Below are 57,671 nucleotides of genomic sequence, written 5' to 3'. Positions count from 1 at the left end.
GCTTAATGGCTGAACACCAACTAACCGTTAATGATCTTATTTTTCCTGTATTTGTGTTAGAAGGTAAAAACCGCCGTGAAGCTATTGAGTCTATGCCTGGCATTGAACGTCTTTCTATCGATTTACTACTTGAAGAAGCAAAAGAACTCGTTGAATTAGGTGTTCCTGCTATTGCTATTTTCCCTGTTACACCAAGCGATAAAAAGTCTTTACTTGCAGAAGAAGCCTATAACCCTGATGCATTAGCACAGCGAACAGTACGTGCATTAAAAGAAGCATTTCCTGAACTTGGTGTGATCACTGATGTTGCGCTTGACCCTTTCACCGTGCATGGTCAGGATGGCATCATTGATGAAAATGGTTATGTGATTAACGATGTAACAACTGAAATTTTAGTTAAGCAAGCATTGTCACATGCTGAAGCAGGCGCTGATGTAGTTGCACCTTCAGACATGATGGATGGTCGCATCGGTGCAATTCGTGAAGCATTAGAAGCCGAAGGCCATATCCATACTCGCATTATGGCTTACTCTGCTAAATACGCTTCAAGCTATTATGGACCATTCCGTGATGCGGTAGGCTCAGCAGGTAATTTAAAAGGTGCCGACAAAAAAACCTATCAAATGGATCCAGCAAATTCAGATGAAGCTATTCGTGAAGTAGCGTTAGATCTACAAGAAGGTGCAGATATGGTTATGGTTAAACCTGGCATGCCATATTTAGATGTTGTACGTCGTGTGAAAGACGAGTTTGGCGTACCAACATTTGCTTATCAAGTGAGCGGTGAATATGCCATGCATAAAGCGGCTATTGATAACGGCTGGCTTGCAGAAGAAGCAATAATCATGGAGTCGTTATTAGCATTTAAACGTGCTGGCGCCGATGGCATTCTTACTTACTTTGCTAAACAAGCAGCCCAATGGTTGAAAAACAACCAACGCTAAGTTAGATATATAAAACGGTACAACTATTACCGTTTTATTAACAATTTGTATTTAATTTGTCATAGATTTTCCTTAAAGTATGTGTCCCATTTTGGGACTATTAACTTACATACACGGGAAAAACAATGATAAAGACTAAATTGACGCCGCTCGCGCTTGTAATTGCAAGCCTGAGCGCGCCGGCTTCAGCTAACCTAATCATCTCTGAATACGTTGAAGGAAGTTCTAACAATAAAGCGGTAGAACTATACAACACCTCAGGTGCAGAACTATCGCTTGATGGTTACACCATTTCTTTATACTCAAATGGTAACGGCGATCTTAGTGCTCCTAATAACACCTTAGATTTAACTGGTACACTTGCTGCAAATGCGACTTACGTTATCGTAAACCCAAGCTCTGCAGATGAATTAAAAGCAAAAGGCAATACCGAATCAACAATCACTTATTTCAACGGTGATGATGCATTAGTTCTTACTAAAGACGGCGCAATTGTTGATAGCTTTGGCCAACTAGGTGTTGATCCAGGTTCAGCATGGAATGAAGGCGGCGTTTCTACACAAAATAAAACTCTACGCCGTAAAGCAAGCGTGACCACGGGTCGTACTGATGCAACATCAGCATTCAATCCAAGCGATGAGTGGCAACAATTCGACCAAGACGATTTCAGCAATATTGGTTTATACGGTGATAGCACAGAGCCAACACCTGAACCCGATCCAGTAACACCACTTGAGTGTGGCGCAACAAAAACGCTAATTAGCGCAATTCAAGGTGAAGGGGGTGATAGCCCACTAATTAACACTGAGGTCGAAGTTGAAGGTGTTGTTACAGCTGACTTCCAAGGTGATGAGCAACTAAAAGGTTTCTTCATTAGCTCACTGGCTGCTGATGTTGATACAAACCCACTTACCTCTGAAGGTGTATTCGTTTATTTCGCAGATACCGACGTTGCTGTTGGTGACCACGTACGTGTTAAAGGTAGCGTGGCTGAATACTTCAGCGCAACACAGCTAGGCGATGTTAGCCAAGTAGAGATCTGTGCGACAGGTTTATCTACCGATGCAACCGCTATCACTCTGCCAGTTGCCAACGTTGCAGACCTTGAAGCTTACGAAGGTATGTTAGTTACCATAGCGCAACCTCTCGTGGTTAATAACAACTACGGTCTTGGTCGCTATGGTGAAGTTGACTTAGGTACTGAACGTTTATACCAAGGTACTCAAGTTGCGCTGCCAGGCGATGCAGCCAATGCTGTTGAAACTGAAAACCTGAAAAAACAAATCTTACTTGATGATGGTTCAACAAAACAAAATCTTGACCCAATTGCCTATCCTGGCACTGGTCTTGATGCCTATAACACATTACGTTTAGGTGACACTGTTAATACTATTACCGGTGTGATGGGCTACAGCTTCGACCGTTACCGTATTCACCCGACAGTACAACCTGAGTTTATTGCATCAAACCCGCGTACAGATGCACCAGAGCTTGCAGAAGATGCTGATTTACGAGTAGCTAGCTTTAACGTATTAAACTACTTTAATGGCGACGGTCAAGGCGGTGGCTTCCCAACAAGCCGTGGAGCAGACAGCGAAGAAGAGTTTATTCGTCAGCAAGCGAAAATCGTTAGCGCAATCACTGCTATTCAGGCGGATGTAATCGGTTTAATGGAAATCGAAAACGATGGTTTCGGTGAAAACAGTGCTATCGCCACCCTCGTTGCAGCACTCAATGATGAAGATACAGAAAATAGTTACGCTTTTGTGGACTTTGAAGTTGATCAAATTGGTACTGATGCAATCACAACAGCACTGATTTATCGCTCAAATAAAGTAACTGAAGTTGGTAAGGCTGCTCATACCACAGTAGCACCTTTCGATTACAGCAATCGCCCGCCAATTGCACAAAGCTTCCAATCGCTTGAAAGCGAAGAAATCTTCACGGTTGCAGTTGCACACTTAAAATCTAAAGGTGGCTGTGGCAGCGCTGAGGGCAACAATGCTGACTTAGGTGATGGCCAAGCATGTTGGAATGAAATCCGTGTTGCAGGTGCCAATGCGTATGCCGATTGGTTAGCGACTTACCCAACTGACATTGAAGATGAAGACATCATCTTAGTAGGTGATATGAACGCTTATGCAATGGAAGATCCAATCCGTGCATTTGCAGATAAAGGCCTTAAGAGTGCAGTTGCTGAATTAGACGGCGACACCTTAGGTTACTCTTATAGCTTCTCTGGCAGAATTGGTAGCCTTGACCACGCGCTAGTATCTGAGTCATTACTTGGCAAAGTCGTTGCGGCGACAGATTGGCACATTAATGCGGACGAACCAATCAGCCTAGACTATAACCTTGAATTTAAGTCTTCAACACAGCAAGCTGGTCTTTATGCTGATAACGCATACCGTGCATCAGACCATGATCCTGTGATTGTTGATATTAAATCTGCAGAGTCTATTCCTGCAGAGCAGGCGCCTGTAATCGAGGCAAACCAAACGTTTAATATTGTTGAAAATAGCGAGGTAGGTACTGTTATTGGACAACTTGTATTCTCTGATGGTGATGCTGATTACACACCTGTTGTAAGCTTTAATATTACTGGTGAGCATGCTGATGCAATCGCAATCAGCGCAACAGGTGAAATCACCGTAGCTAAAGTACTTGATTACGAACAACAGGATACATTAACACTCATGGTTCGTGCTGAAGATAGCGCGGGTAACTTGTCACAAGAGCAGCAACTTAACATCAATATCACTAACGATGAAGCAGATGATACTCCTGACGAAGTTGAAGAACAGCCGAAAGATAATGATTCAGGTTCATTTGCTTGGTTAAGCTTACTTTCTTTACCATTTGTATTACGCCGTCGCATGAAAAAATAGACAGCAAAATCAATAACTAAAAAGGCCGCTTTTGCGGCCTTTTTAATTTTTTAATGGAGTAAAAAAGTGCTTAAATTGCTTCTTTACGTTGCTCATCTGGTTGGTAGAGAGCCGTTATTGCGCTCTGTTGCTGCTCATCGATTTGCCAATTAAAAAAGCTATATGTTTTACCATTCTCAAGAAAAACCTTAAATATTGTCATAAAGGTCGTTGATTTAAACTCTACACCCTTGATGTCTTCAGCATTGATATAACGCTTGCCTATGCCCAGTGAATAGCATATTCCCGCATTGTAACAATACAAAAAACGCATCCCTAACAAGCTCAATACCGGAAAAAAAAGCAACACAGGTAATATAAAAATTAATAACGAAGCATCAAAAAAACTGCTTATCAATGCAATAAGTATAGCCAGTGCGATCGTGCTTCCTTGTAAAATCCAATTCGGACCTAACTTAATCGTTTTCATGAGTATAAATCTTTAATTGATAGTTAAAAGGTGAAAATTAATACAAAATAACTAAAAAACAGGTTGGTTTTGCAATTCTACACAGGTCAAAATAGGTACACAAGTGAATAAAAACGACTTAGCCTGCGTCTTTCTACTTTTAGAGTGCAACTCCCTAAAAGTACTGTCTTTTATCTCAACATTAATTTTGTATGAAAATAATATTAAAAAACACCAACCCACACTTTAGAATCAACGAAAAACAAAAATAACAACTAAAGGGTGAATTGTGGTGGATACAATAATCAAGAAGGACTGAATAAAAGGTTAATACCAATTCACTTAATTAAGTGATCGATTTTGAGGAAATAAAAAACCCGCAACAAGTGCGGGTTTTTTTAAAGAAGTTAAAAGGCTAATTACTTAGCAGCTTTTTTCTCTTTTTCTGCAGCGATTACAGTTTCAGCTACGTTCTGTGGACATGGTGCGTAGTGTGAGAACTCCATAGAGAACTGACCACGACCAGACGTGATAGTACGTAAGTGACCGATGTAACCGAACATTTCTGAAAGTGGTACTTCACCCTTGATGCGAACGCCCATTGCGCCTGCTTCTTGGTCTTTGATCATACCACGACGACGGTTAAGGTCACCGATTACGTCACCCACGTTGTCTTCTGGAGTGAACACGTCAACTTTCATGATTGGCTCAAGAAGTTGTGCGCCCGCTTTAGGGATAGACTGACGGAAAGCTCCTTTAGCAGCGATTTCGAACGCGATTGCTGATGAGTCAACTGCGTGGAAAGCACCGTCGAAAAGTTCAACTTCAACGTCTAACACTGGGAAGCCAGCTAGAACACCTTCTTGCATCATTGATGCGAAGCCTTTCTCAACTGCAGGCCAGAATTCCTTAGGAACGTTACCACCAACAACTGAAGACGTGAATGTGAAACCTGAGTTAGGCTCACCTGGCTTGATGCGGTAATCGATCTTACCGAATTGACCAGAACCACCAGATTGTTTCTTGTGCGTGTAGCTATCTTCGATTTCTTTCGTGATAGTTTCACGGTAAGCAACCTGAGGTTGACCAACGATTAGGTCTACGCCGTAAGTACGCTTAAGGATATCTACTTTGATATCTAAGTGAAGCTCACCCATACCTTTAAGGATGGTTTCGCCTGAATCTTCGTCAGTTTCAACTTGGAATGAAGGATCTTCTGCAACCATCTTACCGATCGCGATACCCATCTTCTCGTTACCGCCTTTGTCTTTAGGAGCAACAGCGATTGAGATAACTGGATCAGGGAAGATCATCGCTTCAAGAGTACATTCGTGCTTAGGATCACATAGAGTGTGACCAGTTTGAACGTTCTTCATACCAACAACAGCGATGATGTCACCCGCTTGTGCTTCAGTAAGCTCAGTACGCTCGTCAGCTTGCATCTCAACCATACGGCCGATACGCTCTGTTTTACCAGTTGCAGAGTTAAGTACTGTGTCACCTTTTTTCATACGACCAGCGTAGATACGGATGAACGTAAGTGCACCGAAACGGTCGTCCATGATCTTGAACGCTAACGCTTTAAGTGGCGCATCTGCATCAACAGTTGCAACTTCACCAGTAGGCTCACCTGTTTCAGGATCAGTTAGAGGTTGTGGATCAACTTCTGTAGGCGCAGGTAGGTAATCTACAACCGCGTCTAGTACTAATTGCATACCTTTGTTTTTGAATGCAGAACCACAGAAAGTTGGGAAGAAAGCAAGGTCACGAGTACCTTTACGGATACACGCTTTGATTTGCTCTAGTGAAGGCATTTCACCTTCCATGTACGCTTCCATTAGGTCGTCGTCTTGCTCAACAGCAGACTCAACTAACATCTCATGGTACTCTTCAACTTTGTCTACCATGTCAGCTGGAACGTCTTGTACTTCGTAGTTTTCAGGAAGACCTGTCTCGTCCCAAACGTATGCTTTTTTCTCAAGTACGTCTACAACACCACAGAATTGGTCTTCGATACCAATTGGTAAAGTCATAACTAGTGGGTTAGCACCAAGTACTTTTTCAACTTGACCAACTACACGGTAGAAGTCAGCACCCATACGGTCTAGTTTGTTTACGAAGATTACACGTGCAACTTCTGATTCGTTCGCATAACGCCAGTTAGTTTCTGACTGTGGCTCAACACCACCAGAACCACAGAATACACCGATACCACCGTCTAATACTTTAAGTGAACGGTATACTTCTACTGTGAAGTCAACGTGTCCCGGAGTATCGATAACGTTTAAGCGGTGGCCTTTCCACTCACAAGTTACAGCTGCTGATTGGATTGTAATACCGCGCTCAGCTTCTTGTTCCATGAAGTCAGTCGTAGACTCACCGTCGTGTACCTCACCAGTCTTATGAATTTTACCCGTAAGCTTAAGGATACGCTCAGTGGTGGTAGTTTTACCCGCGTCAACGTGGGCGAAAATACCAATATTTCTGTACTTCGATAAATCTGCCATTATTTTACTCTTAATAAAGTCGAAAAATTATTCGGCGGGAGTATAGCATTACTTAAAGCGAACATCACCATCGAAGTCGCTTAAAATGCAATCAATTTTATAAAATTTTTCTATGCTCAGGATAAGCGGCACTTTTTATCGTGCCGATTAATGAATTTATATGACTAAAATCGTTAATTGAACGGTAATTTACCCGATAAATGATGCAATTAGCTGTTTGTCATTTTGTAACAGCGCTCGGGGCGGCCAATACTTCCGTAGCTCTGATCAGCACTGACTTGCTCAGCCTCAAGCAGATATTCCAGATAACGACGGGCTGTTGAGCGACTAACCCCCACTAAATCACCCATTTGCTGAGCAGTAAAAGCCGTGCCAATATTCGCTTTAAAAGCTTTTAAGATCTTTTGCAAAGTGAGCTGATCCACCCCTTTTGGTAACCTAACTGGCGCTTTTAATTGTTCTTGCGATCCAAATAAAGTATCAACCATTGACTGGGTAACTTCATCAGCACCCAACAAACATTGTTGTCTCGCTTCAAATCTTGCCAGCGCTTGATCTAAGCGATTTAGCATTAATGGTTTAACCAAGAAATCACAGGCACCAAGCTGCATAGCTTTTTCAAGTGTTTCTACTTCTTTTGCTGCAGTTAGCAGCATTACTTCGCTTTTCATTTCTTCGCGGCGTAGTTCATTGAGTAAATCAAGACCATTGCCATCAGGTAAATGAATATCTAGCAAAATTAAATCAGCATTAATTGCCGATAACAGCGCTTTCGCTGTGGCAAGATTGCCTGCAATACCCACAACCTGATATTGCCCCTGACGCAGTGTTTGCCGTGCCCCTTGCTGGCCAGCAACGCCATGAGGAAGTAATAAGTATTGCGCCAATAATTGGGCTACTTCTACTTCGTCTTCAACAATGACAACTGAGTAAGTCATGTTCTTTACCTTTTATTTATAGGCTGATCATTTTTTATTATTTTGGAATGTAAACACTTAAACGTGCCCCCATCAGATCAGACTCACCTATTTCTAAACTACCACGACACGAATCTAAGTTGGTTTTAACTAAATAAAGGCCAATACCATGCTCTGCCCCTGACTTAGAACTGTATTGTGGTGTGAATATCACATCCTTGTCATCGCCTAAACCAAAGCCGCTGTCTTCAACATCAAACAATAATGTTTTACTGGTTTCGTCAACCGTAACACGAACCTTAGGGGTACGTGTATCGCTAGCTCGAATAGCAGCTTCAATTGCGTTATCAATCAAATTGCCAAGTATCGAGACAACCCGTTCAAGCATATCTTTACGGGTGATCGATCCTAATAAGCTATCTGGATTAAGCTCAAGTATCACGTTTAATTCACGGGCTTTATGGTATTTACCAACCAATAAACCTGCTAGTACCGGATCTTGGATCCTTTCGAGTAAATGATGGATCTGCGCTTGCGAGCCTTTACTTTCTTGACCAATTAACTCAATCGCCTGATCCGTTTGCCCCATCTGAATTAACGCACCAATTAAGTTTAGCTTGTTCGAGTAATCATGCGTTTGCACTCGTAATAACTCAGCAAAAGCTTGTACTTTGGTTAATTGCTGCGATAAATATTCAAGCTCATCCGCAGGGCGCATACTCAGCAAAATACCATCAGCCTCACCTTGCACTTGCAATGCATATCGCGACAACACAATGCGTTTATCAGCAGCAAATAATTCAAAACCAACAATCGGACGCTGTTGGTTATGCATTAAAAATTCAGCATGTTCAGGAAGCAAATCTTCAAGCTTAAGTGGCTGATGGATACAGCTGGTCGGTTTACCGAGGATTTCGCAAGCACGCTGGTTTAAGTTACGTACGTTACCTTCAGGATCGAGGGCGATAATGCCACTACGAACGGTATTCAAAATAGCATCTTGCTCAGAGAACAGCCTTGCTATTTCGTCAGGTTGTAAACCAAAAATAGCGTTACGAACTCGTTGACCAATATACACCGCAGCCAAAATGCTCAAACCCACTAACAACAAACCCCAGAGCATGATTTCAGCACTACGAGCACGAATAAGCGGTTCAATTGATTGCACTAAAAAGCCAACCGAAACCAGTCCTATCACTTCACCCTGCTCTGAAAGCACGGGGACTTTGCCACGGATAGACTCACCCAAACTCCCTTTTGCAATCGATACATACCGCTCACCACGTAGCGCCGCTTTACTATCACCGCCCACCATAGGTTTACCCAGCTTATCTGAGTCGGGATGAACAATACGGCGGGTATTCCTATCACCGATAACAATAAAGCTAGCTGCGGTTAGTTCACGAATATGCTCTATTTGCGTATTTAACTCATCAAGCCCTTGCTTGGTTTGTAATGCATTTTGCACGTCATCTCGTGAGGCAATACTGGTTGCTAGCGAAAGTGCTTTATCACCCATGTGGCTATGCAAGCTTTCTGCAGTGATCTGATACACCAAAGCGCCAAACAACACAGCTTGCAAAACACATAGACCGGTAACCCAAATGATGAGTCGCGTTTCTAAGCGCTTTGGTTTTTTAACCACATGCTGAAATGGGTTTAGCTTATTGGTGTATCTCATATCAGTGCCTTGTTCTACGCATGTTGCTCTGCTTGCGTAGCTGCTTTGTCTTTACGACGTTGGACAATATAGTCTTTCAGTGGGAACAACAACACTAAGATCGAAATCACAAAAATACTCAGTGTTAATGGGCGGTCCCATAAAAAGCTCAGCGAGCCATCTGAAATCATCATGGCACGGCGGAAATTCCGCTCAATCATATCACCGAGGATAAAGCCAAGTAATAAAGGCGCCATCGGGAAAGCTAACAATCGAAGTACCAAAGCCACCAGCGCAAAGCCCACCATCATAAATAAATCAAAGGTGTTAAATGACACTAAATACACGCCAATTAAGCTGAAGAATAAAATCATCACTGTCAGCACAGATTTAGGCATTGCCAGCACTTTAGCGAAATACGGGATCAGTGGCAGATTCAAAATAAGCAGTACAATATTGCCAAAGTACATACTGACAATAACTGCCCAAAACACGCTTGGGTTTTCTTGCATTAACATAGGGCCCGGCTGAATACCGTAGGCAATTAATGCACCTAACATAATCGCTGTCGTACCAGAGCCCGGAATACCTAAAGTCAGCAATGGTACAAATGAGCCCGTACAGGCGGCATTATTAGCCGACTCAGGTGCAGCCAAGCCACGCATTGAGCCCTTACCAAATTTATCTTTCAGTGCTTTTGGAGCAAGGTTACGCTCAGTAGCATAGGCCATAAAGCTGGCAATCGTTGCCCCTGCGCCCGGTAAAACACCGACAATAAAACCAAGTAAAGATGAGCGACCAACCACAGGTGCCATGTCTTTTACTTCTTCTTTAGTCAGTTTTGTTGAACCAATTTTTGGCGTATCAGGATCATCAATTTTTTTATCTGGCTCAGCTTCAGGGCGCGCCACATTAATCAGTGCCTCTGCCAGCGCGAACGTTGCCATTGCCACCAATAAAAAGCTAATTCCATCTAATAAATCAGCTTGGCCAAAGGTAAAGCGCTCGGTACCTGAAGAGGGATCAATACCAATTGTAGCCAGCATTAAACCAAATACCGTCATCATCATAGCTTTTAAAAATTGCCCTTTATTAGAGAATGCGGCAATGGCTGTTAAGCCTAAAAACATCAGTACAACATAATCAGGCGATTGAAAGCTTAATGACACTTTCGCTAATAATGGCGCTGCCACCATCAATAAAATGGCGCCAATCGTCCCGCCTATAAAGGATGAATAAGCTGCAATAGCAAGGGCTTTACCTGCCTTACCTTGTTTTGCTAGCGGGTAACCATCAAACGATGACGCTACTGTACCCGCCACGCCCGGCGCATTAATTAAAATAGAAGAAGTAGAGCCACCGAATATAGCACCGTAGTAAACACCCGCCATTAAAATCATGCCCGAATCAGCACCAATGCTGTAAGTGATCGGGATCATCAACGCAATCGCAGTAATTGGACCAAGCCCAGGTAGCATACCGATGAACGTGCCAACAAAGCAGCCAATAATCACATATAACAAGTTGTTCCAGTCGAGTACGGTCGACAAACCTAACATAATTCCATCAAGCATAACTTAACTCCACAAATTGCCAGGTACTAAGTAAATGCCCAGTACTTGTGTCATTAAAAACCAAAAAACCACGGCCACAGGCACAGAAGCAAACAACAACACTGCCTTACGGCGTTCGCCCATGATAAAAAAGCCCGTAATTAAAAATGCACTGGTGGCAATTAAAAAGCCGAACGGTTCAAGCATGGCGCTATAAGCAACCATTAAAACCAGCAGTGCAAAGGTACGTAGTAAGTTGCCCTTACTGAGTAGCTCTGCTTTTTCTGCAGGCGCTTGCTTTAATAAGTTGGCACCAATTGATAGTACACACACCACGATACCAAATACTGCATACACTTTTGGTAAGGTTGCAGAAGTAACGCTTTCGTACTCTTCAAATGGCATAAGTGGAATTTGCCAAGCCACTAGGGCGTAGAGGGTAAAGAGGACCAAGAATAAACTTGGTCCAATTAGTTCACGGTTTAACATCGTCTAACCTTAGCCTCGGATAAAACCAAGTTCTTTCATTACAACACGTAATTGCGCTTCTTGCTGCTCAAGCGATTTAATAAACGCTTCTTTTTCTTGAAATAGATTTAGCCACCCATTGCGGGCACGAACCGCTTCCCATTCAGGGGTTTGTTGCAACTTACGTAGCTTTTCTGTGTACTCGGCAAGTTTGTCTGCTGGTAAATCTGGGGTTGCAAAAAAGCCGCGCCAGTTTACGAACTCCATGTCGTAACCTAGCGACTTTAAGGTTGGAATTGCTGGGTAATCTGGCAATTTATCTGCAGAAGTCACCGCTAAAATACGTGCCTGACCACCATTAGCGACTTCGAGTGCTTCACTTAAGCCTGTTGAAAGTAAGTTGACCTCACCCGACAATAAACCAGCTTTCGCTTTACCACCGGCATCGTAAGGAATGTAACGTAATCGACGACCATCAAGCCCCGCCGCTTTCACCGCTTGTGCAGCCACTAAGTGATCCATGCTACCGCGCGCAGAGCCACCTGCTACTTTTACAGAGCCTGGGTCTTTTTTCATGGCATCAATAACGTCTTGCCATGTTTTAAATGGCGAGTCATTGCGCACCACAAATGCACCATAATCAGCAATCATGCTGGCAACTGGCGTTAAATCGCGATAGCTGTAAGGAATTTTGCCTGATAATGCACGCAGAACGATAGGCGTTGAGTTAACCATCAACATATCGCCTTTTTTAGTGCCCGACTCAATTAAGTAAGCAATTGCACGGCCACCGCCGCCGCCCGACATATTCTGAAACGATGCATTGTCTTCAATGCCCGCTTTCACCATTGCTTCACCGACACCACGTGCTGTGGTATCCCAACCGCCACCTGGGCCACCTGGTACCAAAAAGTGTAAGTTTGCCAATGCCAGTGGGCTGGCTACTAATAATGAAGCTGCTAAAACAGATCTTTTTAATGATTTAAACATAGTCATAATGCACGACTCCTAAAATAAGTACTGCATACGAGCACTGATGCCCATACCTGAATCTTCATCACCAACCAGCGTAGAAGCACCGGCACCGTCAACATCGCTGTAAATCAGGTTGCCCATAAATTTAATATCGCTGCTTAGGTAATAAGATGTACCTAACGTATAAGTGGTTACGTCGGTACCTTGTTGTTTGCTGCTGGCATTCATTTGCGACACACGGGCAACAAGCTCCCATGCATCTTTAATCCCTTTTGGTTGCACAAATAATGCTGAACCTGCTTTGTAACGGCGCTGCTCACCACCTAAGAAGTAACTTGCCGATACATGAAAGCCATCAAAACGTTCACCATCAAGTTCGTTGCTACTATCAACCGTATCGAGGTAACGGCTGGCATATTCAGCCTCTAAAGTGAATGCATTCGCTTGGTAGGCAAATTCAAGACCGCTTTGCGACATGCTATCTAGTGCTGCCGTTTCACCACCAACTGCGTAATCCACTAAGCGAACATTGGTTTCACGCACTTCACCACGGGCAAAACGAGCGCTTAAGTCATTGCCGCCCATATCACGATAAGAGTGCCAAGCACCTAAATGAATCACATCACCCGGCGCTGCACTTGACCAAGTTAAGCGACCTGTTACAGCCAATGTTAGTTTGTCATCTTCGTCATGGCCCGATGCACCAAACGCGTCGTTTTTGTAAACACCCACCGCGTAACGTAAGCCTGAGTCTTTGAAGTATTGATAAGCCGAGATACCCCAGCGGAAGAAAGGCGAGAAGGTATTAGCAAGGGTGCTGCGCTCAATGGTATTTATGTGTTTAGAGCTGGTTAGCGCATTGAGTGACATGTCTTCACGGATTTTACCGGCTTTTACTTTTAAGCCGTTGTCGAATGCATAGCGTACACGCGCTAACACGATTTCAGCCGTGCCTTCAGCAAATTCCAATAATAGTTTGTGATCCCAGTTGCCATGTTCACTTTCAACAAAAGTACGGATACGGCGAGGGAAGAAGTCGCTGCCTCCTGCGCCATCATTGTTGGCATTGTAAGCACCATCAAAATAGTTGTAATCAAGTTGTACGCGACCACCAAATTCTAAGTTGAAGCCGCTAGATGTTTTTAATGAATCCACTTCTTTTTGAAGTGCATCGAGTTGTTGTTGTAGTTGTTCAGTGTCGCTTTGTGCGAATGCTGATGTACTTGCTAACGCCGCTGCAACGGCTAAAGCGAGCTGTGTGTTACTAGCTTTCATGAATTACTCCACACCAGATTATAATTATTTGTTGTCGTTGATCGGCCTACTGCAATCGGCGATCTGGTTTGGAGCATAGTGTTAACGATAGATTAACGAAATGTTTAGGGGGTAAGTTGCATTGATGGTGATAAATGGCTTTTTGCTCATAAAATTCATGAACAAAAAGCACATTATTGGGGTTTAGTATAAAATCTAGGCAAATTAGCTGCTTAAAAGTCGCAAAACTAGCTAAACGTCATCTCAGGAATGTCACCAGAGACAATCAGCTTGCCCTGTGTCTTAGCAATAATCTCATCAACCGAGACACCTGGGGCACGCTCTAATAAATGAAATGCACCGTCTTTAATTTCTAAAAGTGCCAAATCGGTGATCACTTTATTGATACAACCAACACCCGTTAACGGCAAACTACATTCAGTCAGCAGTTTTGATTCGCCATGCTTATTAGCATGGGTCATAGTACAAATAATGTTTTTAGCGCCAGCCACTAAATCCATCGCACCGCCCATTCCTTTAACCAACTTTTTCGGGATCATCCAACTGGCAATGTTGCCGTTTTGGTCAACTTCAAACGCCCCCAGCACGGTTAAATCAACGTGACCACCACGGATCATGGCAAAGCTTTCAGCAGAGCTAAAAATAGCCGCTCCCGTTGCAGCGGTGACCGTTTCTTTACCTGCGTTGATCATATCAGCATCAACTTGGTCTGCACTTGGGTATGGCCCCATACCGAGTAAACCATTTTCTGATTGCAGCATCACTTCGATGCCATCAGGGACATAATTAGCGACCAAGGTTGGAATACCTATACCTAAGTTAACGTAGTAACCATCCTGTAGTTCCATCGCCACGCGTTTAGCGATTTGTTCTCGTGATAATGCCATCAGCGTGCTCCTTATTGATTCTCTTGCTTAGTGGTAACTTTCTCGATGCGCTTTTCAAATTCACCCTTAATCACCCGGTCAATATAGATACCCGGCGTGTGAATTTGGCTTGGCTCCAGCTCCCCTGGCTCAACAATTTCTTCAACTTCAAGAACCGTTATTTTACCTGCGGTTGCGGCCATCGGATTAAAGTTCATCGCCGTATGACGATAAATGCAGTTACCGTAGCGGTCTGCTTTCCACGCTTTAACTATCGCAAAGTCTCCAGTAATACTTGGCTCTAATAAATAGTCACGACCATTAATATTGCGGGTTTCTTTACCGTCAGCCACCGGTGTACCGACACCCGTTGCGGTATAAAATGCAGGAATGCCCGCGCCGCCAGCTCGCATTTTTTCAGCTAAGGTGCCTTGCGGTGTGAGCTCAACTTCCAGTTCACCATTTAATAGTTGCTGCTCAAATAGCGCGTTTTCACCAACGTAAGAGGCAACCATCTTGCTGATTTGCTTGTCTTCAAGTAGCACACCTAAACCAAAACCATCTACACCACAGTTATTCGATACCACGGTTAAATCTCGGGTGCCTTGCCGTTTAATTTGCGCAATTAAGCCTTCAGGAATACCGCATAAACCAAAACCACCGGCTATCACTGTCATGCCATCTTCAAGGCCAGCCATCGCTTCGCTATAACTTGTAACTACTTTATCAAAACCTGCCATTGGCTCCTCCTATTGTGCAGTCCAACCGCCATCAATGGCGATTGCTTGGGCGGTAATATTGCGTGCTGCATCGGCCATTAAAAAGCTAACGGTATGCAGGATCTCATCTAAGCCGATAAATGCTTTTTTCGGCATCGGTGCTAGCATAATCGTGTCGATCACTTGTTGCTCAGAAATGCCATGTTCTTTAGCTTGCGAGGCAATTTGTTGCTCCACAAGCGGCGTTTTTACATACGCTGGGCACACAGTATTAATCGTGATGTTGGCATCGCCCGTTTCGAGTGCCATGGTTTTAGCAAAGCCGATTAAGCCATGTTTTGCAGCGATATAAGCCGACTTATATTTAGACGCCACCATCGCATGGATTGAACCAATATTAATGATGCGACCAAAATCTTGCTCACGCATGCGAGGGAGTACGGCCTTGGTCATCATCGCCGGACCAACCAGCATAACTTGCTGTAAGAACTGCCATTTATCAGCCGGAAAATCTTCAAGCTTCGCAACGTGCTGAATACCCGCATTATTAATAAGCACATCAATTGGCTGATTAAGCTCAGTGAAAAACTGCTCTATTGCATCACTATCAGCCACATTAAGTGCATACCCTTCGGCGCTGCCACCTTGTTCAACAATGCCTGCTGCCGCTTGTTGTGCTGCTTGCTGATTTAAATCAGTCACAATAATAGTGTGACCTTGCATCGCCAGTTGCTGTGCAACATATAAACCAATACCACTGGCTGCACCGGTAATTAAAACTGTTTTGCTCATCGGGCTACTCCTCTAAAAACTCACTGATAAGCTGCGCTTTCGGGGCGATTGAGAAAATGCCATCAAGGTGTCCCCAGCCCCCTTCAATTTCTGAAATCTCAACGTCTTTACCTGCCGCTTTCATGGTGTCAAAAACAGTACGCATGTTTTCAGGGCGAAGCAGTAAGTCGTTCGTTGCGGGTAGTAATAATGTTTTGGCAGAGACATTTTTAAGTGCTGTTGTTAAATCACTTTGCATGCCAGCGGTAAATAGTTGTGATGCCCGGACCAAATAAAGTACATGGTTTGCATCTTGCGTTTTAGCTCGTGCCATTGCGCGCTGAGCGAGTACTTGGTTTAATTTAGGCAAGGTGCGAATGTCTTTTAACGCACCTTCATCCAATACATTAAAGTCAGGGAAGCTCGCGTTATAAATAATTGGATGCATCGCATCTTGCGTAATATTAAGCATGGTTGCCGCTAAGCCATCTAATGGGCGCTCTTTACCGTAGTAATTACCTTGCTGCCAGTTTTTATCTAAACGAATTGGTAACGCCCATTTCTCAAGTGCAGCGACTGTCCATGCATCCATGGTTGCAGCACCAATCACATGAATTAAACGCTCTACTTTATCTGGGTAACGTGTTGCCCACTCAAATGCTTGGAACGAACCCATTGATGCACCCATCACAGCATGTAACTTAGTGATACCTAGGCTGTCGAGTAACCGCTTTTGCACATTCACAAAGTCAGTAATCGTAACCACTGGGAAATCTAAACCATATGGTTTACCTGTTTTTGGATTGATTGAGGCAGGGCCTGTGGTGATGACATTCGGATCATGCCAGTTGGCATTCACTAAGGTATCTGAGCTAATCACATAATATTTATTGGTATCGATAGCTTTACCTGGGCCGATAATCGCATCCCAATAACCCGGTAAGGCATCATCCGCTTTATATTTACCTGCGGCATGAGAAGTACCAGAGAAGTAATGGGTAATTAAAATCACGTTATCTTTATTGGCGTTTAGTTTTCCGTAACTTTCCCAGCCAATGTCCACTTGCTCTAAAGTCACACCAGACACAGTGGTAAAATCTTTTGTCGTAAAATGCTGTTTTTCCACCAGCATGGTGTCGGCTTTGTTGGCAGCGCCAAACGCAGTGCTACTAAATACAACTAGCCATAGCAAAATTATTAATTTGGTTTTCATTGCTGTTCCTTAAAAGATAATAAAGAGTCCAAGTGCCAATGCGACACCGATAAGCGGAATAACCGCAGTCAGCGCTGCCATTGACCAATACGCTCGTTGATGTGTTTCTTTACAGATAGCGCGTATTGTTGTGACCACATAACCATTATGCGGCAAGGTATCGAGGGCTCCAGAACTAATTGCCACTACACGATGCAGTTGTTCAGGGTTTACACCCATGTCTAAATAACCCGGTGCGACAAGCGGTAATGCAATGGCTTGCCCGCCAGAAGCAGAGCCTGTTAAGCCGGCAATCACACTAACCGCGACTGCAGCACCAAGTAGTTCATTACCCGGCATATGGGTCATCACATCGACAGCGGCAGTAAATGCTGGCGACACTTTCGCCACAGCACCAAAACCAACCACGGCAGCGGTATTACCGATTGCCACTAAAGCGCCGGTCGTACCAACATTAATAGCGTTACCCATATCGTGAAAATGCTTGAAGTTAATAATCACAATACTCAACACACCACCAAGCAAGGCAACAATCAGCGCCGTCTGCTGTAAAATATCGTGCAATGCAAATGACAGAACTAATACCACAATCAGTGGGATCACACCTGTGATTGGATGCGGACGACGACGCTCAATAACCACAGGATCATCATCACGTGCTTCAAAGGTTTCGCCGTTAGCAACGGCTTTTTTGATCATCTTGTTTAACCAAAAATAACCTGCTGTCGCCATGAAAATAGCCACCACTAAGCTCACTTCCCATGCCGCATAAGGCGACGTGCCAAGGTGCTTAACCGGGATCCAGTTTTGAATTTCTGGCGAGCCTGCCGAAGTCATGGTAAAGGTTACCGAACCAAATGCCAGCGTTGCTGGAATAAAGCGGCGCGGTAAGTTTGCATCTTTAAACAGACTTAATGCCATTGGATAAACAGAAAACGCAACGATAAAGACGCTCACGCCACCGTAGGTTAAAACGGCACAGGCAATCACAACCGCAAGAACGGCGTGCTTCATACCTAGTTTACCCACAATGTAGCTTGCAACACTGTCAGCAGCACCGGTGTCTTCCATGAACTTACCGAATAACGACCCCAATAAGAACATAAAGAACCACGCACTTAAGAAGCCTGCAAAACCATCCATATAGGCGTTAATAAAGTTTGTATCTGCCGATACAGGGAAAATGGCCATGCCACTACTAAGTGCAACTAATAGTGCACAGATTGGCGCAGCGATAAATAAATTTACCCCACGCAGCGTTAAAATGATCAGCAGTATTAAACCGCCTAACAGTCCTATCATGCTCAGCATAGACATTCCTATAATTATTGTTATTACACAGATGAGGTGACATCGGAATAATGCTTTCAGTCTTACCCTAAGCGTTCAAAAAATACATAACACTAAGGTACTATCTGCTTTAAAAATAGCTTAATTGCTTGATAAATAAAGGGCTGTGGCGGGTATAGCACTATGGTACTAATTCAATTTCTGCAACTATCTTCTACATTAACTGACAGGTGACACGGGCAAATCTTATTCAGTCTTCGGCAACATCAATGTGAGTGGCCATAAGACTAATGACAACAATAACAAGGAATACAACATGATAAAGCTTAACCCAAAAGTCGCGCCACTTACTCTGGCTGTATCACTTGCTTTGGCAGGTGTCAGTGCTCAAGCGGCAGAACAAGCCGAACCTGCAGCAAAAAAAGGTGAACTTGAACGTATTCAGGTAACAGCACGTAAAACTGTTGAAAACCTGCAAGAAGTGCCAGTCGCAGTCACTTCAATTGGTGCTGAAGAGCTGGCTGAAAATGGCATCGTCGTCATGACCGAAGTTCAGCAGTTCTCGCCAAATACCACCTTGCAAGCAAGCCGTGGTACTAACTCTACAATTACTGCGTTTATTCGTGGTGTAGGTCAGCAAGATCCACTTTGGGGCTATGAGCCGGGTGTCGGTATCTATATTGATGATGTTTATCTTGCTCGCCCACAAGGTGCCGTGCTTGATCTGCTTGATGTGCAACAAATCGAAGTATTACGTGGCCCACAAGGGACGCTTTACGGTAAAAATACCATCGGTGGTGCCATTAAATACGTCACCAAAGAAATGAGCGGTGATGCAACCTTAAATATTCAAGGCACTGTAGGTAGCTATAACCAAAAAGATTTAAAAATCACTGGCCAATTACCGATTGTTGACGAAAAACTTTACGTTGGCTTTGGTTTTGCAACACTTAACCGTGATGGCTTTGGTGAGTTTTTAACATCGGCTCTTGATAACCAAGACCGCGAAAACTACAACAAAGACGTAACCGCAGCTCGCGTTACACTCGAATACACTCCGACTGACGACCTTTTCTTCCGCTTAGCGTGGGATAAAACAGAAGACAAATCAAACGCAAAAGGTGGTTACCGTTTACTACCAAGTATTCTTACCGATGCGCCAGTTCCAGACAGCGTGTATGACTCATACACTAGCTTACCAACATGGAACAAAGTTGAACTTGAAGGTTACAGCCTAACTGCTCGTTGGGATATGACTGACAGCACTAGCATTAAATATGTCGGTTCAAGCCGTGAGAGCTACTCACCAACCAATATCGACTTTGATAACACGTCACTGCAAATTTTCGATGTACCTGCTATTTACGATGATGAGCAAACAACTCACGAATTACAGCTAAATCATCAAGGCGATAACTACAAACTGGTTTCGGGTCTTTACTACTATGATGGTGAATCTTGCGGTCAATTTGAGGCTATTCTAGGTATCTTAGGTCAAAGCCTAGGTGCACCAGGCCTAACTCGTGAAGTAAGCGGCTGTAGTAACTCAAACAGTAAAGCTGCATATATCCAAAGCTCAATTGATTTAACCGATAAATGGTCAATGACACTTGGCGCGCGTTACACCAAAGACAAAAAAGAAGCACAGGTTAACAACGGCCTAATCTTTGACATTGTTTACCCTGAGTCAGGTTGGGTGCCAGGTTACACTCGCCCAGAAGGTCAGCTTGTACCAACGGTACTCGATGATGAAGAAGAATGGTCACGCTTCACACCACGTGCAGGTGTTGAATATCAGTATTCAAACGACATCATGTTCTTTGCAAGTTATGCGCAAGGCTTTAAGTCAGGTACTTTCAACCCACGTGCAACCACTGCAGAGCCAGCAGCAAAACCAGAAATCGTTGATTCATTCGAAATCGGTATGAAGAGTGAGTGGAACAATAACTTACGTGCAAACGTCACTTTATTCACCCTTGACCATAAAGACCGTCAATACATTTCAGTATTACCGGGCGACAGCGCAGCAGATCTAAACCAACGCTTAGGTAACATTGGTGAGTCAACATCAGATGGTATCGAGCTTGAACTAAACTATGTTGCATCAGAATCACTCAGCTTTGATGCGTCAGTGGGTTACATCGATAGTAGCTTTGATAACGTGATTGATTACGACCCAGTGACTGGTGAGCAATTTGATAAATCAGATCGCTTTACTGTATCAAACACACCTGATTTAACCTTTAATCTGGGTGCAACGTACCGCATGTACACAGAAATGGGTGACTTTGTTGTCAATGGTAACTACTACTACCGTGGTGACTACGCGCTATTCGAAGAAGATAGTCTACTAACACAAGATGCTTACGGTATCTTCAATATGGGTATTACTTGGTACAGCACAGATGGTCACTGGACTGCAGGTCTTTACGGTAAAAACTTAACGGACGAAGAGTACATGATTGGTGGTTACCAGTTCGTGGCACCTGATCCAACAGACCCAACAGATACCAGCAAATACACCCCAGGTTTAGGTGGTGATAATACGCTAATTGGTTACTACGGAGACCCTCGCACTGTAGCCTTCACTGTTGGTTACCGTTTCTAAAATAGAATCTAAATCCTTGTGTGAGAAAAGGTTTGTCTGAAACTTCCCCTCAGGCAAACCTTGTTTCAAAAGGCAAAATCACTTATAACATAACGCATTGGAGAATCGAGGGAATGTCTTTAGCTGTGAACACCATAATCGCCGATGATCACCCGTTATTTAGAAGTGCGCTGCGTCAAGCTGCCGCGACATCAGTGCCAGAAGAACATATTAAAGAAACCAGTGACATTGATGGTTTGTTTACACTGTTAAGCGCTCACCCTGAGATTGAACTGATATTTTTAGACCTCACCATCCCAGGTGCAAATGGCCTACAAGCCCTTTCACAACTGCGTAACCACTACCCAGATATCTTAGTGATTATGGTCTCTGCCAATGAGACACCAGCCATAATCAAACAAGCCATGAGCCTTGGCGCTGCAGGCTATATTCCGAAGTCATCTTCTTTAGATGTCATCAGTGAAGCAATTAGCCATGTACTCAATGGCGACACTTGGTTACCACCTGAAGTAGATTTAACCGATGTGGTGATCAACGACGAACAAAGCGAATTTGCTCGTAACCTCGAAAAACTAACTCCGCAGCAATACCGCGTACTTGCAATGATTGCCGACGGCTTATTGAATAAACAAATCGCCTTCGAAATGTCGATTCAAGAAACCACAATCAAACAACATGTGTCAGCGATTTTACGTAAACTCAATGTCTATAACCGCACCCAGGCAGGCATTTTGTTTAATCAACTTTCGCAGGTTGGCAAAATCGAAGAAAGCTAATTTAAGCATTCACTCCCAGTTTTAATTTGAAATTCCCATAAATGGGAATTTTAAAACCAAGAAAAACAATAAAAGCCATTAACTTCAACACTTTAAAGATTGACATACTCCTCGCTTTAGTGCTCACATCAAAAACTATCTAAGTAAAAATAATAGATACAAATGAACACTAAGGACAACATCGTGTACACAGCTTGCAAAAAACTTGGCAAAAAATTAATCCTTCCAACGATTACTCTTCTATCGCTTATTTTAAGTGCCTTTTCTGCACATGCAGATGAGCTTGACCAATGGCTGGTTGAGTTAATGCAAAAAAGAAATATTCCCGGGCTACAACTGGCTGTCGTTCGAGATAATAAAGTAATTAAAGTTGCCAGCTACGGAGTTGCAAATATTGAAGATAATATTGCCGTTGATGCCGACACTTTATTTGTGATTAATTCCGCAACTAAAGCCTTCGTTGGTGTCGCACTGATGCAACTTGTTGAGCAAAAGAAGTTAGACCTTAATGCGCCTATTGGCACTTACCTACCCGAGCTGCCAACTCAGTGGCACGCTATAACAACAAGAGAATTAATGAGCCATACATCAGGCTTACCTGACATAATAAAAGATGAAATTGCCAATCTAATCTCAGATCAAGGACCCGATGACGCATGGCAACAAGTACAAACTAAACCATTAGAGTTCGAAACCGGCACCCGTTTTAAATATAACCAAACAAACTACGTCATTATTGGTAAGTTAATTAATAAGTTATCTGGGATGCCATTTCAGCAATTTATAGCAAAAAACCAGTTACAAAAAACTGAGATGAACAGAACACTTCAAGCGGGCTTTGGCAATCTCAACAATGTTGTAAAACACTCGGCTAGACGATACGAAACGCAAGGTAATGAACTAATAAATTCAAGAGAAGCCATTTTCTCACCAATGCTACAAACCGCCGCAGGTATGGCCTCAACAGCAACTGAGCTAGCAAATTGGCTAGTGGCATTACAAACAAATCAATTTATTAATGCACAAAGTATTCAACAAATGTGGACCCCGACTCGACTAAAAAATGGTCATACTCAAGGCTTTAATCAGCGCTTAAATGGCTACAGTCTTGGTTGGCCTGTAATGGGACGAGAAGAACATCCGGCATTAGCTGCCATAGGTGGTAACAGAGCAGGTATCTTTGTTTACCCTGAAGATAATATGTCGATAGTGATCTTAACCAACTTGATTGGCGCAATGCCATCGCAATTTGTAGATGAAATTGCGGGCTTTTATATCCCTGAAATGAAACAAGAAAATGGCTTTGGTTTAGCGAAAAATATTAAACGCTTATGGCAAGTTCTTGAAGTGCAAGGCTATGAAAATGCGATTACAGCTGCGGATCAATTAGCTAAAGACGAGCAGATCCAATTTACTGAAAGCGATATTAACTTATGGGGTTATTCACTTATTAACCAAGACAAACTCAATGAAGCGTTAGCGATTTTTAAACTAAATACGCACCTTTACCCACATAGTTACAATACCTTTGATAGCTTAGCAGAGGCATACTGGTACCTCGGTGATCTCAAGCAAGCAACCGCCAATTATAACCATGTGTTAAAGCTTAAACCTGATAACACACATGCTAAAAAGCAGCTGGCTAAGCTTGCAAAGTTAATACAGTAGACTGCACTTTATATCTGTCCCACTTTTGATTTTATTAATCCCAAAAGTGGGAAAACCCATCTCACCTAAAAACAACAAAACATTTAAAATCAATAAATTAAACCTTGGCACGTTCCTCGCTTTTGTGTTGCTAAACCTACAATACAATGAAATATAGCCAATGGATTTAGACAGCACACTAAAACGCAAACCTCAGCAATCAAAAGCTAAAAAATGGCTTTTTGGTGCAGCTATTGGCGTGTCAGCTCTTGGCGCTTTAATGGTGTATCAATGGGCGACCCCTACCGCTGTTGCTGCAAGCCAATTGCAAATAGCGACCGTGAAACAAGCCGATTTTGTGGTAAAAATACGTGGCTTTGGCCGTTTAAAGCCAAAGTATCAACGTTATTTGACCAATACCGACACTGCAATGGTCGAAGCTATCCACGTTTATCCCGGCACTATTGTTAACAAAGACACGGTAATTTTAAGCCTAGTCAACCCACAGCAAGCGCAGCGTTTATCGGTTGCTCGGCTAGAACTTGCTCGCCAAAAAGCCAGTGTGAATGAGCAAAAAATTAATCAGCAAAGTGAGCTACTTGAGCGCCAAGCAAATCTCGCCATATTAAAAAGTGAGCTACAAAGCGCAGAGCTTAGAGTCGATGCCGAAAGCAAACTGATCGAACAAGGAATTGTTTCAAGCCTCGATTACAAACGAAGCATGCTAAACGTAGCACAGCTTACAGAGCGCGTAAGTATTGAGCAGCAACGTCTTGCACAGCTTAAAGAAATGCACTTACAACGCAGCAAAATACAGCAAGAACTATTAAGCCAATTTGAGCTTAATTATCAGGTTGAGCAACAGGCTTTTGATCAGCTGCAAATAACGGCAGGTATCGATGGCATGCTGCAAGAGTTGAATGTTGAACTCGGCCAAAACCTCGTGCCGGGCACCCGCCTTGCGGTGGTTGGCTCAAATAAAGCACTCAAAGCAGAGCTAAGCGTGAAGCAAGCTGATGCCGAAAAAGTGGCACTTAATATGGCAGCGAAAGTAAACACCTTTAGCCAAGCTAGCCACGGTGAAGTTGATGCCAAAGTCACCCGAATTGACCCTATTGTTACGGATGGTCGAGTTATTATCGAACTTGATTTACAAGGCACTCTGCCTGCCAATGCCCGCCCCGATTTAAGCATTGAAGGCTATGTGGTTAGCAACATTATTCCCGATGCATTAACCATTAACGTGCCACAAAAAGCACAAGCACACAGCGAAGCCACGCTGTTTAAACTTAATCCAAATACCCAGTTAGCAACGCCAACCAATATCGAATTTGGTACACTCAGTGACAATCAAATTCAACTTTTGAGCGGTGCCACCGTGGGCGAACAGCTGATCATTTCAGACCTTTCTAAATGGCAGCATTTGGCAACAATAAAAATCGAACAGGACAGTTTATGAAAACCAACACGCTTATCTCATTAAACAAAATCGCCAAAGTTTATCGCGGCCAAAATGTTGAAACCTATGCATTAAAAGACATCAGCCTGAATATTAACCAAGGTGACTATATCTGCATTAGCGGCCCATCTGGCTGTGGTAAATCGACACTGCTGTCATTATTAGGCCTACTTGATAGCCCAACTGCTGGCGACTATTTCATTAAAGAAGTCGACACAAAAACCCTCGATATGGATCAGCAAGCTGAACTTAGAAACCTTCACATTGGTTTTATATTTCAGTCGTTTAACCTAATTGATGAATTATCGGTTTTTGACAACGTGGCACTGCCACTCACTTACCGAGAGCCAGCCATGAGCCCTAGCGAAATAGAGATTGCGGTAAAACAAGCCCTTGATGAAGTGGAAATGGGCCACCGTGCCCAGCATAAACCCAATCAATTATCCGGTGGTCAGCAACAGCGTATTGCTATTGCCCGCGCACTGGCTGGCAAGCCAAGTATTTTATTAGTGGATGAGCCAACCGGTAACTTAGATTCAAAAAATGGTGATGCTGTCATGGACTTGCTTGATGAGCTGAATAAAAAAGGCACCACCATTTGTATGGTAACCCATGACTTACGTTATGCCGGACGTGCTAAAACGCAACTTAAATTGCTAGATGGTGAAATTGTTTCCTACTCAGAAGCTCGCCAAGCACCTAGCAGCGACACCACAGAGCAAGTATTCGAAAGCGCCGAGGTGATGTAATGAAATTAACCAAAACACGCGCCCAACTGAGCTTAGCGTGGGCATCATTAATGAATGCACCGGGCTTTGTCACTGCGGTTATCGCAACGCTTGCTTTAACACTTGCCACCTTGTTTGTAGTGCTTAGCCTTGTTAACAGCTACTTTTTAAAGCCCCTTGATGTGTACGATGAAAGCCGCATGGTGGTGGTTGAGCAATCACTTACTTATGATGACTACGATGCCACCGGCTTTCAAAGCTATCAGTCGATGGTGCATTGGCTTAAGCATAATCAAAGCTTTGAACAAAGTATGATGATCAATGCGGGTGAGCAAATTTTTGCAAACCTCGATGGCGAGCCAAAAGAGCCTGTGCTGTATGTTGGCGGCAACTATTTTGACTTATTAAACACGCCATTTTTAATGGGACAGGGTTTTGATCTTGGAGAAACGCTAGAAACTCCTGATGATCGGGTTGTTATCTCTGCTAACTTCTGGCGTAAACATTACAACAGCGACCCGAACATTATTGGTAAAACACTTTCAGTCATGGCGGGTGAAACCGATTACGTGCACCGTATCGTCGGTGTTGTTGATGACTCATTCAGCCCACCTTACATGTTTAAAGCAAGTGATGTTGAAGTGTGGTTTCCATCAAGTGCGGACCGCCGTTTCTTTCACAATGATGATTGGCAAAGCCCATGGACAAACACTTTTAAAAACCTAAAACTGATTGCCGTTTTAAAGCCTGGGGTCACCATAGAACAAGTTAAAGTCGATTTAAAACAACAAATTGATACGATTAAGTCAGAGTGGCTAAACAATGGTGGTATCACCGATGTAAAACCTGAAGTAACTCCTTATCGTGACGTTGAGCTGGGTAATAACGATGACTTAAGCTTGATGATGTTAGCCGGTGCGGTAGGGCTACTGATTATTGCAGTACTGAATGTAAGCACATTATTCTTCTCGCGCGCTCTTGCTCAACATAAAACCCTCGCCTTGCAGGCGGTGTTAGGTGCTAAACGCAGCACGTTATTTAAAAGTATCTTTTTACAGTCACTAATTTTAATGACCTTATCGGTAAGCATTGCACTGTTTTTATCGGTATGGGGCATACGTTTATTTAAAGTATTGGCAGAAGGACGATTACCACTGGTTAACAGCTTGGCGGTTGATAGCACGTTGGTCATTGTTGCCATCATACTGTGTATTGCTCTTGCTTATATTTTCTCTGTAATTACAGCGCGTTTGGTTAATTACAAAACCCTAAATACGCAAATGCAGAATAGTGGTAAAGGCGGTGTTTCGCAGGTATCAGGCCGTACAGTGCGTATTTTAATTGGCTCACAAATGTTTGTTGCCGCGCTGCTTGTTAGTTTTTCGGTGATGGTAGTCAGTAAAGCCATGGGCACGATTAACCGCCCACTCGGCAGTGATACCGAAAACCTGTATTTTGCCAACCTGTTCCAGCCAAATAATCAGATGTCATTGGCGGAGCGCTACGAACATATGCTGCAATACAAGCAGGTTTTGCTTGATAGCCAAGGCATTGATGATGTTGCCCTGGGTCACAGCCCTGTTTCGCAAAGACAAAACGCTAACACCTTGACAGATGTAAACGGTAAAAGCTCAATTTTCTTCCCTAGTCAGTGGGTAGGGCCTGATTACTTTGCGTTAGTTAACACCAAAATTCTCGCCGGCCGCACCTTTAGCGAGCAAGCAATACGTGGTGAAACCAACGAGATACTGGTATCAGTCAGCGTGGCTGAGAATTTATTACCAGGCCAAGACTATCGAAATATCATCGGCAAGAGCTACCAAGGCTTAGAAGAAAAGATGTATGAAGTGGTGGGTGTAACCGAAGATTTTAATCACCCTAAATACTACGATGAGTCGTATGGTCGTCACATTTGGTGGCCAGCAACACCATATAGCTACATGTTTACTATTAAAGCTACTGATGGCGTTAAGCTGACTAATAAACAAATACTTAATACGCTGAAAGAAAAGAACAGCGACTTAACCATGTGGCAGTTTAATGACCTGCAACAAGAGTACGACAATTTACTGTATATGAGCCGACTGACTGTGGTTCTATGTAGTACCTTAGCGCTATTTACTCTATTATTAGCAGCAATCGGTATTTTTGGGGTACTGAGCTACAACCTGGGTCTGCGCCGTTATGAGTTTGGTATTCGTATGGCATTAGGTGCGAAAAAAGCGCGCTTATTCAAGCTGATGAGTGTTGAAGCTATTATCCCTGTGCTCATTGGCTTTGCGGTTGCACTTGCTGTGGTAATGATGGGTTTTTACATGTTACAAGGCCAGCTAATGTCTTGGCTGATACTTGATGTAAGACTGCAATTACTCGCGTGGAGTATTACCTTATGTATTGCGCTATTTGCTTGCTTTAGACCTTTGGTTTTACTACTTAAAGCAAAACCTATGGCTGCACTGCGTAACGATTAACAGCAAAAATGGTGGCTTAAGTTTAAGCCACCTCAACAGGATAATAAGAAAACATCATGGACAAAATCTTAGTCATAGACGATCAAGCTGATGTACGTCTGGCTGCTATTGTTGCATTACAACAACTAGGCTTACCATGCCTTGAGGCCGAAGGCCCTGAACATGCGCTTGAGTTATTAAAAACCGAGCACATTAGCCTGATTTTGCTTGATATGAACTACAAGCTCGACACTACCTCAGGTGAAGAGGGATTACGCTTTTTAAAGCAACTAAATCAATTAGGTTCAACCATACCAGTCATTGTAATGACCGCATGGGCTAGCATTGATGTTGCCGTAAAAGCCATGCAATTAGGGGCTGTCGACTTTGTTGAAAAACCGTGGAATAACCTACGCTTAACCGCCGTTGTGCAACAACAACTAAAACTTAAGCAAAGTAATCACGACAACGCGTGCTTAAAGGCACTTACCAGTGACTCACAAGCACATTACATAGCCCAATCAGAAATCATGCAGCTGTTACTCGCCAAAGCTGAGCGCGCTGCAAAAACCGATGCCAGTATTTTAATTACCGGCGAAAATGGCACAGGCAAAAGCTTATTGGCACATTATATTCATCAGCATTCACTCAGAGCTGATAAACGCTATGTAAGCGTGAATGTTGGCGCCATTGCCCCAACGCTATTCGAAAGCGAATTATTTGGTCATAAGAAAGGCGCTTTCACTGATGCCAAAGAAGACCGCTTAGGACGGTTTGAAATTGCCGAAGGCGGCACCTTATTTTTAGATGAAATTGCAACGTTAAGCCTCGAGCTGCAAAGTAAAATGCTCCGCGTGCTAGAAAGCAAAGAGTTTGAAGTGCTAGGCTCAAGCCAAACCAAAACCGCCGATGTTCGCATTATTTCTGCCACCAATAGTGAATTAGCTACAGCCATTGAGCAGGGTGAGTTCCGCCGTGACTTATTATTTAGGCTTAATACCATTGAACTGCACATTCCACCTCTTCGCGACAGAAAAGACGACATTGCCCCATTAGCTGAACACCTGTTGTTAGTGCATGGTAAAAAATATCAACGCGCAAATATGGCGCTCAGTAATGATGCCCTAAAGGCGCTAAAAAATTACAGCTGGCCTGGTAATATTCGTGAGCTAAGCCACTGCATTGAACGCGCAGTGATCATGAGCGATAACAATAATATTCAAGCCAATGACCTCATTTTAGATCAACCAAGTTGCGAGCAAACGAATAGTAATGCGGAACAGGCTTTGCCACTATTGCCCCTTGAAGAACTTGAAAAACAAATGATTCAAAAAGCGCTGCTGCAATTTAATGGCAATGTTATCGCCGCAGGAGAATTTTTAGGATTAAGTAAATCGGCGATTTATCGTCGCATTGATAAACATCAGCTCGATTTAAAAGAAGTAGAACGCTAAATGAGTAGCAAGTTGTCGTTAGAGCAGCGTATTCGACGCTATTTTTATATGGTTATAGCGCTGCTATTAACGCTTGGTATTGCCCTTTCGCTCAGCTTAAAACTAGGTTGGTTTGCCAGTATCAGTCTATTATTGCCGTTTATCGGGATAAGCGCTTTTGCTTTAATTAAAAGCTACCGTGTGATCACCGATGTGGTTGAACGCTTTGGTCTGCAACTAGATGCACTGGCAAATGACGAAAGTAATAGTTGGCATTTAGCGTCTTATCAAAGTGGGCGAGTCGCAGCACTTAAACAAGATTTTGTCAAGCTCAGCAATAAAATAGCCAAGAACAAACGCCATTACATGCAAACAGAAGAGTTTGTTTTTGAGTTTGCCAGCATGCTGGACTTACCCATCGTTATCCTAGACCCCCATAGCTTGATTTACTTTAGTAATAAGGCGTTTAAAAACAGTATTAACCATCACCAGATTGAAGGTAAATCGGCCAGCGACTTAGGCATTGCCGTGCATGATGGCGAATGGCAACAAAACAGTGACTCACTGTTTAAACAACGCTTTCAAATCTCATCGCAGACTTTTTGGCGGACCGGCAGAAACTTTGAATTACTAACCTTCTTTTCAATTGAGCAACAGCTTCGCGATAATGAACAACTTGTTTGGCAACGGTTAATTCGAGTGTTAAATCATGAAGTGCGTAACTCACTCACGCCGATTTATTCAATGAGTCAGTCATTGCAAACCCTTAAACGCCAAGGGCAAATTAGCAGTCACGATGATCTCGCCCAAGATATGCTGCAAGTAATAGAAAAACGCGCTCAGCACTTGCTTGATTTTGTAGCCAGTTACAGTGCGTTTGCCAAGCTACCACCCGCACAAAAACAGATAATCAGTAGCGAGCAATTAAACACTCGCTTAAGCGCTATCTTTCCTGAACTAGTAATAAATAGCAGCGAAGAGTTACATTTTAATGCCGACCTAGGTCAGCTAGAACAAGCGTTAATCAACTTGATAAAAAATGCCTTTGAAGCAGGTAGCAATTCAGCCCCTACCCTCACTTGGTCAAGACAAGGTAATAACTTAAGTATTGCAATTAGCGACCAAGGTTGTGGCATTCAAAACCCCGATAACTTGTTCGTGCCATTTTACTCAACCAAGGCAAATGGCACAGGTATAGGGCTTGTGATCACCCGAGAACTTGTGCGCAACCAAGGCTTTGAGTTATCAATAAACTCAAAACCCCAGCAAGGCACAAAAGCTACAATTACTGTGCCTAAGTCAGTCGCTTAATCATGCGTTTTAAGGCGGGCGCTTTCAGAGGCTTATAAAGCAATGGATAGCCCGCATCGAGCACTAACTCGCGTATACCTTCATCATGATTTGCGGTGTTAACGATAGCTGGTAAGCGTGTTAGTGCGGCTTGCTCAATCACTTCAAGGCCTGTTACTCCATCATCAAGCTGATAATCAATAATCAACAATTGCGGTAGGGCTTGGCTTGCCTTTAGCTGCTCAAGCTCCGCTAAGTTAGTGGCCGTTGAGATTTCGCAGCCCCAGTTCTCAAGTAACTGTTTTAATGCCTCTAACACGTTGCGGTCGTTATCAAGCAACCAAATACGCAATTGCCCCAGCTCTGTTTCTTGTGATGCCTCTGCACCTTTGGCTTGCGCTGGTGCAGCGCTAACTTTACAAGGTAGTGTTAGGGTAAATTGCGTACCTTTACCAAGTTCAGATCCCATCACTAGGGGTATTTTCAGCAAATCACAAATACGTTTGGTAATAGCCAGCCCTAAACCTAAGCCTTCAGCACTTGGTTTTGCACCAAGCTGTTTAAACTCTTGGAAAATCGTTTGCTGATCATTGGCAGCAATACCAATACCGGTATCTTCAACAATAAACGACACATGATTATCTTCGTACTGCATTTTTAAGCGCACTTCACCTTGCTCAGTGTAACGAATCGCATTACTCAAAAGGTTACGCAGTACTCGGCGTAATAGCGCTTTGTCGGTATGCAGGCGCACATCGCAGGTTTCAACAATAAATTTCAAACCTTTTTCACGCGCTAAAGCTTCGTAATCATTGCGAAGTGGTTCAACAAGAGAACTAGTTGCAAATTCGCTCATTTGTACTTTAAACGAGCCAGAGTCAAGTTTGGTTAACTCTAAAATACTCGATAACAACTCTTCTGCACTGCCCAGTGAATTCTTTATATTCATCGCCAGCTCTTTAAGCTCGGTGTCTTGGGCCTTTTCATTCATTAAAGAACAAAATAAACTCGCGGCATTAAAAGGCTGTAATAAATCGTGGCTGGCAGCCGCAAAAAACCGGGTTTTACTGACCGTTGCTTGCTCTGCCACTTGCTTTGCCATCGACAACTCTTGGTTTGCCTGTGTTAGCGCCAAGGTGCGTGCTGCTACCTTTTCTTCAAGGCTGACATTAGCCTCTGTTAGCGCTTTTTGTTGTTTTACGAACTCGGTGATGTCGGTATAGGTTGTTACAAAGCCGCCACCTGGCAGTGGGTTACCTTGCATTTCAAACACGCGACCATCATTGTGCGAGCGCTGATATTTATAAGCGCTGCCTTGGCGTAAATAGGCTAAGCGTTTTTCAACTTCGCTGGTCATGCTCTCGCCGCTAAATAAGCCTCGCTCGGCATTAAAACGAATAATGTCAGCAACTGGGCGGCCTATGTAGAGCGCATCATCTGGGTAGGCGAACATGTTTTTGTAGCCTTGATTCCAGGCTACCAGCCGCAGCTCACTATCAACTACACTGATCCCTTGTTGAATGTTTTCGATTGTTGATTGCAGTAAATCACGATTAAATTTAAGTACTTGGCTTGCCTCATCTACAAATTCAGCAACCTGCTCTAGCGGCTGACGCTGCTCATCTTTGGCTACATCTAAAATAAGCCGCGCCGATGCACCACCTATCACCGCTGACATCTCGCGCTCAACCAGTAGCTCTAACTCAACATTGGCTGGACGCTTCCACTTACTTTTATCATCTGGAAAGTAATGATTAACCAAAGACTGCGCCGCTTCTTTTTCGGCAAATCGCTGCAAAAGTGCACCTAGGTCGTGATAGCTCAAGGGCTGCAGATGATTACTCACCCGTGAATCACTCAGCTGCGATACAAACTTATTGCTCTGTAAGCGCTCTGCCAAGGTTGCACGACTAAATAGCGGTACTAAAAAATACACTAAACAGTTCGCACCTAACGACAGCAACAAGGCTTGGCTGATGCTTTCCATGCCTAAAGAAAATAAATCGGTAGGCGCGAGCCAGCTAATTCCCCAAGGTCCATCCACAAGCCATAAGCTATCGCGACCTAAACCTCCAGCAATATTTGGCAGTAAGAGTGTGTAACCCCAAATAATAAAGCCACTTAAAATGCCCAATTGTGCGCCGCGACAGGATGCTTGTCGCCACCATAAGCCAATGATCATGGCCGGTGAAAATTGTGCGACTAAGGTAAACGACATTAAACCCACATTGGCAAGGGTTGTACTTTCGCCAAGAACCCGGTGAGTAAAATAGCTAAGCAATAAAATCAGTACGATAACGATTTTACGCGCATGTAATAGGTTGTTTTTATCAAGTCCGCGGCTACTCGATGTGAGCTGTGAGCGGCGTAAAATAAATTGATTAATAAAGTCATTGGTGATCATCACTGAAAGCACAATGGATGACACAATCACCATACTGGTTGCCGCTGAAAAGCCGCCTAAAAACGCCAATAGCGCCACAAAGGCATCATCAGCAGCCATAGGTAGCGCCAATACAAAGGTGTCGTAACCGACTTCTTGACCTTGAAAGTAAATTAATCCGGCGTATGCAATTGGTAGAATAAACAGGTTGATAAGTAATAAGTAAATCGGGAATAGCCAACGTGCCGAGGCCAATTCTTTATCGTTATTTTTCTCGATAAAGCTCATGTGGAACTGCCTTGGCAAACATAAAGTCGCCAAAATACCAAGTAAAGTATGGGCCACATACACATAGGTCGGGCTTTGTGTAGCAGCCACTTGCTGATCAATATTTAGTTCATGGGCTTTATCGTACAGTGCCACTGGGCTATCAAATAGCGCAAAACACACATATAAACCCACAGCTAAAAATGCCAATAACTTAACCACAGATTCAAAGGCAATACTGGCAATAAGACCGGGGTTATGTTCGCTAGGCTTTAAGCGCCTTGCACCAAATAAAATAGCAAACAGTGCTAATACAAGCGTGATATAAAAAGTACTATCGGCCCATACTTCATGGCTTTGCATCATTGAACGGTTAGTTAATAAATTAATACTTTGTGCGGTAGCACTTAGCTGCAAAGAGATATAAGGCACAATGGCAATCACTGAAATCAATGAAATGAGCCCTGATAAGCTCGACGACTGACCATATCGCGTAGCAATAAAATCAGCCATCGAGGTTATTTTTTGCTGCCTACAAATATGCGCTATACGGCAATACACTTGCCAACCAAAAATAAATAGCAAAATAGTGCCGGCATAAGTCGGTGCTAGCCACCAGCCATTATATGCAGCTTGTGCTGTGGTACCAAAAAACGCCCAAGAGGTGCAGTACACTCCAAGCGATAAACCATAGGTTAAGCCTTTAAAAGGCAATACTTTTCTTTTATCAGCCCAGCCTGCAACCGCAAATAAAATTGCCAGATATACAATTGCAAGAAGGCTTATTGACCAAATTGAGAACATCGTGTGTTTTTATTTTAATTGTTATAGCACCAGCATAGTTTTTATTGCGCGTAATTTACAGCCTAACTTTAGTGCTAATGCATTGTATTGCTGAAGTTTAAAAAACAAACACAAAGAAATGAGAATTATTTTCAATTGAGTGTTGACAGACACTCAAATCTAATTGATAATCACTATCAACAAGACAGTAAAGTGTTATGACTTGTTCGGAATAAACTGATTTGTTTCTCGACCCTGAAACACGTGTGGCCCACGATAAAGCTAAGATCGCCTGTTGCTAATCGCAACGCCCCTTGATATTGGCAACAGGTGATCGCCCTACTATTTTACTTGCTACATTGCTCATATCGGTGACGGTAGATATGAAACTAAAAAAGCCCTTACAGGGCTTTTTTTATGTCTGAAAAACAAATGATGGCTTGTTAACGGCGATTCTTGCGCGCACGCGCTCGGCGTTGTTTTTTCTCTTCTTCTTTTGCGGCTTTTTTTGCCTCTGCAGCAGCGCGAAGCTGTGCAACCATTTGCTCTTCTTCTTCACGCATAGCAGGTGTTTCCATGGTAATACGACCAATAATGCCATCGCGTAATTCGTTAATAAGAATTTCAGACATCTTGTAAGTATCGATTTGATTACCACCGCGGATACAGCCACGCTTTTTACCTGCCATTTCAACAAACTCCCAGTCAGACTCTGGTAGCTCGTCAATTTTATAACGGCTTTTTAAAAGCTCTGGGTATGCATGCAGTAAATATTCAGCGGTGTAACTAGCCACTTCTTCGTAATCGATAGCGGTATCACGAATTGCACCAGTTGCTCCTAAACGATAACCTGAGTTTTCGTTTTCTACTTTAGGCCACAACATGCCCGGCGTGTCGTAAAGCATAATGCCATCGTCAAGCTTAATACGTTGCTGCGCTTTTGTTACCGCAGGCTCATTACCTGTTTTTGCCACAATACGGCCGGCTAAGGTATTAATAAGTGTTGATTTACCAACATTTGGAATACCCATGATCATGGCTTTAATTTGTTTATCAGCGCCTACTTTATGCGGTACTAATTTTTTACAAAGCTCATTAATACGGTGCACTTCACCTGCTTTATCATTACCAAAATCAATCGCTTTCACGCCACTTTGCTGCTCAAAGTAGTCTTTCCAAGCTTGCGTCAACTTAGGATCAGCTAAGTCCGCCTTGTTCATGATTTTGATCACCGGCTTATCGCCACGAAGCGCAGTAACCATTGGGTTTTCACTACTGTAAGGAATACGGGCATCAAGTACCTCAATGATCACATCCATCTGTGGCATGATTTCTTTAATTTCGTTGCGGGCTTTGTTCATGTGACCCGGGAACCACTGTATTCCTGCTCTACTCATTAGATTATTAAGCTCTTTATTTTAAAGGCTAACGCCATGGGGATTTTGCTGATAGGTATAGTTTACTACATCAAGCAGGATTGTTTAAAAATAAAATCATGCCTTCCATCACCACGAAAGACGAGCGACTACATGCGCTGTATCTGCATGCAGTGAGAATGACCAACCATTGCGCTCACATAAGCGTTGCACAATACCTAAACCTAAGCCGTAGCCGTGAGAAGCTGTTTCAGTCGCCGTATGTTGGGCATCACCGCCACTGAACTGATTAGTGATTAATAATTCATGCTCTTTAATCAAAATTGCAATCGGTTCCTGTCCTGCAAGGGTATGCTCAAACGCGTTTCGCACCAGGTTATTAACGGCAATAGAAAATGCCTGTGCATGCCCATAAATTATGGGGTTGGCGAGCTCATCAAGTTCAACACCAACGAGCTTACCGTTTAACAAATAGCGTTGCTGCTCTACTGCTTTTCTTACCAGTGGCATTACTAAAAACTGCTCATCATACAAGCCATCATCAGTTTCACGAGCAAGACACAAAAACATTTCGATCATTGTATTCATGTCGTGTGTTGCCCGCCTTACACGATCTAGCACCTTCATATCGGCAGGAGTCAATTGGCTTTGTTCTAAAAGCTCTAGGGCGCCGGTAATGACTGTCACTGGCGTGCGCAATTCATGGCTTGCAGAGTCTGTAAAATAGCGTTCTCTTGCGATGAATGCACTCACTCGCTCAAAAGCCTGCTCTATTGTATTTGCGAGCATGCCAACTTCATCATTTGTATATCGGTTAGCATGTATACGCTTGTAATCTTCGTTTGATAATTGCTCAGGATCAATGTCGGCCACAGCTTTAGCAAGTTGAGTTACGGGAGCCAAAGCTCGACGCATCACAACAATTCCAAGCCCAAAGCCTAATAACCCCAATGTTCCTACAAGGCTGCTAATAATAAGTAATAACCACCAATCCTCTGACGAAGAAGCCTCAATCTGCGCGACATCAAACACTACAAACCCAGGTGACTGCTCATTGCCTGTATCAATTACGGCAACATGTAATTCTTCGCTATCAAATTCATACAAGCCTACTGCTGGATTTGTTTGCGCCCACGCATGAAGTGATTGAGGTAAGTTATCTACTTTATCGTACGCCTTAAGATTGGTAGTAATAGCAGGGTAGTTATCTGATGCAACTTGCAATTGCTGGGTTAGCACGCGATCTTCACTCAATCTTATTGCAGCAAAGAAAGCAAACCCCCATGCAATACTCAGCACAGCCACACACATTGCAAATGCGATAGCGACACGTTTGTGCAAACTATGCCGATACATTATTGCACGTCCTTTGCAATTCGATAGCCAATACGGTGCACAGTATGAATCAAAGGCGTATCAAATGGTTTATCAATTGCCTGTCTTAACTTGTACATGTGCGAACGAAGCGCGTCACCATCGGGAGGCTCATCTGCCCATAATAAAGTTTCGAGACTATCGCGTGTAACAACAGAAGGAGATACCTCCATTAACCGCTGCAATAACTTCATACTTGCAGGATTAAGCTCAATAAGCTGGCCTGCACGATGTACTTGCAAGGTGGACTTATTCATCGTTAGATCAGACACAGTCAATACCTTGTTGGTATTGCCGTGACTCCGCTTATAAAGAGCTTGAAGGCGCACATGTAACTCTTGCAATGCGAATGGCTTTACCAAATAATCGTCGGCTCCTACTGCAAATCCTCTCAGTTTATCATCAAGCGTGTCTCTCGCAGTGAGCATAAGTACAGGTGTTTCAACGTCAGCTTCAGCTCGCAACTTTTGACAAAAGTGTAAGCCATCCATCCCTGGAAGCATTAGGTCTAAAACAATGACATCAAACTTGTTGTTCATCGCTAGTTGCATTGCACTTATACCGTCATAAGCAAAGTCCAAGAGATAACAGTGCCTTTCTAGATACGCAGCAATATTCGCACTAATGTCACGATTATCTTCAACAATCAAAGCTCTGATCGGCTCAGTATTCAAAGCATCTAGCATTTTTCTTCCTTACCAAGCGTAATCTAATCGCAATCCGATCAGCGGTTCAGCTTCGCTATCGTCAACGACTTCAATCCCTCGGCGGTAATCAAACTCAGTGTCATCAGCTGATGAAGCTGCCGTGACATTTATAACATCAAGGAAGGCGGTAACATCAATAGGACCAAAGGCACGTCGGTAATCTACACGAACATTCAATGAGCCTGATCCTTCTTTACGGCCAACATTACGCTCTGTAATTTCCTTAGAGTAACGCAAAGGCTGCCCTGGCCCCAAAACATCTTCATGTACAATAAATATGTCATCTGGTCTGCCTGAAAGGTATTTATATCGTCCAGCAAGTTTCCAACGGTCACTTATCTCCCATGTCAGCCCTAACGTGGCAACATGTTCACGACTAAATTCAGCAGCTACGTCGCCAAAACCATCCTTTCGGTCTACGACCGCATCATTGTAAGAATAGGTTGCACTGGCGTAAAGACCTTCGAAAATAGTAGCATTAAGCACAAAATCAGCACCATATGAAGTACCATCACCATCATTTGCATAAGTTCCACTGGTACGGTCTAGGTCAACCACTAAGTCGCTAAGTTGCTGATAATAAACTTCCGTTAGTAATGACCAGTTGGCATTAGGGAAATATTTAAAACCAACACTCGTATGGGTAATTTTTTCAGTTTTAAGATTATTAGTCTCGTTAGCTGCAAGTTCTAAATATCGCGGTGACTGATGAAATAACCCCGCCGTTGCAAAATACCTTACCTTTTGACTTGGCATCCAGTTGATGCTGAATCGAGGTGATATAAAACTTTCATCAGCAAACCCATCTCGTTCAAATCGTAAACCTGTACCAAAATCCCAATCACCCATTTCAAAAATTTGTTCTATGTAGCCTGTATAGTTTACTTCTTTCAAAGACGTGACTGAATTAAGGCTTTCAGGGGTTAGTACAATAAACTTTTGCTGTGGGTCTGGTCTATAATCGTCACTATCATAAACATACCGATTCCATTCACCATCTAAAAAGGTGCTGTAATCTAGTTCAATTTGCGTAATTCGGGCACCGACGCTCAACATCCCTAATTGATTTTCTACCTCAAAATCACTTCTCCAACCAATTTCTGTTTCACCTTCAGATATAGTGATAATGTCTTCTCGAATAGGGTATTCAGAAGCAGGCGTTCCCTCGGGCACAAGATCTGGATAAGCCTCACCTTCAGAGCTCAATTTATCACTTTTTCGGTAGTAAACTTTATTAGTCAAAACAGCAGTTTCACCAAGTAATGTGGTCAATGTTAAACCATACAAGTCACTATCTTGCTCGGCATTTTGCAATGCAGTATCTTCAAAATTAGGTGATTCAGAAACATGCTCAACGCCACGAGTATATTTCTCATGCGTATCCATGAGTAACACTTCAAAAGTGTTATTTTGATTAATGGGTATCACTGATTTAAAAATAATATCCCTTAAAACAGGTTCACCAATATCTAGCTCTTCGATAGTTTCAAACAAGGCACCAAAATCTAACCGCCTTGCAGAAAAAAGCATAGTTGCTTCATCAGTGATATTTATAGGGCCGTCATAACCAACTTCATAACCAGCAAGGTCGTAGCGAAAACTTGCTGATGGACTAGGGTTACCATCGGCCACTTCTAGCTTCAGTAAAGACCCTGCACGACCACCATAAGCTGCTTGCCACCCGCCGGGTGAAAATTCTGCTCCATTTATCACATTGGGGGCAAATATAGAAAAGCGACCACCGCCGCCTACATCTTCCTCTTCACCTAACGTCGCATCAAAGTGAATAGCTTTATCAAAAGGAAAATCATCAACAAAGAGTAAATTATCTCTTGGGCCTCGACCACGCACACTAAAACTTGCAAATTCACTGTCAGATGCGACACCTGGCAATCCATCTAGAGAAAGTAGTGGATCTGCACCTCCTCCCACGGCACTTCGCAGAGATTCTCTGTCGAGATAGGTGCTAGAGCCTGAAGTAAATGTATCAGCTTGTTGGGCTCTTACTTCAACTACTTCTATGGCTTGTTCTCTAAGGTCAAATTCAACCTTCGTATTTTTACGAGTTACAACGCGAATACTTGGTTCGTATAAAGCCGCAAAGCCACTTTTTGTAATCTTTATTGAGTAAAGGCCCGGGTCGAGTTGCTCAACAACAATACGCCCTTGTAGATCAGTTTGTAAGGTTTGTATTGCAGAGGTTTCTCGTTCCTTAAGTATGACTTGTGCGTTTGGAAGTGGTCGATCTGTAGTCTGATTTTTAACAATAACCGTTATTGCCCCAGGCTCTTCTACTGCGTAAGAGTAAAATGCCAAACTACTCAACAATAGCCATGTAAATGACCAGAGTATCTGTCTAAATTGTTCTTTCATAATTGCGTCCCTCTTGGCATCAACCATGATCTTGATTTCAATAACTTGCACATACTTTCATCCTCCCAAATAGCCCTAATTATTGAATTCGAATTAATCAACTTTAGACGTTAGCAAAGTAAATGTGACTAAAATGTCACCGGCGTAATTTAGGTTTATGAATGCTGCCTGTGATAATAAATAAGGATTAACCAAAAGTTTCGCTGGAGATATTTAAGCGTCGGTAAGATTAATTGCGCTATAATGGCGCAAATTTTTTCAAGTAAGCAGTTATGGCTCTTAAATCAACCATTATTAAAGCGCAATTATCGCTAAGCGATATGGACCGCCACATTTATCAAGATTTCAATTTAACACTGGCACAACATCCATCAGAAACCGAACAACGCTTGATGATCCGCTTGTTAGCTTTTGCACTTAATGCTCGTGAAGGCTTAGAGTTTACGAAAGGCTTATGCGCAGATGACGAGCCAGAGCTTTGGCACATTAACTACAGCGAAGAAATTGAATTATGGATTGAGTTAGGTTTACCTGATGAAAAACGTCTAAAAAAAGCCTGCAATAAAGCCAAGCAAGTTGTTTTGTATACTTACGGTGAAAATAACCAAGCAATTTGGTGGCAAAAACATCAGCCTAAGTTGTATGATTTTAAAAACTTGAGTATTTTTAGTCTCGATTATGCTGCTACCCAAGCACTAGCAGAGTTAGCCGATCGTAATATTAAGCTCACCATCACAGTTCAAGATGGCGAAGTATGGGTTAGCTCAGATACAGCAAATATCGAAATTAAACCGCAACAGTTAATGTAAGGAATGCGATGGCAATTAGGCAGGTTGTAGTATTACACGGACTTTATATGTCAGGCTTTGTGATGCGCCCTCTGTGTGCGCGTCTCGAAAAGTCAGGGCTTAAAATACTCAATTTGACCTACAATACACTCTCCCCCGATAGAGCTGCAATTTTCGATAAGATTGATCGCTTTATTAATGGTAAGCCAACCGCCTTGGTTTGCCATTCAATGGGGGGGTTAGTCGCCCGCGCTTACCTTGAAGCCAATTCACTACAAAGTCGCCATGTCGAAAAGGTGATCACCTTAGGCACCCCACATAAAGGCAGCCATATTGCTAAGCAAATGCAGCAAAAAGGCTTTGAAATGCTGTTAAAAAACAGTGTGGAATTTTTATTATCAGAGAATGGGGATTGGCCGTTTAATGCCAAGCTTTATAGTATTGCTGGCGACTTACCAATAGGGCTAATGCCACTGATTGCCAAAGGCAGTGTTTCTGATGGTACGGTTTTGATAGATGAAACCAAACTCAATGGCATGGCAGAGCATAAGGTGTTTCATTTGAGTCACACCAGTATGATCTACTCACGCCAAGTGATGGATTACATTATTAAGCTTATAAATCAAAGTGAGTAATACTTTAATCTTCAGCACTTGCAGCCACTTTGTATGAGATTAATACAATGACCCCTAAAATCAGTGGTACTGGTGCAGCAATGTAACCAAAGGTATCAAAGTTTGCGAAGCTAGCGCCTGCTAAATGACCTACTAAACCGATAACAAATGCAAGTAATGCAATCACTACAACAACTATTTCAGCTTTACTTTCTTTAACTGTTTTACCGTCCATTTTTATTCTCCTGGTTAAATGCGGTAAGGTCATTATGCGCTTCTATTTCGTTGCTTTTTTGACCTAAATCAAGTTCTAAATCGGCGTGTTTATCAGCTAATACAAACTTTGTTTTAGATCATACTTTCTGCTTAATTTTTGCATATCTGCAAAATAAGGTAGATTTTTTGCTCAGTTGCCCCAAGTCTATATAACAGGTAATTCAATGTTATGTTGATAGTGCACTAGCGGGTAAAAACCGCCTTTGATAGCTAAAACCTATCACGGTGTTCGAATTAAACCATTTTACAGATTAACCAAGATGGCTAATACTTAACACCAAGCACTAGCAAGTAAACAATTAACGGTTTTTTTAAGGAGCAATCTATGTCACAGGTAAATGCAATTGGTTTAAACAGCGCAAAAAGTGAAGACATCGTAAATTCACTAAACTCTTTACTAAGCTGCTACCAAATTCAATACATGAACGCACGTGGTTTCCATTGGAATATCAAAGGTCGAAACTTTTTTGAATTACACCTTAAATTTGAAGAAATTTATAACTTACTACTTGAGAAAGTAGATGAGATTGCAGAGCGTATTTTAACCTTAGGTGGTACACCTGTGCATGCATTCTCTGAGTACATTGAAGCAAGCAAGATCAGTGAAGCTAAAAATATCACTGAAGGTACTGCTGCTGTTGAAAATCTTTTAGCGGGTTACAGCACGCTTATTCAGATGCAGCGTGAAATCTTAGCGCAAGCAGGTGATGCGGACGACGAAGGTACAGCATCATTAATGGGTGACTACATTAAAGAACAAGAGAAACTTGTTTGGATGTTAAAAGCTTACCTTGGTTAATGTTTAGAACAGAGACTAAAAAGCCCTCAATTGAGGGCTTTTTTACTTTAACCACTTTCTTAAATTTTCGTACTCGGGCCTTGCTTGAAAAAGACTCTCGGCATCTAGGTGAAAATAAATATCCATTTCTACCCCCGACCAAACTACCTCTAACAAATTGCGGGCAATGATATTTGCTTTAATATAATCAACACGTTTGTAGCCCCGCGCTTTTACGGCCTGAAAGTAAGCCTTTGCAATCTCAATACTATCAGCCGTCGCTAATTCAAATTGCTCCAAATTCACTACCGCATACTGAATTGACTGTTCAGGGTATTTCATGATTTCTTGACCGACTTCAATGCTAAATGAAGCAACCGCCTCTTTGTTAAAGCTGCCGCTCATTTCCACATAAATCACTGGCGGCTCAACAAAATAGCGCCAATCACCATGGGCTTTAAACATGCTTACCCCTTTGAAATACAACTTAAGTTTACGCTTATAAACGTTATTTACTTATTTATCTAAGCCTTAATTCGGTAATAAAGCAATAAAAAACGCCATTTCTAATGCCTTTTCTTCAAGGCTTTTAAAACGACCAGATGCGCCGCCATGGCCTGCATCCATATCGGTTTTAAACACCAAAATGTTGTCATCAGTTTTAAATTCACGCAGTTTTGCCACCCACTTCATTGGCTCCCAGTATTGCACTTGAGAGTCATGAAAGCCGGTAGTTACGAGAATATTAGGGTAGTCCTGCGGCTTAATATTATCGTACGGCGAATATGCCTGAATCACATCATAAAACGCAGGGTCATTTGGATTGCCCCACTCGTCATATTCATTCGTAGTAAGAGGAATACTCTCATCTAGCATGGTGGTTAGCACATCTAAAAATGGCACATGACAACCGATACCTAAATAAAGCTCAGGAGCTTGATTTACTACAGCCCCCATCAGTAACCCTCCAGCACTACCACCAGAGGCAAATACTTTTTCTGGGTGTGCATAGCCTTGCGTAGTAAGAGCACGCGTAACATCAATAAAGTCACTAAAGCTGTTTTGCTTATATTGCTTTTTACCTTGTTCATACCAGTGACGGCCTAGCATTTCGCCACCACGAATATGCGCAATCGCATAAACAAAGCCACGGTCTAGCAAACTTAATGAGCTGCTTGAAAAGCTAGGATCGATGGTAATTCCGTACGCACCATAGCCATATTGCAGTAGTGGGTTAGTGCCATCTTTATTAAATTTATCAATACGATAAACCAAAGACACCGGCACTTGTTCGCCATCTCTTGCGGTGATCATTAAACGCTCTGAACGGTAGTTTTGCGGGTCAAATTCGCCGAGTACTTGCTGTTGTTTTAATAAGGTTTTGTTCCCGGTTTTTAAATCAACATCATACAAAGAACCCGGCGTTGTTAAGCTCGAATAGTAAATGCGTGCAGTGCTCACATTCGGCTCTGGGTTCATTGCAATTGCGGCATAATAACAAGGATCATCAAACTCTAAAGTAAGGCGCTGATCGTGCTGATTAACTACCACAAAACGTGTTTGGCCTAGCTCTCGCTCAGTGAGGATAAGGTAGTCATCGAATATCTCAACCCCTTCTAACAACACGTTTTCGCGATGCGGGGTATGTTCTTGCCAAAGACTTTTATCGCCAACGGTACTTTGTGTCGCAGTCATTAAGCGAAAGTTTTTCGCTTGCCAGTTAGTCACAATGTAAAAGGTGTCACCTAGCTTATCGACATCGAACTCATGGCCTTCTTCGCGTGGCATTAAAGCGCTAAACTCCCCCTCTGGGTTATTAGCATCTAGCACCCAAGTATCGTTTGTTTCTGTAGTTGCAAGATCAATTATGATAAGGCTTTCATCGCGGCTTTTGCCAAGCCCCATGAAGAAGCTTTTATCTTGTTCTTCATAAACCAATACGTCATCAGCTTGCGGAGTGCCTAAAACATGGCGGTAAACCTGAAAACCCAACAAAGTTTGTAAGTCTTTTTTCACATAAAAAACGGTTTTACTGTCATTAGCCCATACCACTTGACCTTCGGTGTTTTCGATAACATCACTAAACATCTCACCATTAGCAATATTTTTAAAACGCACGGTATATATACGGCGACCTTCGGTGTCTTCTGAGTAAGCAAGTAGCTGTTCGTCAGGGCTAATAGCCACTTCGCCCAACTCATAAAATTCGTAATCGCCGGCTAATTGATTTACATCTAACAACAAGTGCTTATCGCGCGCTTCTATTGAGCTGCTGCGATAATGGCGCGCATATTCATCATCGCCACGTACTTCTGAGTGATACCAAAACTGACCATCTTTCACAGGTACCGTGTTGTCGTCTTTTACAATACGGTCTTTTAACTCATTAAATAATTGTTCGCGCAGAGGTTTCATGTCTGCTAGTTGCTTGTCGCAATAATCGTTTTCGGCATTTAGGTGCGCTAATACATCCTCATTTTCACGCTCATCATCACGCATCCAATAATAATTATCGGTGCGAGTCTGTTGGTGAGTAGTTAATTGATGAGGATGTTTTTTGGCAACAGGTGGATGCGCTAATAAAGACAAAGAATACGATTTTGATGACACAAGAAAAAACCAAAGTAAAAAACGAATTGCTGGCAGTTTATCACAGAATTATACCAATCAGCTTAATTAAGCAGTCTATTTTGAGGCAATAAAACCTTGTTGATAACAAGGCAAAAATTTCCTTATTTAGTTGTTCTAAATGAGAAATTTTTAACGCAGTTAGCGACAGGTTTAATCCCTCAAAATGATTAAGTATTATTGCGGGTTGGTATTAAAAAAGCCCACTCAAATTGAGTGGGCTAAGCAATGCTAAAATAGCATTTAGGGGGAAACTGTTAATGTGACACTTGTTGCCACGCCATAGCCCAACTTTTCCCAACTCCCGGTTCAAAGAGTGGGTTATGTGAATCTTTAACACGGCAAAATTCACTAAACGGCCATGGCTTGCACATGTAAATATGACCCGTTTTAGGTTGAAGTACTTTTACACCTGCATTGTAATCATTGCATGCTTGTGGGTAGACATAGTCATACTCGTTTAATCTATCTTGTACTCGCTCTTCACATTTAGCGATGCAATTAAACGCCACTTTTACATGTGTTATACCCGAACCTTCTAGGGCATAAATTTGGTTTGAACGGTATGCAACCACCAAACCTTGCTCTGTCATTTTGCCCGCTTTAACCAACGGAATATGCACATTAATATGTTCAGCCACAGAGCGAGGCCAATTATGAGGCTCTCCATCATCTGAGCTCACAATTGCATATTCGAATGATAAATCGACTAGCTCTCCTTGCATGTCATAAAAGGTCACTATCACCTTATCACCAACAAAAAGTTGGGTATGATGATTTAAGCAACCAATTGGCAACCATCTTCCAGAGGCCATTGACGTATGCATAAACAAAATATCACCCTAAGAGCAACGAATAGGTACTATAGTAACAATCGAACAAAATATTTATGTAAAGTTTGAGGCAAAAGAACCAAAGCACGTAGATTATGTGCTTATCAGCGGTCCCGCTATCATAGTCTTAAAACCTTAGACCGGAAACTTTGCGTCCTAACCTTTCAGTTAGTTTGCCAAAAACAAAATGAGTATAATCGCGACCAGAAAACAAATCAAACAAAAGAATGTAATCAAACATTATATATAGCAAATAGTTACTATATTTTAGTAACAAAAAAGCCAACCGTTTGGTTGGCTTTTAAATAGCTAGTCTGTACTAATTATGAGCTGGCTTAGTTCTGGTAACCACTCTATAACCTGCACGGAAGATATTAAGAACACCATTGCCCACATCACTCATTACAATGTACAAACATGGAACAAGTACTAATGTAATTAAGGTTGCGAACATTACCGCAAAACCAAGTGCTACTGCCATTGGAATTACGAACTTAGCTTGTAAGCTGGTTTCAAACATAATTGGTAATACACCGGCAAAGGTCGTAATTGAAGTCAGTGTGATTGCTCTAAAACGTGCACACCCTGCTTCTATAACTGCTTCACGTGTAGAAAGCCCTTCGCGACGCGCTTGGTTTACAAAGTCAGTCATGACCAGTGAGTCATTGATCACCACCCCTGCAGCAGCGATTAAGCCAAAGCCCGACATTAAACTAATGTCTAGACCAAACCATAAGTGACCCCAAATTGCACCGGTTAAGCTAAATGGAATAACCGACATTACAATGAGTGGTTGCGAATAGCTCTTAAGCGGTACTGCAAGCAAGATATACACTAAAATCATACCACCAATGAAGAACATAATTTGCTCATTAGCTTGTGCTTGCTGCTCTTCAATTGAGCCACCTAGCTCAGTTTTTACTGATGGATACTCTTCTTTAAGTTGCGGTAACAGAGTCTCTTTAACTTGCTTAACGACTTCGCCTGGCTCAATCGCTTCTTCATCGATACTGCCATAAATATACACAGTTCGATAACCTCCTTCGCGGCGAATATAGCTAATACCTGGCTTTTCAGTCAGCTCTACAACGTCACCTAATAGTACTTCTTTACCTTCAGGTGTTGTAATTACTGCATGTTTAAGAGATGCAAATGCTTCACGTGTCAGTTTAGGGTAACGCACCATTACGCGCACTTCTTCGCCACGGCGAATAACACGTTGTGCTTCACCACCGTAGAAGCTTGCGCCAACTTGGTTTGCGATATTGGCAAGATCTAACCCTAAATCATATGCCACAGGTTTTAAGCTTAATTGCACTTCTTTGCTCGCCGGGTCGATGGTTGAGCTAATATCAAATAAGCCTTTTTGCTGTTGCAGTAATTGAATAAAGCGACGACCTGCCTCATTCAATGTATCGATGTCAGGCCCATACAGTAAGTAGCCAAACTCACCATCCATGCCGCCACCATTCACATCATCGTAAATTTGTAATGATTTGACACCGGCAATACTTGGCATTTGCTCACGCCAGCGACGAGATAATTCAAATGCGTTGTATGGACGAAGATCTTCATCAACAAGTGGCGCTAAAAGCTGCGCTTCAGTTCGCCCTTGGTTAAAGACTAAAATGTCACGAATAAGTTTTTGACCAAATTCACGCTCGGTTTCTTTATCAACATTAACCACCATCGCTTCAATTTCTCGAATTGCGTTAATGGTTTGAATATCCGACGCATTTTCATTCATTTCTAAACGAATTTGCGGGAAATCATGCGGTACTTTTGGGGTTGGAACAACACGCACTTGATTTGATGAAATCAAACCAAACGTCATAATTAATAAGCCCACAAAAGAAAATAAAACAAGCCAGCGCCATTCAACACAACGTACGATAAATGCTTTATAAGGACCATTTACAAACTTAAAAAAGCGCTTATTAAAACGAGCACGCCAGCTGTTTGGATTAATAGGCGGAAATTTAGTGTGGGCGATATGAGCAGGTAATATAAGCTTCGACTCAATCAAACTGAATATTAGACACAGAATAACCACCACCGCGATACCAAAGAAAAATGCACTTTCTGGCCCGCTTGATAATGTAAACGGTGCAAACACAGCAATCGTAGTCAGTACACCAAATGTAGCTGGGGTAGCAACACGTTTTGCACCATTCACTACATTGACAACACCACCGCCTTTTTTCTCAATTTCGGTGTAGGCGCTTTCCCCTATGACTATGGCATCGTCGACCACGATCCCCAGCACCATAATGAATGCAAATAACGACACGATATTAATACTGATACCAAATAATGGCATCATCATCATTGCGCCCAAGAAACACACAGGTAAACCAATCATCACCCAAAGCGCTAACTTAAAGCGTAAGAAGATAGACAACATAATGGCAACCAAGATAGCCCCTTGAATTAGGTTGGTTTTCATCATGTCTAAACGTGCGTTAAGGTAATAGGTCATATCCATAAGAGGTTCAAGACGCAAGCCCGCAGGCAGCTCTTTGTTTTTCTTATCAATATACGCTTTCACTGAATCTGCAACCGGGATCATGTTTTGTTCTTTGGTTGCTTTTACAGACAAATAAACCGCATTTTCGCCGTTAAATTTAAAGTAGCGTTCACCTTCAATAAATTGATCTTTAATTACAGCGATATCTTGCAACAATACCTTCGCACCATTAGCCCCCACCTTGACTGGAATTTGGCGGAACTCTTCACCACTGTAATATTGGTTTTCAACACGAACAGAGATAATACCTGCATCAGTGCGTAATTGGCCGGCAGAGATGTTGGCTGAATAACGACGAACAGCACCAGCTACATCACTTAACGTTAAGTTGTATTGGCGCAGTGAGTCTGGGTCAATTTCAATCGCTATTTCATCTAACGGCACATCGTTTTGCACCAGCGATACGTTTGATAATTGCAGCAACTCATCTTCAATTTGATTTGCTACAGGCTTTAACTCTGTCAGCGGAATATCACCAACGAGCGTCATACCAATCACGTCTTGACGAAATTCAACCTGACTAATGGTGACAGGCTCCATTCCCGCAGGGAACGTGGCAATACTGTCGACGCGTAACTTCACTTTGTCGAGCACATCAGTGAGCTCAGCATCTGTGTTTATCTCAAGACTGGCACGGCCACTATTTCGAAACGAGCGGTAAACACCGCGCTTAATTTCGGTAACATCTTTTAGTGACTCTTCAATTTTGATCAGAATACTTTCTTCAATTTCTTGTGGTGAGGCCCCCGGATAATTGGCCTGTACTTCAATATAGTTAATTTCAACATTCGGGAACATCTGGCGCTGAATAGTGAAATAACTAATGATCCCCATGATGATGATAAACACCATCATTAAGTTAGCAGCGACCGAGTTATTAGCAAAATAGGCTATCAGGCCTGACTGCTTTTCTGTGTTTGTATCAGTCATAGTGTTACCTTAAAGCTTTTCAACCGCTGCAGTTTCTGCATCGCTTGTCATTTCTTTCATACCGGCAATCTTTACTTCCATACCCGCTTGAGGGTACTCAGGTAAAGTAAGAACAAGCTGGTCATTCACTTCAAGGCCATCACTAATGTAGAAGTACTCACCTTCTTCACGCACTACAGTTACTTTTCGTGGTTCAAGTTTATTCTCATCATTTACAATCCACACTGTTTGGTTATTTACCAAAGACTGCGGTAAACGATAGATATTTTGTAACATGGCACCCGCAAAGTTAACTTGTACATAAGCACCAAATTTAATTGGTTGTACGTCATGCTTTAAACCGTATGGGTCTTCAACACGAACCACTAAGTTGCTCATACGTGTCGCGTTATCTACAACGCCTAGATCGCGGTCAATCTCTGCTTCACGAGTAAAGCTGTTTAAGCCCTTATTGATAATGGTCGCTTTAACGCCTTTTAAGCGCTTAGGTAAAAACACGCTGTCAAAGCCAGCAATTGGTACAATGATTTCTGCACTTTCAATGTTATTTAGCTCAGCAACCTGGCTACCTACATTTATGTATTGACCAACACCAATTTCACGGCTGATCACTAACGCATCGTAAGGTGCTCTCACTTCACAACGCGCAAGGTCACGCTCAGCACGTTTAAGTGCTGCTTGCGCTGATTTAACAGCTGCTTGCGCGCTTAAAACTTGAGGTTTACGTAAGAATAAGTCCGTGCGCTCGCGCTCTGGATAGCGTCTTGCCTCATCCAATGCAACTTTAGCTTGTGCTTGCTCTTCAATCAGAGCTGCTTGAGCACTTGCTAATGATGCTTCAGCTTGAAGTACAGCGGCTTCGTAGTTGTCTTTCTCGATAGTGAATAACACTTCACCACGAGCGACAATTCCACCGGGTACAAAGTTTGGATGCCAACTGGTCACTTCGCCTGCGACTTGCGATGCCAATAATGTACTTTCAAGTGGCTTCACTTCACCGTAGCTATTAATAACCACTTGATGATCATCGCTGGCAACAGGTTCAACTTGGACAAGAGGTCGAACATCTACCACTTCCTTGTCTTTTGGTTCTTGGGCAATAGCATTGATACCCATAAAGCCAATAATACCGACCGCTAAAGCAACGATTGGCAATATCCATTTTAGTAATCTCGTGCTCATAACTTACACCTTTAATATTTTAACTGCCCATATCATACCAAAGCTGACAGAAACATTAATGTGACATTTGTAAGTAACTGTTACAAAACAGGCAAAATTGGCAACAAATTTAAAAAACGCCAATTAAGAACAATTTGTTACAAACAAAAGTAAAATAATATCAAAGAATTACAAAGCAGCCCTTACACTTGTTAACAAATAGCCTTTTATCATGGGTTTATTTCATTAAACTGATTTGAGAAATAATTAAAGGAACAATTAGAATGAAAATAACAAATATTGCTTTGGCATTAAGCCTAGCGCTTGCCATGAATGGCCATGCTATTGCAGCTAAAAAAGAAGAAAAAAAGCCAGAAACACTTGCCGAAATGATCAAAGATAAAAGTGAATATGCTGGTATCTTTACTCTCTACCAAGATGACAAGACCGGTAATAACCTAATGGTTATAGACCAATCTCAGCTTGATACACCCTTTGTATACTTTGCCCACACAGTTGACGGTGTTACAGATGCGGGTCATTTCAGAGGGGCATACCGTGAAACAAAATTAATTGAATTTCGTAAATATTTTGACCGTATTGATATTGTAAGTAAAACTCCTCGCTACAAATTTGACGAAAGCTCAGCGCTTGCTCGCGCTGCCGATGCCAACATAAGCGAAGCTGTACTTGCTAGTATTAAAATTGAAAAAGAAGAAAACGGCAAAATAGCATTTAACGTTGATAAGCTTTTTTTAAGTGAAGCACTGCATAAGGTATCACCTTGGGTAAATCCAAAAGATAAAGATGCTAGCAAACGCTTTAAACTTGGAAAATTAGACGACAAAAAATCACGCATCACCACGCAACGCCCTTACCCAAATAATCTCGATGTTGTTGTTGATTACGTGTTTACTAATGCCGAGCCAAAAGTACGTGGCTCAAGTGCAGTAAGCGATCCACGTAATGTATCAATTAAAGTACAACACTCATTTGTCGCACTGCCAAGCAACAACTATCAACCACGTTTAGATGATGCACGAATTGGTTATTTCACCAATCAATTCGATAATATGACATCTGCAGACTGGGCACCGTATGAAGATGTAATCAAGCGCTGGGACCTACAGAAGAAAGACCCATCAGCCGCACTTTCTGAACCAGTTAAACCAATTACTTGGTGGATTGAAAATACCACGCCAGTTGAGTGGCGAGATACTATTCGTGATGCAGTGTTAGCTTGGAACAGCTCATTTGAAAAAGCAGGCTTTAAAAATGCTATCGAAGTAAAAATACAACCTGATGACGCTGATTGGGATGCTGGCGATATTAACTACAATGTATTGCGCTGGACTGCATCACCACGCCCTCCATTTGGCGGTTATGGCCCAGCCCTTGCGAACCCATTAACCGGTGAGATCTTAGGCTCTGACATCATGTTAGAGTATGTTTTCATGAAAAACCGCTGGATGTATGACACCTTATACACGCAAGGTGCAGCTACGCTTGAAACGAGCCAAAATAACCCTGAATTACATTGCTCACTAGGTCACAGCATTCAAGAAAACATGATACTTGCTAAAGGCTTAGGCACAGGTGCAAGCATTGAAGACAAAGAAATTTTACGCCAAGGCTTAACTCAACTGGTGTTACACGAAGTAGGCCATACCCTTGGCCTTAACCACAATATGAAATCGTCAATTTTGTGGGATGAAAAAGAAGTTCACGATAAAAGTAAAACCCAAGGTATCGTAACTGGCTCGGTGATGGATTATGCACCAGCAAACATTGCCCCTATTGGCATGCAGCAAGGTGATATATTCCAAACAAAACCCGGCCCTTATGACGATTGGGCGATTGAATATGGCTATAGCCCAGCTTTAGCTGATAAAGATGCCGAACAACAGCGCCTTGAAAAAATTCTCGCTCGTTCATCTGAGCACGCTTTAGCTTTTGGTAATGATGCTGATGACATGCGTGCTCCTGGGCGTCATATCGACCCTCGTGTGATGATTGGCGATATGTCATCTAACCCTGCCGCTTATGCTGATGATCGTATGGAGCTTATCAATAAGCTGTTTACTGAGCTTAAAGACAAAGCCACTGTTGATGGTGAGTCATACCAACAACTTGTTACCTCAGCCAACATTTTATTTAGAAGCTACCGCACACAAGCTGGCGTAGTATCTCGTCAAATTGGTGGTGTTTATGTAGAGCGAAATGTGGTGGGCGATGACAAAAATGGCGCACCATTTACGCCAGTGCCACTTGAGCGTCAGCAACATGCAATGCAAATTTTAGCTGACAAAGTGTTCTCACCAAATGTGCTTGCTAGCATGCAGCCGCTTTATAACTACCTGCTACAACAACGTCGTGGTTTTAACCATTATGGTAAAAACGAAGACCCTAAACCACATGGCATGATTTTAGGCATGCAAAAGCTGGTACTTGCTCAGTTATTACACCCGGCTGTCATGCTGCGTATTTCAGATAGCGCTATGTATGGCAACGAGTATTCACTTAACCAATTTATGAATGACTTAACAGCAAGCATTTTTGTAGACAGCAAAAAAGCAAATACCTTAAGTCACAATCTACAAGTTGAATATGTGAATCAGCTAATCGCGATTGCTGGTTTAGGTAAAGCGAGTAAGCACGACAACCTAGCCAAAGCAGCTGCGCTTTATCAGTTAAATCAAATTGCTGATATGAGCGTGCCATGGGGTGCAGACACCGCAGCTAAAGCGCATAAGCAATATATCGATCGCTTAATTAGTAAAGCCCTCGAAGCATAAGCAAAGCAACACAAAAAAGGCTGCCAATTGGCAGCCTTTTTGTTTTACATAATTTAAGCCATTGCAGGGCGCGATTTATAATACTGAATACACCCTAGTTGTGCGGCATTAGTCAGTAATATCATTACAAAGGTCAGTATGTGAGACACGCTCGGTGTCGCCATAGCAAGCTCGGCAGCGAGGCCGCAGCTTCCAGCAACAAATTGCAGGCTAAAGTAGCGCGCACTTAAATTACTAATATCACCACTTTTAATGGTTTTATAAGTCTGCGGCATAACACGAATAGAGCTCATGACTAACCCCACATAGGTTAACCAATTGAGAACTGTTGCAGTTTCAAGAGATGGGCTAAGTAATAAAGAAAAAGGGATCATCGACAGCAATAGCAATCCAACCAATTGTAACCGCTGCGCACGAGCTGCGTTATAGCGAGCAAAGTAGTAAAGGATCAGTGCGCTTAGCGTACCAGTAACAATAAATGGTAGTGCCATATAAAAGCGCTGAAAGAACAGATTATAAGTAATGAAATACACGCTTTGCGCAACACCAAAGCTCATCATTAATAACGAAACGCCCGACACACTGCGATTTTTACGGATTTTATTTAAAAGCGGATAAAAGCTAAACGCCAAAATAAAGCATGAAATAACCGGCAAAAAATGCGCCAAAATAGACCTCTCTCGTTACAATTTAGTTAATAAGTTAGCAATTTATAAATTAGCCATAAAAACAAAGTAAACCCTTGTTTTTTATGCATTTTAAAAGAGCGCGGCATTGTAATGAGAGAACGCTAGAATGCAATAAAGAATAAAAAACAAACAACCGCTTACTGGCAAGATATCCATACAGGGTGTTTACAATCAATGACACTTTTTAAGCAGCTTGAATAGCTATGGCAATATGGGTACATTGAACAAAGAGTGCTCAGCAGGAGAAAGCAATGAAATCAGTTATATATGCATTAGTGTTAAGTGCTTTTTTGGTTGGCTGTAAAAGCACTAAACAACAACTTGCTGCGCCGCCTAGTATCGCAAGCTTGATGGCCGCAGAGAAATTTCAACAAGTAGAATTACCTGATCCCGCGTTATTTACTTTACCTGCTGATGAACAAAAACGTTTCCTTGATTATTTCACGCAGCGCCAAGGTGACTACTTAAGAGACGATGAAATTCTTTATCACTACCTAGAAAATAAACTCACTAACTTTAACTATTATAGTGCCACCCTTAGTGCGCAAGAGGCATTACGTAGGCAGCAAGGTAACTGTATTAGCCTCGCCATTTTAACCCAAGCTTATGCTCAGCTTGCTGGGCTTAAAACAGGCTTTCAGGCGGTGTCGAGTGAGCCGGTTTACAGTAAACAAAGCAACATAGTGTATGTATCGGGCCATTTTCGAACAAAAGTTTACGCACCTCTAAATGAGGACGAGCATTACTTAGTAAAACCAGGCACTGTCATCGATTACTTTCCAGCGCGTGGTAGCTTTTACTCAGGCCGTGCCGATTTAAAAGACTTAATTAGCCGTTATTATAGTAACTTAGCAAGCGAGGCCTTGGCTAAAAAGCAATTCAATTTAAGTTACAGCTACATTTTAAAAGCTAACGAATACACACCACATGCACCCTCACTTTATAATTTAGCCGCAGTTTTACATCGCCAATCGGGTGATTTAGCGGGCGCAAAGCGAATTTACCAAACAGCTATACACTATGACCTTGATGATACTAATTTACTGCACAACTACGCAGTACTCGCCAAGCAACTTAATGATCCTGAACTAGTTGAGCAAATCAACTCACAACTGGCTTTGCTTGAGCAAGATCCGTTTGAATTGCTAGCAACCGCGATTAACGCTCGCAACAATGGTAAATATTACAAAGCAAAGCAACAGATTGAAAATGCTATTGCGTTAGCCCCGTACTTATCTGAACCCTATATTGAATTAGCAATTATTAGTTATCAGCAAGGCAATGAACAACGCAGTAAAGAGTGGCTAGAAAAAGCCATAGAGATAGAAAATAAAGACGAAAAACTGGCGCTTTATCACGCCAAGCTTTTCGCTTTATCTGAAAAACACTAAGTTATAACGAGTAATAAAAACTTAGCCATGCTCGTAAATCATTTTCAAAGTCGTCGCCTTCTACTCGGGCGACGCCAAAGTCAATATTTACATCATTCAAGCCCGCAGGCCCCATACCAAAACTAAAATCTCCCTGCCATTTAAGCCCGTAACTTTGCGCATAGACTCGGTTATCAACCTGATGCTGTTGGTAGTAAAGCCAAGGCAGTGAATCTTTGTAACTTATGCCCCCGCCATAACCTTTATATCGCTCACCTAGCTGGCTAATAAACGGCAGTTCTGGAGCAACAATAAAGCCACTTTGCGTTTGTTGATTAATTAAATTTGACTCATAGCCACCTAAAGCAAGTGCGCTGTCATCGCGATATTGCTGAGCGAAATTAACATAAACGGGAATATCAAAGGCATAACCGCTCAATACGGTGGCAAAGTTATAGCCCTGCCAATTGTTTGAGTCAGCATCACCGGATAACCACTGGGCACTCACAGACTGAGCAAAACCATAACGCTGCCTATCATGTTGCCATTTTTGCTTAAGACCAACTGTTAACCATTGATCATCTCCTTCACTAAAATCACTGTAGTTATAGCTTAGGCTCGGTGTGATACTAAGTTGTTGAAACTGCATTGGGTAACTCATGGCAAAATGTGCCCCAGTGTTACTTAAGTCCAGCAACGTTTGAGAATGGTATTGCCTTGCTGTTTCAAGGTCGTAATCAAATAACAACGCTTTAAATTTTAAATCAAATTTCGAGTACTTAACCGCCGCGAACACCCCTTCCAATGCTTTATCATGTAAATCAGCACTATAGCCTGCTTGTAAATCAAGCTGCTTTAAAAAGTCACTACTTTTGACCCCAAGGGTAAGAAGTGAAGATGAAGCTGAATAATATTGAGATGCCAGCGAAAAAGTCGGCTTTTGCTGCCATACATCATAATTGGCTGGCTCAGTTGGGCTTTGCGGGTAAATCTTCGCCTCAGGTAATACTTCGCTCGTTACTTGCCCTCGTGGTGGCGCTGCACTTTTAGCAAACTCAACAACCTCTAATCCGTGTGGTTGCTCAGCAAAATGCTTAATGTTCGGCCCTTCAGCAGTGATCGATAAATACAAAAGTTCACCATTGTTCATTGCCATTGGGTGTGCGACAGCTTCTTGTCCTTGTGTTAATTGGCTTAGTGAATTACTTTGAAGATCATAATGATACAAATCGAGAGCTTTATTTTTACCCGCTACAAAATAAAGTCCTTTGCCATCAGCTTGCCAGTTGGGCTGTGATACATACTGATAGCCTTCAGGCATAGGCACGGCATGTGACTGCTGACCATCCAACTCTTGTATATACAACTGCCAATTAGCATTCAATGTCGCTTTTAAATAAGCAAGCTGAGTTTTATTAGGGCTTAATAATGGATAGTCATAAACCGTTTCTAGGCTTTTCTCAAATAAAGGTGTTGCGACACCCGTATTGAGATCAAACCGCACCAGCTCCGAAAAGCCATGCTTAGCTTGCTCAGCGTAAACCGTTTGTCCGTTATCACTAATTGTAAAACGGCGCAGCCCTGCATGATGCGTCAATGCACTGACCTCTCCGGTCTCAATATCATAACGGTATAAGTCAGAAATACCCTGAATTGCGCCTTTAGCAACGGTTGTTGTGGCGGTGAAGAACAGGGTATTTTCGTCTAACCACTGTGGGTTTTTTATGCCCTGTCTATTAATTTGATGAAGCACATGTTTTTGTTTACGTTTAAAAACACGCGGTGCTTTATCAGCAATATCAGCAGGGTCATCATCGAGTAGCGCTTGCTGTTCTTTCGCAAAGTCATCTGCTGCCTGTTGATTATCATCAGTGCTGTAAATAACTAAACGCGTTTCGTCATCTTTGTTTCGCTCAACAATAGCAAGTTTACTGTTATCTAAACTTAAAACAGGGTTCGAGGCGTATAAATCAAGTTCTAACCAAAGCTTACTTGTAAGTGCTTGCTCACTTACTTCTTTAGCCATAGCTTTGTAGGTATATTCGGCAATAAAACGACGATAGAGTCGTTCTGGTGAGTCGCCAAATACGCCGCTAAAGGCCTCATCAAAATCACGCGACTTAACCGCTTGCAT

At 42.5% G+C, this 57,671-nt stretch carries 41 protein-coding genes and 1 riboswitch (2 of these 42 cut by a window edge); of the genes, 15 read left to right on the top strand and 26 right to left on the bottom strand.

Going from position 1 to position 57,671, the window contains the following annotated elements; translation table 11 throughout:
- Both hemB and NH454_RS10820 read left to right on the top strand, forming a co-directional pair.
- A protein-coding gene (gene hemB / locus NH454_RS10825) for a porphobilinogen synthase (RefSeq protein ID WP_135922978.1) crosses the window boundary here: on the top strand, positions 1–944 show its 3' portion. It extends 73 nt beyond the left edge of the window; 944 of the gene's 1,017 nt are visible here — the last part of the coding sequence; its start codon lies beyond the left edge, outside the window; the stop codon is at positions 942–944.
- A gap of 125 nt (positions 945–1,069) precedes the next feature.
- Positions 1,070–3,832: an ExeM/NucH family extracellular endonuclease gene (locus tag NH454_RS10820; RefSeq protein ID WP_253039058.1), complete on the top strand. Its 2,763-nt coding sequence runs from the start codon at positions 1,070–1,072 to the stop codon at positions 3,830–3,832.
- Between the two features lie 70 nt (positions 3,833–3,902).
- On the opposite strand, the gene NH454_RS10815 is transcribed toward NH454_RS10820, so the two are convergent.
- The 13 genes from NH454_RS10815 to NH454_RS10755 all read right to left on the bottom strand — a co-directional run bounded on the left by NH454_RS10815 (position 3,903) and on the right by NH454_RS10755 (position 18,515).
- Entirely contained in the window at positions 3,903–4,301 is a 399-nt protein-coding gene (locus NH454_RS10815) for a hypothetical protein (protein ID WP_135922980.1), read from the bottom strand.
- Positions 4,302–4,699: 398 nt separating this feature from the next.
- The gene (gene fusA, locus NH454_RS10810) at positions 4,700–6,787 is read right to left on the bottom strand and encodes an elongation factor G (protein ID WP_135922981.1); all 2,088 of its coding nucleotides are present in this window, start codon (positions 6,785–6,787) and stop codon (positions 4,700–4,702) included.
- A gap of 209 nt (positions 6,788–6,996) precedes the next feature.
- On the bottom strand, positions 6,997–7,725 hold the full coding sequence (locus tag NH454_RS10805; RefSeq protein ID WP_135922982.1) for a response regulator: 729 nt from the start codon (positions 7,723–7,725) through the stop codon (positions 6,997–6,999).
- 37 nt (positions 7,726–7,762) lie between these two features.
- Entirely contained in the window at positions 7,763–9,385 is a 1,623-nt protein-coding gene (locus NH454_RS10800) for a sensor histidine kinase (RefSeq protein WP_253039056.1), read from the bottom strand.
- 14 nt (positions 9,386–9,399) lie between these two features.
- Positions 9,400–10,938, bottom strand: coding sequence for a tripartite tricarboxylate transporter permease (locus NH454_RS10795; protein ID WP_235383361.1), 1,539 nt, complete (start codon positions 10,936–10,938; stop codon positions 9,400–9,402).
- Positions 10,939–10,941: 3 nt separating this feature from the next.
- Positions 10,942–11,406 (bottom strand): tripartite tricarboxylate transporter TctB family protein, encoded by a 465-nt coding sequence (locus NH454_RS10790; RefSeq protein WP_054562934.1) that lies wholly within the window; start codon positions 11,404–11,406, stop codon positions 10,942–10,944.
- A 9-nt stretch (positions 11,407–11,415) separates the two neighbouring features.
- Entirely contained in the window at positions 11,416–12,375 is a 960-nt protein-coding gene (locus tag NH454_RS10785; RefSeq protein ID WP_054552553.1) for a tripartite tricarboxylate transporter substrate-binding protein, read from the bottom strand.
- Between the two features lie 18 nt (positions 12,376–12,393).
- Positions 12,394–13,635 (bottom strand): porin, encoded by a 1,242-nt coding sequence (locus tag NH454_RS10780; protein ID WP_253039054.1) that lies wholly within the window; start codon positions 13,633–13,635, stop codon positions 12,394–12,396.
- A 227-nt stretch (positions 13,636–13,862) separates the two neighbouring features.
- Complete coding sequence (locus tag NH454_RS10775; RefSeq protein ID WP_130050233.1) at positions 13,863–14,522, bottom strand: 3-oxoacid CoA-transferase subunit B; 660 nt, start codon at positions 14,520–14,522, stop codon at positions 13,863–13,865.
- Between the two features lie 11 nt (positions 14,523–14,533).
- Positions 14,534–15,241 carry a CoA transferase subunit A gene (locus NH454_RS10770; RefSeq protein WP_063527828.1) on the bottom strand — a complete coding sequence of 236 codons (708 nt, stop codon included), beginning with the start codon at positions 15,239–15,241 and terminating at the stop codon, positions 14,534–14,536.
- 9 nt (positions 15,242–15,250) lie between these two features.
- Positions 15,251–16,012, bottom strand: a complete 762-nt coding sequence (locus NH454_RS10765; protein WP_054552326.1) for a 3-hydroxybutyrate dehydrogenase — start codon at positions 16,010–16,012, stop codon at positions 15,251–15,253.
- A 4-nt stretch (positions 16,013–16,016) separates the two neighbouring features.
- The gene (locus NH454_RS10760; protein WP_253039052.1) at positions 16,017–17,204 is read right to left on the bottom strand and encodes a homoserine O-acetyltransferase; all 1,188 of its coding nucleotides are present in this window, start codon (positions 17,202–17,204) and stop codon (positions 16,017–16,019) included.
- A 9-nt stretch (positions 17,205–17,213) separates the two neighbouring features.
- Complete coding sequence (locus NH454_RS10755) at positions 17,214–18,515, bottom strand: GntP family permease (RefSeq protein WP_253039050.1); 1,302 nt, start codon at positions 18,513–18,515, stop codon at positions 17,214–17,216.
- Positions 18,516–18,810: 295 nt separating this feature from the next.
- On the opposite strand from NH454_RS10755, the gene NH454_RS10750 reads away from it, so the two are divergent.
- From NH454_RS10750 to NH454_RS10715, 8 genes are all read left to right on the top strand, one after another.
- The gene (locus NH454_RS10750; RefSeq protein WP_253039049.1) at positions 18,811–21,102 is read left to right on the top strand and encodes a TonB-dependent receptor; all 2,292 of its coding nucleotides are present in this window, start codon (positions 18,811–18,813) and stop codon (positions 21,100–21,102) included.
- 113 nt (positions 21,103–21,215) lie between these two features.
- Positions 21,216–21,878, top strand: a complete 663-nt coding sequence (locus tag NH454_RS10745; RefSeq protein ID WP_054562939.1) for a response regulator transcription factor — start codon at positions 21,216–21,218, stop codon at positions 21,876–21,878.
- Positions 21,879–22,040: 162 nt separating this feature from the next.
- The gene (locus NH454_RS10740) at positions 22,041–23,546 is read left to right on the top strand and encodes a beta-lactamase family protein (RefSeq protein ID WP_253039048.1); all 1,506 of its coding nucleotides are present in this window, start codon (positions 22,041–22,043) and stop codon (positions 23,544–23,546) included.
- A 160-nt stretch (positions 23,547–23,706) separates the two neighbouring features.
- The gene (locus NH454_RS10735) at positions 23,707–24,984 is read left to right on the top strand and encodes an HlyD family efflux transporter periplasmic adaptor subunit (protein WP_253039047.1); all 1,278 of its coding nucleotides are present in this window, start codon (positions 23,707–23,709) and stop codon (positions 24,982–24,984) included.
- Positions 24,981–25,733 (top strand): ABC transporter ATP-binding protein, encoded by a 753-nt coding sequence (locus NH454_RS10730; RefSeq protein WP_135922992.1) that lies wholly within the window; start codon positions 24,981–24,983, stop codon positions 25,731–25,733. The genes NH454_RS10735 and NH454_RS10730 overlap by 4 nt, the downstream gene beginning before the upstream one ends.
- Positions 25,733–28,183, top strand: a complete 2,451-nt coding sequence (locus tag NH454_RS10725) for an ABC transporter permease (RefSeq protein WP_253039046.1) — start codon at positions 25,733–25,735, stop codon at positions 28,181–28,183. The genes NH454_RS10730 and NH454_RS10725 overlap by 1 nt, the downstream gene beginning before the upstream one ends.
- Positions 28,184–28,239: 56 nt before the next feature.
- The gene (locus NH454_RS10720) at positions 28,240–29,616 is read left to right on the top strand and encodes a sigma-54 dependent transcriptional regulator (protein WP_138558101.1); all 1,377 of its coding nucleotides are present in this window, start codon (positions 28,240–28,242) and stop codon (positions 29,614–29,616) included.
- Complete coding sequence (locus tag NH454_RS10715; protein ID WP_253039035.1) at positions 29,617–30,906, top strand: HAMP domain-containing sensor histidine kinase; 1,290 nt, start codon at positions 29,617–29,619, stop codon at positions 30,904–30,906.
- On the opposite strand, the gene NH454_RS10710 is transcribed toward NH454_RS10715, so the two are convergent.
- From NH454_RS10710 to NH454_RS10690, 5 genes are all read right to left on the bottom strand, one after another.
- Positions 30,890–34,339: a PAS-domain containing protein gene (locus tag NH454_RS10710; RefSeq protein WP_235383351.1), complete on the bottom strand. Its 3,450-nt coding sequence runs from the start codon at positions 34,337–34,339 to the stop codon at positions 30,890–30,892. The two genes, NH454_RS10715 and NH454_RS10710, sit on opposite strands and share 17 nt — an antisense overlap.
- Before the next feature lie 422 nt (positions 34,340–34,761).
- Positions 34,762–35,715, bottom strand: a complete 954-nt coding sequence (ylqF, locus tag NH454_RS10705; RefSeq protein ID WP_138558098.1) for a ribosome biogenesis GTPase YlqF — start codon at positions 35,713–35,715, stop codon at positions 34,762–34,764.
- Positions 35,716–35,823: 108 nt separating this feature from the next.
- Positions 35,824–37,050 carry a HAMP domain-containing sensor histidine kinase gene (locus tag NH454_RS10700; RefSeq protein ID WP_249930232.1) on the bottom strand — a complete coding sequence of 409 codons (1,227 nt, stop codon included), beginning with the start codon at positions 37,048–37,050 and terminating at the stop codon, positions 35,824–35,826.
- The gene (locus tag NH454_RS10695; protein ID WP_199527233.1) at positions 37,050–37,727 is read right to left on the bottom strand and encodes a response regulator transcription factor; all 678 of its coding nucleotides are present in this window, start codon (positions 37,725–37,727) and stop codon (positions 37,050–37,052) included. The genes NH454_RS10700 and NH454_RS10695 overlap by 1 nt, the downstream gene beginning before the upstream one ends.
- A 36-nt stretch (positions 37,728–37,763) precedes the next feature.
- A complete protein-coding gene (locus NH454_RS10690; RefSeq protein WP_253039033.1) occupies positions 37,764–40,148 on the bottom strand; it encodes a TonB-dependent receptor in 2,385 nt (794 codons plus the stop codon).
- A 272-nt stretch (positions 40,149–40,420) separates the two neighbouring features.
- Here NH454_RS10690 and NH454_RS10685 point away from each other — a divergent pair, with 272 nt between their 5' ends.
- Positions 40,421–40,957 (top strand): YaeQ family protein, encoded by a 537-nt coding sequence (locus NH454_RS10685; RefSeq protein ID WP_138558096.1) that lies wholly within the window; start codon positions 40,421–40,423, stop codon positions 40,955–40,957.
- Positions 40,958–40,965: 8 nt separating this feature from the next.
- The gene (locus NH454_RS10680) at positions 40,966–41,571 is read left to right on the top strand and encodes an alpha/beta hydrolase (protein ID WP_135923006.1); all 606 of its coding nucleotides are present in this window, start codon (positions 40,966–40,968) and stop codon (positions 41,569–41,571) included.
- A gap of 4 nt (positions 41,572–41,575) precedes the next feature.
- Here NH454_RS10680 and NH454_RS10675 read toward each other — a convergent pair whose 3' ends face one another.
- Entirely contained in the window at positions 41,576–41,785 is a 210-nt protein-coding gene (locus tag NH454_RS10675) for a hypothetical protein (protein WP_253039031.1), read from the bottom strand.
- A gap of 366 nt (positions 41,786–42,151) precedes the next feature.
- Here NH454_RS10675 and NH454_RS10670 point away from each other — a divergent pair, with 366 nt between their 5' ends.
- The gene (locus tag NH454_RS10670) at positions 42,152–42,625 is read left to right on the top strand and encodes a Dps family protein (protein ID WP_054552310.1); all 474 of its coding nucleotides are present in this window, start codon (positions 42,152–42,154) and stop codon (positions 42,623–42,625) included.
- A gap of 42 nt (positions 42,626–42,667) precedes the next feature.
- On the opposite strand, the gene NH454_RS10665 is transcribed toward NH454_RS10670, so the two are convergent.
- The 5 genes from NH454_RS10665 to NH454_RS10645 all read right to left on the bottom strand — a co-directional run bounded on the left by NH454_RS10665 (position 42,668) and on the right by NH454_RS10645 (position 50,704).
- Positions 42,668–43,069, bottom strand: a complete 402-nt coding sequence (locus tag NH454_RS10665; protein WP_253039030.1) for a hypothetical protein — start codon at positions 43,067–43,069, stop codon at positions 42,668–42,670.
- Positions 43,070–43,135: 66 nt separating this feature from the next.
- Positions 43,136–45,214 carry a S9 family peptidase gene (locus NH454_RS10660; protein ID WP_253039029.1) on the bottom strand — a complete coding sequence of 693 codons (2,079 nt, stop codon included), beginning with the start codon at positions 45,212–45,214 and terminating at the stop codon, positions 43,136–43,138.
- Between the two features lie 275 nt (positions 45,215–45,489).
- Complete coding sequence (locus NH454_RS10655; protein ID WP_135923009.1) at positions 45,490–46,059, bottom strand: chitin-binding protein; 570 nt, start codon at positions 46,057–46,059, stop codon at positions 45,490–45,492.
- A 109-nt stretch (positions 46,060–46,168) separates the two neighbouring features.
- Positions 46,169–46,253, bottom strand: a riboswitch (cyclic di-GMP riboswitch).
- 131 nt (positions 46,254–46,384) lie between these two features.
- Positions 46,385–49,522, bottom strand: coding sequence for an efflux RND transporter permease subunit (locus NH454_RS10650; RefSeq protein ID WP_135923010.1), 3,138 nt, complete (start codon positions 49,520–49,522; stop codon positions 46,385–46,387).
- 9 nt (positions 49,523–49,531) lie between these two features.
- Positions 49,532–50,704 (bottom strand): efflux RND transporter periplasmic adaptor subunit, encoded by a 1,173-nt coding sequence (locus tag NH454_RS10645; protein ID WP_135923011.1) that lies wholly within the window; start codon positions 50,702–50,704, stop codon positions 49,532–49,534.
- Positions 50,705–50,967: 263 nt separating this feature from the next.
- On the opposite strand from NH454_RS10645, the gene NH454_RS10640 reads away from it, so the two are divergent.
- Positions 50,968–53,478, top strand: coding sequence for a zinc-dependent metalloprotease (locus NH454_RS10640; protein WP_253039028.1), 2,511 nt, complete (start codon positions 50,968–50,970; stop codon positions 53,476–53,478).
- A gap of 53 nt (positions 53,479–53,531) precedes the next feature.
- Here NH454_RS10640 and NH454_RS10635 read toward each other — a convergent pair whose 3' ends face one another.
- Positions 53,532–54,146 (bottom strand): PQ-loop domain-containing transporter, encoded by a 615-nt coding sequence (locus NH454_RS10635; RefSeq protein ID WP_135923013.1) that lies wholly within the window; start codon positions 54,144–54,146, stop codon positions 53,532–53,534.
- A gap of 272 nt (positions 54,147–54,418) precedes the next feature.
- On the opposite strand from NH454_RS10635, the gene NH454_RS10630 reads away from it, so the two are divergent.
- The gene (locus tag NH454_RS10630; RefSeq protein WP_253039027.1) at positions 54,419–55,558 is read left to right on the top strand and encodes a hypothetical protein; all 1,140 of its coding nucleotides are present in this window, start codon (positions 54,419–54,421) and stop codon (positions 55,556–55,558) included.
- A gap of 1 nt (position 55,559) precedes the next feature.
- Here NH454_RS10630 and NH454_RS10625 read toward each other — a convergent pair whose 3' ends face one another.
- Positions 55,560–57,671: the 3' portion of a hypothetical protein gene (locus tag NH454_RS10625; RefSeq protein ID WP_253039026.1), read on the bottom strand. The gene runs 711 nt beyond the window's last position; only the last 2,112 of its 2,823 coding nucleotides appear in the window; its start codon lies beyond the right edge, outside the window; it ends in the stop codon at positions 55,560–55,562.

Origin of the sequence: Pseudoalteromonas sp. Ps84H-4 (assembly GCF_024124645.1) — a bacterium.
Taxonomy (GTDB): Bacteria; Pseudomonadota; Gammaproteobacteria; order Enterobacterales; family Alteromonadaceae; genus Pseudoalteromonas; species Pseudoalteromonas lipolytica_C.
The sequence above is the reverse complement of the archived record's forward strand: the minus strand, read 5'-3'. Positions and strand labels throughout refer to the sequence as shown.

Bases quoted from the DNA above. Each gene is read 5' to 3' on its own strand.
- NH454_RS10775 (WP_130050233.1), bottom strand. From the start codon at position 14,522: ATGGCATTATCACGAGAACAAATCGCTAAACGCGTGGCGATGGAACTA.
- NH454_RS10645 (WP_135923011.1), bottom strand. From the start codon at position 50,704: ATGAGCACGAGATTACTAAAATGGATATTGCCAATCGTTGCTTTAGCG.
- NH454_RS10720 (WP_138558101.1), top strand. From the start codon at position 28,240: ATGGACAAAATCTTAGTCATAGACGATCAAGCTGATGTACGTCTGGCT.
- NH454_RS10690 (WP_253039033.1), bottom strand. From the start codon at position 40,148: ATGAAAGAACAATTTAGACAGATACTCTGGTCATTTACATGGCTATTG.
- NH454_RS10785 (WP_054552553.1), bottom strand. From the start codon at position 12,375: ATGTTTAAATCATTAAAAAGATCTGTTTTAGCAGCTTCATTATTAGTA.
- NH454_RS10820 (WP_253039058.1), top strand. From the start codon at position 1,070: ATGATAAAGACTAAATTGACGCCGCTCGCGCTTGTAATTGCAAGCCTG.
- NH454_RS10710 (WP_235383351.1), bottom strand. From the start codon at position 34,339: ATGTTCTCAATTTGGTCAATAAGCCTTCTTGCAATTGTATATCTGGCA.
- NH454_RS10650 (WP_135923010.1), bottom strand. From the start codon at position 49,522: ATGACTGATACAAACACAGAAAAGCAGTCAGGCCTGATAGCCTATTTT.
- NH454_RS10780 (WP_253039054.1), bottom strand. From the start codon at position 13,635: ATGAAAGCTAGTAACACACAGCTCGCTTTAGCCGTTGCAGCGGCGTTA.
- ylqF (WP_138558098.1), bottom strand. From the start codon at position 35,715: ATGAGTAGAGCAGGAATACAGTGGTTCCCGGGTCACATGAACAAAGCC.
- NH454_RS10730 (WP_135922992.1), top strand. From the start codon at position 24,981: ATGAAAACCAACACGCTTATCTCATTAAACAAAATCGCCAAAGTTTAT.
- NH454_RS10745 (WP_054562939.1), top strand. From the start codon at position 21,216: ATGTCTTTAGCTGTGAACACCATAATCGCCGATGATCACCCGTTATTT.
- NH454_RS10700 (WP_249930232.1), bottom strand. From the start codon at position 37,050: ATGTATCGGCATAGTTTGCACAAACGTGTCGCTATCGCATTTGCAATG.
- NH454_RS10755 (WP_253039050.1), bottom strand. From the start codon at position 18,515: ATGCTGAGCATGATAGGACTGTTAGGCGGTTTAATACTGCTGATCATT.
- NH454_RS10680 (WP_135923006.1), top strand. From the start codon at position 40,966: ATGGCAATTAGGCAGGTTGTAGTATTACACGGACTTTATATGTCAGGC.
- NH454_RS10665 (WP_253039030.1), bottom strand. From the start codon at position 43,069: ATGTTTAAAGCCCATGGTGATTGGCGCTATTTTGTTGAGCCGCCAGTG.
- fusA (WP_135922981.1), bottom strand. From the start codon at position 6,787: ATGGCAGATTTATCGAAGTACAGAAATATTGGTATTTTCGCCCACGTT.
- NH454_RS10795 (WP_235383361.1), bottom strand. From the start codon at position 10,938: ATGCTTGATGGAATTATGTTAGGTTTGTCGACCGTACTCGACTGGAAC.
- NH454_RS10715 (WP_253039035.1), top strand. From the start codon at position 29,617: ATGAGTAGCAAGTTGTCGTTAGAGCAGCGTATTCGACGCTATTTTTAT.
- NH454_RS10735 (WP_253039047.1), top strand. From the start codon at position 23,707: ATGGATTTAGACAGCACACTAAAACGCAAACCTCAGCAATCAAAAGCT.
- NH454_RS10725 (WP_253039046.1), top strand. From the start codon at position 25,733: ATGAAATTAACCAAAACACGCGCCCAACTGAGCTTAGCGTGGGCATCA.
- NH454_RS10805 (WP_135922982.1), bottom strand. From the start codon at position 7,725: ATGACTTACTCAGTTGTCATTGTTGAAGACGAAGTAGAAGTAGCCCAA.
- NH454_RS10790 (WP_054562934.1), bottom strand. From the start codon at position 11,406: ATGTTAAACCGTGAACTAATTGGACCAAGTTTATTCTTGGTCCTCTTT.
- NH454_RS10630 (WP_253039027.1), top strand. From the start codon at position 54,419: ATGAAATCAGTTATATATGCATTAGTGTTAAGTGCTTTTTTGGTTGGC.
- NH454_RS10685 (WP_138558096.1), top strand. From the start codon at position 40,421: ATGGCTCTTAAATCAACCATTATTAAAGCGCAATTATCGCTAAGCGAT.
- NH454_RS10675 (WP_253039031.1), bottom strand. From the start codon at position 41,785: ATGGACGGTAAAACAGTTAAAGAAAGTAAAGCTGAAATAGTTGTTGTA.
- NH454_RS10800 (WP_253039056.1), bottom strand. From the start codon at position 9,385: ATGAGATACACCAATAAGCTAAACCCATTTCAGCATGTGGTTAAAAAA.
- NH454_RS10770 (WP_063527828.1), bottom strand. From the start codon at position 15,241: ATGGCAGGTTTTGATAAAGTAGTTACAAGTTATAGCGAAGCGATGGCT.
- NH454_RS10670 (WP_054552310.1), top strand. From the start codon at position 42,152: ATGTCACAGGTAAATGCAATTGGTTTAAACAGCGCAAAAAGTGAAGAC.
- NH454_RS10765 (WP_054552326.1), bottom strand. From the start codon at position 16,012: ATGAGCAAAACAGTTTTAATTACCGGTGCAGCCAGTGGTATTGGTTTA.
- NH454_RS10655 (WP_135923009.1), bottom strand. From the start codon at position 46,059: ATGCATACGTCAATGGCCTCTGGAAGATGGTTGCCAATTGGTTGCTTA.
- NH454_RS10750 (WP_253039049.1), top strand. From the start codon at position 18,811: ATGATAAAGCTTAACCCAAAAGTCGCGCCACTTACTCTGGCTGTATCA.
- NH454_RS10760 (WP_253039052.1), bottom strand. From the start codon at position 17,204: ATGAAAACCAAATTAATAATTTTGCTATGGCTAGTTGTATTTAGTAGC.
- NH454_RS10740 (WP_253039048.1), top strand. From the start codon at position 22,041: ATGAACACTAAGGACAACATCGTGTACACAGCTTGCAAAAAACTTGGC.
- NH454_RS10815 (WP_135922980.1), bottom strand. From the start codon at position 4,301: ATGAAAACGATTAAGTTAGGTCCGAATTGGATTTTACAAGGAAGCACG.
- NH454_RS10640 (WP_253039028.1), top strand. From the start codon at position 50,968: ATGAAAATAACAAATATTGCTTTGGCATTAAGCCTAGCGCTTGCCATG.